The following is a 56,262-nucleotide window of genomic DNA, read 5'->3' as shown; positions in this document are numbered from 1 at the left end:
AGGCTCTGCTCCGCGCTCGACAGGGTCCGCTGCGACACCAGGGTCGGCAGGAAGCCGTCGACACCCGCGCGGAAGCGGGCCTGCGTCAGGTCATAGGCCTTGCGCGCAGCATCGCGCTGCGAGGTCTGCGCCTCGACCTGATCGGTCATCGTGCCGCGCCGGGCAAGCGCATCGGCGACTTCGCGGAAGCCCGTCTGCACGCTCTTTTCATAGGTGGCCAGCATCGCGTCATAGGTCGCCTTCGCATAGCGAAGATTACCCTTGTTCCGGCCGAAGTCGAAGATCGGCAGGGTCGCACTGGGCGCCACCGACCAGGTATCGCTGCCCGACTTGAACAGGCCGGACAGGCCAAGGCTGACCGTGCCCAGCGCCGCCGTCAGCGACAGCTGCGGGAAGAAGGCCGCCCGCGCCGCACCGATATTGGCGTTGGCCGCGATCAACTGATGCTCGGCCGACGCGATGTCGGGCCGGCGCAGTAGCAGGGTCGAGGGCAGTTCCGCCGGCAGATTGTCGAGCGTGACATGGCCTTCCGGCAGGGCCGAGGGCAGATCCTCGCTGCCGAGCGTCGTGCCCGCCAGCAGGTTCAGCGCATTCTGGTCCTGCGCGACCAGCGTGGTGGCGCTGGCAATGGCGGCGCGCGCCTGGTCATAGCTGGTCTGTGCCTCGCGCACTTCCAGTTCGGACGCGATGCCCTTGTCGAAGCGGGCCTTGTTAAGGTCCAGCGTCTCCTTGAACGCGGTCGCCAGCGTGCGCGCGATCGACAGCAATTCCTGATCGGCGGCCATGTTCACCCAGGCCGTCGCCACTTCCGCCACCAATGCGGTCTGGGCCGCGTTGCGGTTTTCGACCGAGGCGAAATATTGCTCCTGCGCCGCCTTGGTCAGGTTCCGCACCCGGCCGAACAGGTCGATTTCCCAGGCAGAGATGCCGACCTGCGCCTGATAGACGTCGGTGTTGAGGCGCTGGCTCTGGCCGAACTGGACCAGCGGCTGTTCCGAATAGGTCGCCGTGCCGGTGGCCCCGACGGTCGGCAGCAGATCGGCCCGCTGCACCTTATATTGCGCCCGCGCCTGTTCGACATTGGCGACCGCAATGCGCAGATCGCGATTGTTGGCGAGGCTCGTCTCGATCACCCGCACCAGACGCGGGTCGGTGAAGAAATCGCGCCAGGCGGTATCGGCCGGCACGATCGCCGCGCCGCCGTCCACCGCGGCCGCATAGGCCGGCCCCTGGGGGCTGGCCTGCGGCACCGGCATTTCGGGGCGGGCATATTTGGGCGCCATGTCACAGGCGGCCAGCGTCAGCGCCAGAGAGGCGACCGACATTGCTTTGATATTACGCAACATTCTTATGCCTCCTGCGGTGCGTTCGGCGTTTCGCCGTCGGCGTTACGCTGTTCTTCCCCTTCATGATGTTCGCGGAACAACCGCTTCACCACGGTGAAGAAGACCGGCACGAAGAAGATGGCGAGGACGGTGGCGGACAGCATGCCGCCGACCACGGCCCAGCCGATGGCGTTCTGGCCACCCGCGCCCGCGCCCTTGGACACGGCCAGCGGCAGCACGCCGAAGATGAAGGCGAAGCTGGTCATCAGGATCGGCCGCAGACGCAGCTTGCCCGCTTCCAGCGCCGCCTTGGCGGGCGGCAGCCCTTCGCGCATCTTCTCTTCGGCAAATTCCACGATCAGGATCGCGTTCTTCGCCGACACGCCGATGGTCGTGATCAGACCCACCTGCAGATAGATGTCGTTGTTGAGGCCCGCCAGCGTCGCCGCGATCACCGCGCCGAGCACGCCCAGCGGCACGACCAGCATGACCGCGATCGGCACCGACCAGCTTTCATAGAGCGCAGCCAGGCAGAGGAAGACGATCAGCATCGAGAGCGCATAGACATAGGGCGCCTGTCCACCGGAGGTCTGCTCCTCATAGGAAATGCCGTTCCAAGCATAGCCGATACCGGCCGGCAGCTTGGCCGCGAACTCTTCCATCGCCTGCATCGCGGTGCCGCTCGACACGCCGGGTGCCGGGGCGCCCTGGATGTTCATCGACGGCACGCCATTATAGCGCTCCAGACGGGCCGGGCCCTGGACCCATTCCGTGGTGGAGAAGGCGGAGAGCGGCGCCATCACGCCCGTGCTGCCACGCACATGATAGGCATTGATCGCGTCGGCCGAAGTGCGGAACGGCGCATCGGCCTGGACATAGACGCGCTTCACGCGGTCGCGGTCGATGAAGTCGTTGACATAGGATCCGCCCAGATTGGTACTGATCGTGTCATTGACGTCCGACTGGGCGATGCCCAGCGCACCGGCTGCAGCCTGATCGACATTCAGCTTCAGCTGCGGCGTATCTTCCAGGCCATTGGGACGGACCTGCGCCAGGCGCTTGTCGCCCATCGCCATGCCCAGCAGCTGATTGCGGGCTTCCAGCAGCTTCTCATGACCAAGATTGGCCTGATCGAGCAGCTGGAAGTCGAAACCGGACGCATTGCCCAGTTCCTGCACGGCCGGCGGCACGAAGGCGAAGGCCATGCCCGACGAGATCTTCTGGAACGCCATATTGGCGCGCAGGGCGATCGCGGGCACGCGATTGTCCGCACCCGACCGTTCATGCCAGTCCTTCATGCGGGCAAAGACGATGCCGACATTCTGGCCCTGGCCCACGAAGCCGAAGCCGGCGACCGTGAACACGGCCGAGACATTCTTCTTCTCGTCGACCAGATAATGGTCGCGCATCCGGGCGAGGGCCCGCTCGGTCTCTTCCAGCGTCGTGCCCGCGGGCAGCGACACCTGGTTGATGATGATGCCCTGGTCCTCGTCCGGCAGGAAACCGCTGGGCAGGCGCAGGAAGATGAAGGCCATGCCGACCACCACCAGCCCATAGACCAGCATGGTCCGGACCCAGCTGCGCTCGACCTTCTCGACGCCCTTGCCATAGCGCACCACGCCCTTGTCGAAGGTGCGGTTGAACCAGTCGAAGAAGCGGCCGAGGATCGAACCGATCGGCCCGTTCCAGCTATGCCCGTGCGACGCGGGCTTGAGGATGGTGGCGCACAGCGCCGGGGTCAGGATCAACGCGACCAGCACCGACAGGATCATCGACGACACGATGGTGATCGAGAACTGGCGGAAGATGACGCCGGTCGAGCCGCCGAAGAAGGCCATGGGCAGGAACACCGCCGACAGCACCAGGCCGATCCCGATCAGCGCGCCGCTGATCTCGTCCATCGACTTCTTGGCCGCTTCCTTGGGGCTGAGCCCTTCATCCTGGATCAGACGTTCGACATTTTCGACGACGACGATCGCGTCGTCGACCAACAGGCCGATCGCCAGCACCATGCCGAACAGGGTCAGGGTGTTGATGGTGAAGCCGGCTGCGCTGAGGATCGCCAGCGCGCCCAGCAGAACCACCGGCACCGCGATCGTCGGGATTAACGTGGCGCGCCAGTTCTGCAGGAACAGGAACATGACGACGAACACCAGCAGCACGGCTTCGAACAGGGTATGGACCACCTGCTCCACCGACAGCTTGACGAAGGTCGAGTTGTCGACCGGGAAGTCATATTTGACCCAGCTGGGGAAATTCTTCGACAGCTGGTCGACGCGGGCCTTGACCGCTTCCACCGTGTCGAGCGCGTTGGCACCCGGTGCCAGCTTGATGCCGAAGCCCGATGCCGGATGGCCGTTGAACTTCACACCGAAACCATAGGTTTCCGCGCCCAGCTCGACCTTGGCGACATCCTTCATCAACACGACCGAACCGTCGCTGTTGCTGCGCAGGCGGATATTCTGGAATTCCTCCGGCGTGCGCAGGCGCGACTGGGCGGTGACGGTGGCGTTGAGCGCCTGGCCCTTGGGCGAGGGCGAACCACCGATCTGGCCGGCCGACACCTGGGCATTCTGCGCGGTGATCGCCGACTTCACGTCGCCGGTGGTCACGCCCAGATTGGCCATCTTGTAGGGGTCGAGCCAGATGCGCATCGCATATTGCGAACCGAACAGCTGGGTATCGCCGACGCCGGTGACGCGGCTCAGCGGATCCTGAAGGCTGGACGCGATGAAGTCCGCCGCGTCTTCCTGGTCATGGATGCCATCGTCCGAATAGGCCGCCATGATGAGCAGGAAGCTGGACGTGGACTTGCCCACGCGCAGGCCCTGCTGCTGCACTTCCTGCGGCAACAGGGGGGTCGCCTGCGACAGCTTGTTCTGCACCTGCACCTGCGCGATGTCAGGATCGGTGCCCTGCTCGAAGGTCAGGGTGATGTTGAGATTGCCCGAACCATCGCTGGTCGACGAGAAATAGCGCAGATTGTCGATGCCCTTGAGCTGTTGCTCGATGATCTGCGTCGTCGTGCTTTCCAGCGTCTGGGCGTTGGCACCGGGATAGGTGGTCTGGATCGTCACCGCTGGCGGGGCGATTTCCGGGAACTGCGCGACCGGCAGCGACCGGATCGCGAGCAGGCCCGCCAGCATGATGACGATGGCAATGACCCATGCGAAGATGGGCCTGTCGATAAAATAGCGGGCCATGGCTTAGTGCGCCTCGCCCGCGTTCGACGCGCCTTGTGCAGCGGCCGGCTTCGCGCCGCCCTGCGCAGCAGCGCCGCCTTCAGGCGCGGTCACCTGCTGCGGCGCGCCGGGCTTCACCACCGTGCCGGGGCGCAGATTGACCAGCCCCTCGACGATCAGCTGATCGCCCGGCTTCAGGCCGCTGGTGACGATCCACTTGTCGCCGATCGCGCGGTCGACGGTGACCTGGCGCATCTCGACCTTGTTGTCCTTGCCCACGACCATCGCCGTAGCCCGGCCACGCGCGTCGCGCGAAATGCCCTGCTGCGGGGCCAGGATCGCCTGGGTGCGTTCACCCTCGATCAGCTTGGCGCGGACATACATGCCCGGCAGCAACAGGCCGTCGGCGTTGGGGAAGATCGCGCGCAGCGTGACCGCGCCCGAGCTGGAATCCACCGTCACATCGGCAAATTGCAAGCGGCCTTCACCCGGATAGACGCTGCCATTGGGCAGGATCAACTGGATGCGGGCGCCCTGCGCCTCGCTGATGCCGCCGGCCTTCATCGCCTGCTTGAGGTCGATGATCTGCGCGGCCGACTGGGTCACGTCGACATAGACGCGGTCGGTGCGCTGGATGGTGGTCAGCGGATCGGCCTGACCGGTCTGGACCAGCGCGCCCGGCGTCAGCAGCGAACGGCCGATACGGCCCGAAATCGGCGCGCGGATGCGGGTGAAATTCTGGTTCACCTGCGCCGCCTGCACCGCGCCCTGCTGCGCCGCAACATTGGCACGGGCCTGCTGGGCCGCAGCCGCCGCGTCATCATATTCCTGCTTCGACACGGCGTTGATGCCGACCAGATCCTTGTAGCGCTGGGCCTGCAGCCCGGTCGAGCGGATCGCCGCCTGGGCATTGGCCAGCGAACCCTGGGCCTGGGCGAGCGCCGCGCGATAGGGCGCGTCCTCAATCTCGTAGAGCAACTGCCCGGCCTGGACAGTGCCGCCTTCGGTAAACAGGCGGCGACGGATCACGCCGCTGATCTGCGGCCGGACTTCGGCCGTTTCAAAGGCCGAAATGCGGCCCGGCAGTTCGTTCAGCAACGGCGCCGACTCGGTCTTGAGCGTCACCACGCCCACGCTCGGCGGCGGCGGTGCGGGCGGCGCTTCCTGACCGCAAGCGCTCAGCGCAAGGGCCGAAACACAGGCCAGCAATCCGAAGAAGTTCCCCTTTTGCATCAATTTTCCCAATCCGATAAATATCGCAGGACCGGAATGAACGTTCATTCCGCTTGCCGCGCACCTAAGAAGCTGTCAGAGGGAATTCAAGAGAAAAACAATTTTCCGAGGGTAAAATGGTTGCAGCGCAGCATGAAAAAAGCAGTCGCGACCGTGTACTTGCAGCGGCGCGAGACCTGTTCAACAGCCATGGTTTCCACCAGACGTCCATGGCCGAACTCGCTTCCGCCGCACAGGTATCAGTGGGGCAAATATATCGGCTTTTCAAAGGAAAGGAAGATATCATAGAGGCGATCGTCCATGCCGACGCCGATCAGTGGGCGGAGGACGTTGATATCCTGCGCAAACGACTCGACAGTGGCGAGTTGAGCATCGACGATACGTTCGAGCAACTGATGCTGCACGTCATTGACGAAAAGGATGAGGCGCTGTCGTTCGACATCCTGGCCGAAAGCTTCCGCAATCCGACGGTCGGCGAGATGATCGGCACCATGTGCGGCCGTTTCCGCGACGATATTCGCGACTTTGCCTGCGCCGCCAACCCGGAGCTTTCGGGCGAAGCGCTGGACGGCGCGGAGGAGATGATCCTGGCCTGCATGTTCGGCCTGGGCCATCGCAGCCTGTCGCGCCCCAATCTCAGCCCGGAGGCGTCGGCCCGGCGCGCCGCCCAGATGATCGTGGCAGGCCTGAAGGCCGTGCGCTAACGGCCTGCCACCCGGCCATAAAGCGCCACGGTTTCGCGCGCGCACCGGTCCCAGCTATAGCCGCCAGCGATGGCCAGTCCGGCATCGCGCGCGCTCGTGCGCCACTCCTCGTCGACCAGGGCCTGCTCCAGCCGGCGCGCGAAATCGTCGATATCTTCCGGTTCGACCAGCATGGCCGCGCCACCCGTCACCTCGGGCAGGCAGGAAGCATCGGCGACGACCGTCGGCAACCCGCTCGCCATCGCCTCGACCGGCGGCAGCCCAAAGCCTTCATAGACGGACGGATAGACGAACAGCGCCGCACCGGCATAGAGCAGCGGCAGATCTTCCTCCGGCACGAACCCCAGATAGCGGACCCACCCCTCGCGCGCACCGCGATCCATCAATGCCTGAATGTCATCGCTCAGCCAGCCGGCACCGCCGGTGACCATCAACGGCCAGCGACTGCGCACCGCCGACGGCAACATTTCCCATGCCTGCAGCAGTTGCGGAATGCGTTTGCGCGGCTCCACCGTCGATACGCACAGCGCATAGCCCTGCGGCGCCAGATCATAGCGCGACAATGCGGAGCGCAATTGATCGCTATCCCGTGGCATGAAAGCCGGGCTGGCCGCCAATGGCACTGCCGTAACCTGCTCGGGCGAAAGCGACAGAAAATCGATCACCTCGTCCCGCGTGGTCGCACTGTCGGTGATGATATGGGCGGCGCGGGCAACCGACGCTTCAAAATTCCGCTCGAACTGGCGCAACCGCGCCTCGGGATGGGTTTCGGGATAGCGGAATACCGACAGGTCGTGAACGGTGATGATACCGCCCTCCGCCGCTGCCGGCAGGAAATAATTAGGCCCATGGAACAGGTGCGACCGCATGACCGCAGCATCGCGCACGTCCCTGCCCCACTTGCGCAATCCGGTGGTGCGCTTGCGCAGCCAGCGATGAACCTTGTGACGCTGCTTAGGCGTCACAGGCTCATCCAGCAGCTTTGCCGGATCCGCGATCCACTCGCCATTGCGATAGAAACGAACGCCGTCCACCTCGGGCGCAGCACCGATGCGCTGCGCCAGTTCCCAGCTGTAGCGACCGATACCGGACAGGCGCGGCTCTAGCGCCTCGACCGACAATATGACCTTCACGCTCATTCGACCAGTTCGCCGCCCTTCACCACGTCGCTGACATGCTGCAGCAAGGTGACGTCCTTGAGCGGATCACCCTGCACCGCGACGATGTCGCCGTAGCGGCCGACCGCAATCGCGCCGACATCGGCTTCCCAGCCCAGCGCCTTGGCGCCGCTGACGGTCGCCGCCTGGATCGCCTGCATCGGCGTCATGCCCCATTCGACCATCTTAGCGAACTGCTTGCCATTGTCGCCATGGGGATAGACGCCGGCATCGGTGCCGAACAGCATCGGCACGCCCGCCTTCACCGCCTTGCGGAAGGTTTCGCGCTGCAACCGCCCGATCAGTTTCTCCTTGTCCAGGCTTTCCTGCTCGGTGCCATTGGCCGTGCCGGTCGCCAGGATATAATCGTCATTATAGATATCCATGTCGAACCAGGTCTTCCTGCTCGCCGCCAGCTTGATCGTCTCGTCATCGGCCAGGCTGCAATGTTCGATCGTGTCGATCCCCGCCTCGATCGCGGTGCGGATACCGTCATTGCCATGGGCATGGGCCGCGACATTGAGGCCCAGCATATGCGCCTCGTCGGCAATCGCCTTCATCTCGTCAAAGCTCAGTTGCTGGGCACCGACCGCGTCGCCCAGCGAGAAGACGCCGCCGGTCGCGCAAATCTTGATGACGCGCGCGCCATATTTGTGCAGCCAGCGCACCTTGGCGCGGCCCTCCTGCGGGCTGTCGACCACCGAGGGTTCCTTGCGATCCATCGAGGGCGGCAGGCCGCCGCCATCGCAATGGCCGCCGGTCGCGCCGATCGCATAGCCGGCCGGGATGATCCGCGGCCCGACAATCTGCCCCTCCTCGATCGCCTGCTTGAGGCCCACATCAGCGAAATCGGCCGAACCGACATTGCGCACCGTGGTAAAACCGGCCTTCAGCGTGATCCGCGCATTCTTGACGCCCACCGCCGTCCAGAAACTGTCGGTGTAGCGCAGCCCCTGATAGCCGCCCACTTCCGCCAGGCTGGTCAAATGGACATGCATGTCGATCAGCCCCGGCAGGATGGTCTTGCCCGACAGGTCGATATGACGGACGTCGCTGCCCCAGCGCACGGTCCGGGCGTCGGCAATGCTGGTAATGCGACCGTCGGTAATGAAGATAGCCGGATGATCGACCGTCTTGCCGGCCAGCACATCGACCATATGGTCCGCGGTGACGACCACCTGCTCGGCCAGCGCGGGCGATGCGGCCAGCGAGAACAGGATGGTGGCGGCCATGGCCGATGCCCGGACAGTCTTCAACATGCGATGCAAATCCCCCTGGGCGATCGATGTCCAGACCGTGTATGGCCGGATCATCATTGCCCCAAGCCCCTGACCTAGCGACCAAAGCCAGCCGGCATCAAGGGCAAAGATGGATGGCGGCATCGCGCCGCCCGCCCCTGTTTCACCCCCGTCCACCGCAAGCCCCTGCGCTGCCCGCAACCTGTTGCCGCCCCGCCCATTGGAGGATCAATCGAGGGAGGTATTTCATGGATCTGGAAGCAAATTTCGGCCGCGCCTATTTTGAGCAGCGACGCGACCGCAATCGCCAGTTGGCGGCGCGATCGGCCACACCGGCGCTCCGCAACATGCATCTGGAATATGCGCGGCTCTACGAGCAATTGCTGCAGGCGGAGGACGCGCAAGCCGCCTCCGCCTGATCCAGCCGCCTATTTGGCGGCCACACCCTGTGGCAGCACCACCGCCGACCAGCTCTTGCCCGGCACCAGATATTTGGTCGCCAGCGCCTGGATATCGGCCGGCGTGACGTTGAGCAGATCCTGGCTCATCGTCTGCATCGCCTGCACATAGCGGGGGTCGTGGGTCGCCCCTTCCATCTGCCCCATCCAGAAGGCATTGCCGGTGCTGGCGCGCATCAGCAACTGCCGCATCGGCGCCACCGCCCGTTGCAGTTCGTCGGCGCTGATCGGCGTCTTCGCCAGATCGGCCGCCGTTTCCTTCACGACGCTGTAGAAATAATTGACCCGGTCCGGCCGCACCTGGCTCGTCACCAAGATATAGCCGCCACTGTCATAAGAGAAGGGCCAGCTATTCTGCACGCTGGGCGAATAGGCGGCGCCCTCGGTCGAGCGCAGCTTGTCGAACAGCCGGTCATTGAAGATCTGGGTCAGGATTTCGAGCTGGCGCGCCTCCTTCGTCAGCGCAAAGCCGCCCGAGGTCGGCCAGGCCATGACGGCGGCCGCCTGTTCCTTGTCGCCATCATGGCGCAGGATGACCGGCTGTTCGACATGGGCGGGGAAACGCTGCACCTTGTTCGCGGCCGGCACCGGCACGTCCGGGCGGGCCGGCATCGCGCCAAAGGTCGACGCCACGGCCTGGATCGCTTCTTCGGCCTTCACCTGGCCGAAAATCTGGATCTCGATCGGCCCCGAAGCCAGGATCGGCTCCCAGGTCTGGCGGAAGCTCTGCGGCGTCAGCGCGTTGATTTCCGCCTTGGACGGGGTGCGGAACCGCACATCCTTGTCATGCAGCAGCCAGTTGAGGTCGCGCCCCAGCACGCCATCGGGCGCGCGCGACATCGCGTCATAGGCGACCGAGGCGCCGGTCTTCACCCGCGCGATCGGCGCCGGATCCCAGCCGGGCTGGTACAGTTTGGCCGCAAACAGGCGCAACTGGTCCTTGTAATCGGCCGGACGGGTCACCGCCTGCAATTCGAACGCGTCATCGTCGGTCGAAAACTGCATGCCCATGCGCCGGCCATTGGTCAGGTCGTCCAGTTCCCGCTGGCCCAGCTTGCCGATGCCGCTCGCCACCAGCGCATAATCGCCAGCCCAGCTTGCCATCGGCTTGGTGGGTGAGAAGGCCTGCTGGCCATGACCGAAGCGGACATTGATGCGCACCTTCTCGGTCTCCGCATCATTGGCGAACAGCGTCAGCTTGACGCCGTTGGAGAAGGTGATGCTCTCCATGCCCTGCAACCCGACCGGCGTACGCGACACGACGGTCGCGGGCGCACCGAATTTGGGTAGGTCGTCCATCGTCACCGCCTTGTCGGCCAGGCGGGCATTGGTCGCCGCCTTGACCGGCGTGGCGAGCGCAGCGGCCAGCTTCTGGTCCTGCCCCGCCTCGACCTTGCCGGTGATCAGCATCGCCCGGAACACCCCGGCGGAAAAGAGGCGGCGGGTGCAATCCAATATCTTCTGCGGCGTCATCGCCGGCTTGCCAGAGCGGAAGATGTCGAGCGCGGCCTGCGGGCTGACCGTGGTTTCGCGAATGTCCACCGCGCTCACCAGATCGCTCGCCTGCTTGGCCCCGGCCTCCGTGTCGGCATTTTCGACCTGGATCGCCAGCGCCGTGTCAAGCTGCGCATATTCGCGGTCGATTTCCTGCTGGGTCGGCGGTGCGGCCTTGGCATCCTCGATGATCGCGCGCACATCGGCCAGCGCCTTCTCCCAATTCTCGCCGGTGGGCGTGATGGTGATGAAGGTGCCGTCGGCCGACCGGCTGATATCCTGCTGATCGACACCCGCTGCCAAGAAGCTGCCCCCTGCCCGCGCCGCCTGCTCCAGCCGCCGGCTGACAATCTGCAGCGCCAGCATGTCGGTCAGCTTGTCCTGATTATAGACGATCGTGTCGGCATGCGGCTTCCACGGACGCAGCCAGGCCATGGTGAGGCCCGTCGGCGAACCCGGTTCCACCACGACGCGGGTGGCCGGCGCCTTGGGGTCCGGCTCGCCGAAATCGGGCTGCTCGGCGCCCTTGCCGCTATCCTGCCAGCTGGCAAAATTATCCTTGAGCAATTGTTCGGCCAGCGCCGGGTCGATATCGCCGGCAATCGCGATCACCGTGTTTTCCGGGCGATACCAGCGCTGGTGGAAGGCCTCGGCCTTGGCCGCGGTCACCGCGTTGAGCGTCGCGACCGTGCCGATCGGCGCATGGTCGGCCAAGGCCTGGCCGGCGAAGAAATGCTGGCGGCTGGCATCGGAAATCCGCATCTGCGGCCCGTCGCTCTCGCGCCGTTCGGCCAGCACCACCGCCCGCTCGGCATCGACCGCGCTGTCGACGATATTGGGGTCGGTCATCATGCCGGCCAGGATCTTCAGGCTTTCGCCAAGGCTCGTCTGATTGGCCTGGGGCAGGTCCAGCGCATAGGTGGTGCCGGTCGGCGTGGTCGCGGCATTGCTGTCGCTGCCAAAGGTCACGCCCAGCCGCTGCCAGATGCGCTTCGACTCGCCATCGGGCACATGGCGCGACCCGCGCATCGACAGATGTTCCATGAAATGGGCATAGCCCTGCTCATCGGGACGCTCCATCAGCGATCCGGCATCGATGCGCAGGCGGATCGACACCTGCCCCGGCGGCACGCCATTGCGGCGGATGGCATAGCGCAGCCCATTGGACAGCGTGCCGAACCGCCACGCCGTGTCGATCGGCACATCACTATTTTCGTAGAGCCAGGGGCGGATATCCGCCTGGCTGCCGCCCGGCGCGGCCTTTGCCCCGGCAACCGAAGGATCGGTCCTGGCCGCCAGCGGCAGGGGAGAGCCCGACAGAAGCAGGGCAAGAATGGTGAGCGAAGCGGCCGAACGGCGAGAGGTCAAACGCATAGGCAGGGGAGCCTAACGGCATTTTCCTGAATGACCACTGACAAAGATGGTCACGCCGCGGCATCGGAGCATCGCGCGCGAAAGGGGGAACCGGTCTTGCGCCCCACGCGATGCGACAATGAAAATATGACGCGCACGCAAAATTGCGCGCGCCAGTGCGGTTCGTTCCGGACGCCCCATGGGGGCGCCCGGAACGCCTCAGCTATCAGCCGCGCGGCGCGCCGGTGCGCTGGACCGCGCCCTTGTGCGTGCCGACGGCGCCACCGCCGCCACCGCGACGACGACGGAAATTCTTCTTGGCGCCGGCACCATCGCCTTCGCCACGATGCGCGCCCTCGCCACGATGGCCCCCTTCGCCACGGCGAGCCTTGTCGGGCGCGCCGCGCTGGGCCTTCTGCCCTTCCTGATAGCGACGCTGGCCTTCGGCGCGCTTGGCCTGCTGGGCCGGGCTCTGGCTCGGCCCCTTGCGCTGCGGCGCCGGCTTGGGAAGGTTGCGCACGGCCTCCAGGAAATTCTCCGGCAGGGGCACGATCTCGGGCTTCACCTTGGTCGCCCGTTCGATCGCCTTCAGATAAGGCCGTTCATCATCCGCCACGAAGCTGATGGCGATACCGTCCGCGCCGGCACGCGCCGTCCGACCGATGCGGTGGACATATTGTTCCGGCACGTTCGGGATTTCGAAGTTGATGACGTGGGACACGCCCGACACGTCGATGCCGCGCGCGGCGATGTCGGTCGCGACCAGCAGCTTGCAATGGCCATGGCGGAACGCCTGCAGCGCGGTGGTGCGCTGCGCCTGGCTCTTGTTGCCATGGATCGCGAAGGCCTGAATGCCCGCACCCTCCAGGAAGCGCACGACGCGGTCGGCGCCATGCTTGGTGCGGGTGAAGATCAGCGCGCGGTCAATCTCCTCAGTCTTCAGCACGATATGCAGCAGCGCCTGCTTCTCCGCCTGGTTGACAAAGGTCAGCTGCTGGCGAACACGCTCTGCCGTGGTCGACTGCGGCGCGACGCTGACCTTGACCGGATCATTGAGGAACTGGCCGGCCAGCGCCTCGATCTCCTTGGGCATGGTGGCCGAGAAGAACAGGTTCTGGCGATCGCGCGGCAGCAGCTTGGCGATGCGCTTCAGCGGATGGATGAAGCCCATGTCCATCATCTGGTCCGCCTCGTCGAGGACGAAGATTTCCGTGTCCTTGATGGTGAAGGCGCGCTGGTCGATCAGGTCGAGCAAACGGCCGGGGGTGGCGACGACGATGTCGACGCCGGCCGACAGGGCACGGATCTGCTTGTTGACCGGCACGCCGCCGAACACGGTTTCCACTGACAGGCGCAGGAAACGGCCATAGTCGCGGAAGCTCTGGGCGATCTGGGCGGCCAACTCGCGGGTCGGCGACAGCACCAGCATGCGACAGCCCTTGATCGGCGTCGGCTTGGGATTGCGCGCGAAATAGTCGAGGCTGGGCAGCGCGAAGGCTGCGGTCTTGCCGGTGCCGGTCTGGGCGATACCGCACAGGTCACGGCCTTCCAGCAGGACCGGAATGGCCTTTTGCTGGATCGGCGTCGGCTCGGCATATTTCTTGGCGGTAAGCGCCTTGATGATCGGCTCGGAAAGACCAAGTTCATTGAAATGCATGAGAAACTCACAAGTCGGCCGGGCGCCAACCTGTCTGCGGACGCAGCAAGGGCGCAAGGCGGGTTAGGAAACGACCCGCGTGAATAGGGAAGCCTCAAGCTTGGCGCAGACTGTCATTGGCCGGTTCCCAGGGCCTGTCAGAGCCGGGAACGATCACGCTGCCAATCGCTATCGGGCCCCAAGGGCCATGCTGCGCTGCCGCACATATGGGGCAAATGCCGCCGAAAAGCAAGCGGCCACGGGATTTCGCCCGCGGCCGCCCAACATCATGGCAGTCCTTTAGAGGCTGACCTCGGCATGCTTGTCGCGCAACTCCGCCCGAACATCGCCGCCGAACATCATCTTGAACACCCCGCCGATCGACAGATCGGCGCGCCAGATCTCCGCCGTGCCAAGGTCAAAGCGCAGCATCAGCAGGTTGGGATCCTGCCGTCCGCCCGGATACCAGGCCTCGACCTGCTTCGACCAATAACGGTCGATCACCGCCTCGTCGGTCTCCGGCACCAGCGTGCCGTTGATGCAGGCGAACAGATAATGATCCTTCGCCGCGAACTGCGCCATGGCCGGCCCGCCGGCGGCCAGTCGATTGTCGCGACTGGTGTAGAACCAGAAGCAATGATCGGCATCCTTGTCCAGCTGCGCGGTCATCGGCACGCTGTGCGCATGGCTGCCCTGCAACCCCACCATCAGGAACGGGCTGCTCGACAGGTCCGTCCAGAAACGCTCGCGAATATCCTTGTCGTCGCTCATCTTTCCATCTCCTTATCTGGGGCTTCACCAAAGGAAATGGCCCGACGCCGCCGAAGTTCCGTTTGACCGCTTGATCTCGCGCGCGCACGTCGCCACATAGCGGCCATGCTGATCGAGACCGAACTCACGCCCAATCCGGCGACCGTCAAATTCCTCCCCGGCCAGGCCGTCATGGGCGCCGCAGGCACCCGCGACTTCGCCAGCCCCGAAGAGGCCGAAGCCTCGCCGCTGGCTGATGCGCTGTTCGGCCTGGGTGACGTGACCGGCGTCTTCTTCGGCGCCGACTTCATTTCGGTGACGATCGCGCCGGGCGCCGAATGGAGCGACGTGAAGCCGGAGATTCTCTCGATCCTGCTCGACCATTTCTCGGCCAACATGCCGCTGTTCGCCGCCGGCACCGCCGCAGGCTTCAGCGTCCCGGCCGAGGAAGAGGCCTTCACCGATGATCCGGAAGATGCCGAGATCGTCGACCAGATCAAGGATTTGATCGAAACCCGCGTGCGTCCGGCCGTGGCCAATGACGGCGGCGACATCATCTATCGCGGCTTCGACAAGGGCACCGTCTATCTGCGCATGCAGGGCGCCTGCGCCGGCTGCCCCTCCTCCTCCGCCACGCTCAAGAACGGCATCGAGCAGCTGCTCAAACATTATGTGCCGGAAGTGACGGAAGTCCGCGCGGTCTGACGCTGCGATGACCGGATTTGGCAAATCGCCCCGGATCGATTAACCGCAGCCATATCCATATCGGCACCGCGGCTTCGGGGGAGTGAATTTGCGCATATTGGTCATCGACACCGCCACACAGGCGCTGTCCGTTGCGCTGCTGGAAGACGGCCAGCCAATCGGCCATTTTCATGAAATCGTCGGCCGCGGCCATGCCGAGGCCTTGCTGCCCGCGATCGCCGCCCTGCCCGATGGCGGGCGCGCCGACGCGATCGCGGTCGATGTCGGGCCGGGCAGCTTTACCGGCGTGCGCATCGGCATCGCCGCCGCCCGCGCCTTGGCGCTCGCCTGGTCGGTTCCGCTCCATGGCTATAGCGCCTTTTGCCTGATCGCCGCGATGGCGGCGCTCGACCATCGGGACGGTCCGGTCGCCGTCACCATCACCGGCGGCCATGGCGAACTCTTCTGGCAATTGTTCGAGGCCGATGGCCGCACCGCCACGACCCAGCCCGCCTCCACGCCGATCGCCACGCTCGCGACCCAACTGGACATGGCGCAATTTTACGGTACCGGGGCCGAGGCGCTGGTCACCGCGCGCGGCGACGGCACCGCGATTGCCCTCTATCCCGAAGCCGCGCGCTACAGCCTGATCGCAGATCTGCCGCCGCTTGCCCCCTCCCCGCTCTATGGCCGCGAGGCCGACGCCAAGACGATCGCGGAGCGCGCCGCTTCATGATCCCCGCCGGCCTGACGCTCGACACCTATGATGAAGGCGAGCGCAATGCGCTCGCCGACGCCATGGAAGTGATGACCCGCGCCTTCGACCCGCTGTTCGGCGAGGCCTGGACCCTGCCCCAATTGTCGGGGGTCATGACCATGCCGGGCACCTGGCTGACCGTCGCCCATGTCGATGCGGCCCCGCTCGGCTTCGCCCTGGTCCGCTCCGTGCTGGACGAATGCGAACTGCTGCTGCTGGCGGTCGATCCACTATGGCGTGGCCGTGGCATCGGCCGGTCCCTGCTGGGACACAGCCTGACGCTGGCGCGTCGCCGTGGCATCACGTCGATGAACCTGGAAGTCCGCGCATCGAACATGGCGGTCAAACTTTATGAGACTATTGGTTTCGAATATGTACATCGTCGCCCCGGTTACTATCGGGGCAATGATGGAAAGCTTCATGACGCTTTGAGTTTTCGCATCGACATGCTTGTTTAAGGCAATCTTCTCTTGCGAAGGCAGGCCACAGGGTCTAGCCAAGATATACCGCTCTGAATCCATTTCCTCAGGCGGGTCGCACAATAGAAGCCTTTGCAGGAAACAAGAAAAATGGAAAACGAATCGGCACAGAGCGAACTGCTCGTCACTCTGACCTCCGACATTGTCGCTGCGCACGTCTCGAACAACAGTGTTGCTGTTTCCGACGTCGCAACCCTGATCCAGAATGTTCATGCCGCGCTGACCGGTCTTTCGACCCCGGCGCCCGCCCCCGAAGTCAAGCCGGAACCGGCTGTTTCGGTGCGTGCATCGATCAAGCCGGATTACATCATCTGTCTGGAAGACGGTAAGAAGCTGAAGATGCTCAAGCGTCACCTGATGACCCATTATCAGATGACCCCCGAAGATTATCGCGCCAAGTGGGGCCTTCCGGCCGATTACCCGATGGTCGCCCCCAATTATGCCGAACAGCGCCGCTCGCTGGCCAAGAAGATCGGTCTGGGCACCAAGCGCCGCCGGACCCGTGGCGGCAAATAAGCCCCACAACTTCGGCATTTACCTATTGCGAAAGGGGCGCATCGACGATGCGCCCCTTTTCCGTTGGAACAAAAGCGGCTAGGCAATGTCCGACTTTTCCATTTTTGAAGCGAGCCAGCCCCCCGCATGAACCGCAAGATCGACGTCGAAGCCCTTTGCCACGAAAAGGGCCTGCGCATCACCGAGCAGCGCCGGGTCATCGCCCAGGTGCTGAGCGACGCGACCGATCACCCCGATGTCGAGGAACTGCACAAGCGCGCGTCCACCATCGATCCGGGCATCTCGATCGCCACCGTCTACCGCACCGTGCGCCTGTTCGAGGAAGCCGGCATTCTGGAGCGCCACGATTTTGGCGACGGCCGCGCCCGCTACGAAGCGGCCCCGGAATCGCATCATGACCATCTGATCGACGTCGAAACCGGCAACGTCATCGAATTCGTCGATCCCGAACTGGAACTGCTGCAGAAGCAGATCGCCGAAAAGCTCGGCTTCCGCCTGGTCGACCATCGCATGGAACTGTACGGCGTCGCCCTCGACCGCAAGGACTGACGCCTTGGCGCCACTGCGCCGGGCAGGCCGCATCGCCGCGCTGCTGGGTAGCCTGCTGCTCTGCCTGCCCCCGCACCTCTTGTGGCGCCTGATTCGCCGTCCATCTCCCTGGCCGCGCCGCTTCCTGGGGATGGCAGCCCGCTCGGTCGGCGCGCGCGTCCGGGTGGAAGGTCGCCCGGTCGACAGCGACATGTTCCTGGTCGCCAATCATGTCAGCTGGATCGACATTCTCGCCCTGGCCGATGCCACCGGCGCCGCCTTTGTCGCCCATGACGGCATTGCCAGCTGGCCGGTGATCGGCTGGCTCGCGGCCCAGAACAACACCTTGTTCGTCTCGCGTGAGAAACGCGGCAGCCTATCGGGCCAGCTCGATGCGCTGCGCGCCGCGCTTGCCGGTCATCAGCCCATTGCCCTCTTCCCTGAAGGCACGACCAGCGACGGCAGTGGCCTGCTGCCCTTCAAGCCCTCGCTGCTCGCCGTGCTGATGCCGCCGCCGCGCGCAGTGATGATCCAGCCGGTCCATATCGACTATGGCGCGGCCACGGCGGAGATCGCCTGGCACGGCGACGAACCGGCCGGCGCTAACGCCAAACGGCTGCTGGAGCGCAAGGGCCGCCTGCCCGTCACCATCCGGTTCCTGGAGCCGTTCGACCCGGCCAGTTGCGCCGATCGCAAGATATTGGCCGCCACCGCGCACCAGCGGATCGCCGCGAGCATTGCCGCGCACCTGCCACCTTCCTCTTCGGGCGAAGCGCCTGTATAGCTGGACGGCATGAATCGTAACGACGCCCCCGAACATAAAGCCGGCAAGGGCCCGGCCACCTTCCAGGTCAAATCCTTCGGCTGCCAGATGAACGTCTATGATGGCGAACGCATGGCCGAAATGCTGGGCGAGCGCGGCATGACCGCTGCTGCCGATGGCGCAGAGGCCGACCTCGTCATCCTCAACACCTGCCACATCCGCGAAAAGGCGGTGGACAAGGTCTATTCCGACATTGGCCGCCTGACTCGCGAGGATGGCACGCGCCCGATGATCGCCGTCGCCGGCTGCGTCGCCCAGGCCGAGGGCGGCGAAATCCAGCGTCGCGCCCGCAATGTCGACATCGTCGTCGGCCCGCAGGCCTATCACCGCCTGCCCGACCTCATTGGCAAGGCGCAGCGCGGCGAGGAGGCTGTCGACACCGACATGCCGGCCAATTCCAAGTTCGCCGCCCTGCCCGGCCGCACCAAGCAGGCCCGGCCGACAGCCTTCCTGACGATCATGGAAGGCTGCGACAAATTCTGCACCTATTGCGTCGTGCCCTATACCCGCGGCGCGGAGATCAGCCGCAGCTGGACCGCGATCCTGGACGAGGCCAGGGCGCTGGTCGATGGCGGCGTGCGCGAGATCACCCTGCTGGGTCAGAACGTCAATGCCTGGACCGGCGAGGATGACAAGGGCCGGATGCAGGGCATGGATGGCCTGGCCCGCGAACTGGCGAAGCTCGGCGGGCTGGAGCGCATCCGCTACACCACCAGCCACCCCAACGACATGAGCGACGGCCTGATCGCCGCCCATGGCGACGAGCCCAAGCTGATGCCCTTCCTCCATCTGCCGGTGCAGTCGGGCAATGACCGCATTTTGAAGGCGATGAACCGCAGCCACACGGTCGACAGCTATCTGAGCATCATCGAACGCGTGCGCGCGGCCCGGCCGGACATCGCCTTGTCGGGCGATTTCATCGTCGGCTTCCCCGGCGAAACCGACGCAGAGTTCGAAGATACTCTCAAGATCGTTGAGCAAGTGCGCTACGCGCAATGCTATTCCTTCAAATATAGCCCCCGCCCCGGCACGCCTGCGGCGGACATGGATCACCAGATCCCGGCAGCGGTGATGGACGAACGGCTGGCCCGGCTGCAGGCCGCGATCAACCGCCATCAGGTCGATTTCAACAGCGCCACGGTGGGCCGCACCACCAGCATCCTGCTCGAACGCAAGGGCCGCTATCCCGGCCAGCTGATCGGCAAGACGCCCTGGCTGCAATCCGTCCATGTCACCGCGCCCGAATATGGCATTGGCGACATGGTCGATGTCGATATCATCAGCGCCGGCCCGAACAGCCTGGCCGGCGAAATCAGCAGGAGGAAAGCCGCTTGAACCAAAGCCTCGTCATTCCCGCACAGCCGGGAAGCCATCTCCCCGACCCACGGCGCCTGCCGGTCCTTACGAGATGCATGACGAGCCAGGGAGGCTTTTGAATGGGCAAGAAACCGCACCATCCCCGCACCGACATTGCCGAGCGTGCGCGCCTGGAAGTGACGTTCGAAAAGCCGCATCTTCTGGGTGCGCTGTTCGGCCAATATGACCAGAATCTGGTCGCGATCGAGAACCGCCTCGGCGTCTATATCGCCGCGCGCGGCAACAAGCTGCAGATCGAGGGCGAGGCCGAAGCCGCCGCCCGCGCCCGCGACGTGATGACCGGCCTCTACAACCGCATCGTCGCCGGGCAGGAAATCGACAATGGCGCGGTGGAAGCCGTGATCGCCATGTCGGCCGAACCGACGCTGGATGGCATCATCCGCCATGACGTCGCCGAACCACCCAAGGTGATGATCCGCACCCGCAAGAAGACGATCGTCCCCCGTTCCGCCACCCAGGTCGCCTATATGGAGGCGCTGACCCGGAACGACATCATCTTCGCGCTTGGCCCGGCAGGCACCGGCAAGACCTATCTGGCGGTCGCCCAGGCGGTCAGCCAGCTCATCACCGGCAGCGTCGATCGCCTGATCCTCTCCCGCCCGGCTGTCGAGGCGGGCGAGAAGCTCGGCTTCCTGCCCGGCGACATGAAGGAAAAGGTCGATCCCTACCTCCGGCCGATCTACGATGCGCTGCACGACACGCTGCCGGCCGAACAGGTCGAACGGCGCATCGCCAGCGGCGAGATCGAGATCGCCCCGCTCGCCTTCATGCGCGGCCGGACGCTCGCCAATGCCTTCATCGTGCTGGACGAGGCGCAGAACACCACCATCGCCCAGATGAAGATGTTCCTGACCCGCTTTGGCGAAGGCAGCCGCATGGTCATCTGCGGCGATCCCAAGCAGGTCGACCTGCCGCAGCCGGGCATTTCGGGCCTCGCCGACGCGGTCGCGCGGCTGGACGGGGTCGAGGGCATCGCCATGGTCCCCTTCGGCATTGGCGACGTCGTCCGCCATCCGGTGGTCGGCCGCATCGTCCAGGCCTATGAGGGGCCGGATGCCTAAATCTTCACAACGGATCTCAACATTATGATCGAAGTCGCTGTCCTTCATGAAGAAGGCTGGCCCGGCGCGGACTGGGAATTTCTCGCGCAACAGGCGGTTTCGGCCGCCATTGCGCACAGTCCCTATGCCGCCTTCGCGACCGACTCCACCCTCTATGAAGTCGCGGTCAAGCTGACCGACGATGATGAGGTGCATCAGCTCAACCGCGCCTATCGCGAGAAGGACAAGCCGACCAACGTCCTGTCCTTCCCGATGGTGCAGGAAGACCTGCTGGAAGTGACGGCCAACACCGACGATGGCGAGGTTCTGCTGGGCGATATCGTGCTGGCCGAGGGGGTCTGCGCCGCCGAAGCCGCGGAAAAGGGCATATCGGTCGCCGACCATGCCACGCATCTGATCGTCCACGGGACTTTTCATTTGCTTGGATATGACCATATGGACGACAATGAAGCCGAGGCGATGGAAGCGCTGGAAATCCGCGCGCTCCTCAGCCTTGGCCTGGCCGATCCCTATGGGGATCGGGACAATGGTTGATCATGCTTATTCGGATCCGGTCTATCACCGGCTTCGACAATGTTCTGAAACAGGGGAATAGGAAGTAAGATGGCTGAAGGCAGCCCGAAGGATAGCGCCGGTTCCAAGGAAGCGGACAGTAGTAACGAGGGCGGTTTATGGAGCGGCCTGAAGTCGCTCCTGTTCGGCGAGAATGAAGCCCCCAGCCTCCGCAAGGAACTGGAAGAGGCGCTCGACGAATATGATGAGGAAGAGCAGGAAGAGGGCGCGGCCCCGCCTGCCAAGGGCGATCTGTCCGCGATCGAGCGGCAGATGGTCCGCAACCTGCTGCATTTTTCCGAACATACGGTCGACGACGTCGCCCTGCCCCGCGCCGACATCGTCGCGATCGAGGAAAAGGCGAGCTTCGGTGAACTGGCCGAACTGTTCGCCGAGGCCGGTCATAGCCGCATCCCGGTCTATCGCGAGACGCTCGATACGATCGTCGGCATGGTCCATATCCGCGATGCCTTCGCCATCCTCGCCGGCAAGGCGCCGGTGCCAGACACGCTGGCGCCGCTGATCCGCCAGCCGCTCTATGTGCCCGAAAGCATGGGCGCGCTCGACCTGCTCGCCGAAATGCGCGCCAAGCGCACCCATCTGGCCATCGTGCTCGACGAATATTCGGGCACGGAAGGCCTGCTGACCTTCGAGGATCTGGTCGAGGAAATTGTCGGCGAGGTCGAGGACGAGCATGACGACGCGCCCGAAGCGATGCTGGTGCCGCTGGAAGGCGGCATGTGGGATGCCGACGCCCGCGCCGAACTGGACGACGTCGCCGAGGAAATCGACCCGCGTCTGGGCGAGATCGAGGAAGATGTCGACACGCTGGGCGGCCTCGCCTTCGTGCTCGCCGGCCGCGTCCCCGAACCGGGCGAGATCATTCCGCACGAACAGAGCGGCTGGAAGCTGGAAGTCCTGGCCAGCGACGGCCGCCGCGTCACCCGCCTGCGGCTCCACCCGCCGGTCGAGCAGGACCTGGAAGCAGAAGAGGCCTGAGGGTCTCTTCCTTTTTCATCCCCCAACCTAGGGCGTTTGGCTGTCAATTTCGCCGTCATCTTTGGCTTCAGGCACTAGCGCTAGTACGCCCAAGGGCTCGCGTTTCACCATCTTCCGGGCAATTCCAAGCAGATCGGCCGGCGAAGCGACATGACAATAGCGGGTGTTCAATATGTCGAGTTGCCGCCCTTTGCGCAGGGCTTGCCCCGTGCAGTCACGCTGCAAAAGAAAGAAGCGCCTGATGATCCCATCACCGCGCTCGCGCGCCAGCAGCAGATAATCGCTGCCCGGTACAGCGCCCTTCTGCAACGCCCAGAGTTCCGTGGCGCCTTGCGTGCCCAGAAATATGAAAAAGGATGGCACGACCTCCGCATGAGCCAGCGCCTCGCGCGCAGATGCCTGCGCGACATTGGCCCAGCAATGGAACACCCCATAGTTGCTGATCCGGTACCAGAATGGATCTTCATCAGGATCGGACGGCTGGATCTGCCAGTCGCCGAAGGCAACACGACTAGTGCAACCAAATTCCTTGGCATCATCGCTCGAAAAAGCCTGAGGCCATTTATCCTCGGTCTCATCACCAAACAACGGCGTGTCGGCATGCAGGATCATTCCGGCCGGCAACTCCTCATCTGGCTCTTCCGCCCATGCCGGCGCCGCGAGCAGCATCAGGGCCGAAACAAACCAATATCGCATATTTTCGACCTTCATCTTGTCCATCGCAAAATGTTAACGGGGCATATCTAGGGCGTATCAATATTCAACCGAACGGCGGGCATGCGCAGCGCACAATTTCCTTTCAGGCACCATCCTTATGCCGATATGGCGGTCGCCGCGCCATGGTCGCGTCTCGAACGGATAGTGTTTCTTGCCGTCTGCCTCGCAACTTTGTTCTTCGCGACCCTGACGCCTCCTTTCCAGGCGCCGGATGAGAACCAGCATTATATGAAGGCGCTGGCTCTGTCGCAGGGCCATGTGGTGACGCAAATCCAGGGCGACCGGATCGGCGCTGACCTCCCGCGCGCGGCGGTCGATCTTCATGCCGTCGATTTCCCGACCGAACCGGACGGCCAGAGCCACCGCTATGACAAGACGATGATCGAGCGGGCCTGGGCCGCCGACGCCGCCCGCCCCGGCACGCGCTTTGCCGAATTTCCCAATGTCGCCAGCTATGCGCCGACCCTCTATGCCCCTGGCGCCGTCGGCCTTTGGATCGGCGACGCGCTCACCCTGCCGCGCATCGGCGCCTTCTATGCCGGCCGTATCGCCAATGCGCTGACCGCATTGCTGCTGCTCGTCGCCGCGCTGCGCCTCATCCCCTTCGGACGGATGGCGCTGCTCGGCACTGCGCTACTGCCGACCTTCTGCTATCAGATCGGCTCGCTCTCGCCCGATGCGGTCATCAACGGCGTTGGCTTTCTCGGCCTCGCTCTGGCACTGCGCGTCGGCTTCATGGGGCCGCAGCGCGCCAGCGCCGCCGCCACGCTGGTCACCGCGCCGCTGCTGGCGCTGGCCAAGGGCGTCTATCTGCCGCTGATGGCCGCCGGCCTGCGCTGGCCCTGCCGCGCCAGCCTGCTTCGCAACACCCTGATCTTGTGCGCGATGCTGCTGGGGGCTGTCATCTTCGCTGTCTGGATGAAGGCGAACGGCGGCAGCCAGGCGCTCTATCACATCACCTCGCGCAAGACCGGGGAGAGCGTGCTGACCGCGCCGCTGGCCCAGCAACTCGCCGTGATCCTGGCCGATCCGGCCGGCTATGCCCGCATCCTCGCGTCCAGCATCGTCGAGCGGGCGCCGGTCTATGCGCTGCAGATCGTCGGCCGCTTCGGCTGGAACGCGATCCTGCTGCCGCTGCTCGCCTACCCCCTTGCCCTGCTGATGCTCGGCAGCGCGGTGCTGAGCGGATCGGCCGCGCGCTTCAGCCTTGGCCAGCGCCTCTGGTGGCTAGCGATCGCGCTTGGCACCGCGCTGCTGATCGAAACCGCCATGTATCTCACCGGCACGCCGCTGGGCGCCGATTATGTCCAGGGGACGCAGGGTCGCTATTTCCTGCCGCTGCTGCCGTTCGTGTTGCTGGCACTGATGCCGGCCGATCCGCTGCGCGGCGCCCGTCTGCTCTGCGTCGGCGCGGGGCTGGCCCTGCTCATCATCGCGATACTCAGCGCCTGGGACAGTTTCTGGGTCCATGGCTTCGTCACCGCCGACGGCATGCCGCCGCACAGCAGCATCGGCCGCGCCTTACTGCTGCCCTCGCCGCGCTGGTAGCCAGACCGCGCACAGCATAAGCCAGCCCAGCCCCTCAATCCATCCGGCCATCACGTCGCTTGGCCAATGCACGCCCAGCCATACCCGGCTGACGCCGATCAGCGCGATCATCGCCCCGCCCGCACCATAGGCCCAGCGCCGCCCGGCCAGCATCGCCAGCGCACCAAAGAACATCATGTTCCCCGCCGCATGGCCGCTGGGAAAGCTATAGCTATGCACGATGTCGAGATGCGGCAGCAGGTCGGGCCGGGGCGCGGCGAAAATCTGCTTGAGGATGAGGTTGAGCAGCGTGCCGCCAATCTCCACCCCCGCAAACCACGAGGCCGCCGCACGCCGCCCGGTAAAGACCAGCGCGCCCAGCACGACCAGCGACAGGATGATGCGGATCGCCGTGCCGCCGATTGCCGAGGCGAGCCGCATGACCATGGTCACCTGCCCGCCCAGCGCCGTCTCGCGCCCCTGCCCGGCCCAGCCCATCAGACCGATGTTCAGATCGTCGAGCAGACCATTGCGCTGCGCCAGCGCGATTCCCAGCACGCAAAAAAGCGCGAGGATGAATATCCCCGCGCCCTTTTTCAGCATCTTCTGCCGATCAGATATGGAGCGCACGCCCATAAGCGGCGAGCACGCTTTCATGCATCGATTCCGAGATGGTCGGGTGCGGGAACACCGTCTGCATCAGTTCGGCCTCGGTGGTCTCCAGCGTCTTGCCGATGGTATAGCCCTGGATCATCTCGGTCACTTCCGCGCCGATCATATGGGCGCCTAGCAGTTCGCCGGTCTTGGCGTCGAACACGGTCTTGGTGAAGCCCTCGGCCTCGCCCAGCGCGATCGCCTTGCCGTTGCCGATGAAGGGGAACATGCCGACCTTCACGTCATAGCCCGCTTCCTTGGCCTTGGCTTCGGTCAGGCCGACCGATGCGATCTGCGGGTGGCAATAGGTGCAACCCGGAATGTTGCGCACGTCCATCGCATGCGGGTGGACATCCTTGTTGCCCAGCGCCTGCGCGATCGCCTCGACCGTGGTGACGGCTTCATGGCTCGCCTTGTGGGCCAGCCATGGCGGCGCGGTGACGTCGCCGATCGCCCAGATGCCCTCGACATTGGTGCGGCCATAGGGGTCGGTCTTGATGTGGAAGCGCTGGTCGGGCTCGACGCCGACCTCTTCCAGACCGATATTCTCGACATTGGGGACGATGCCGATCGCCACGATGACATGGCTATATTCGGCGGTGATGTCCTTGCCGGCCTTGTCCTTGATGGTCGCGGTCACGGCCTTGTCGGTCGCGGCGATCTTCTCGATCTTGGCGCCGGTCAGGATGGTCATGCCCTGCTTCTTAACCGCCTTTTCGAGGAAGGCCGAGACATCGGCATCCTCGACCGGCACGATCCGGTCCATCATCTCGACCACGGTCACGTCAGCGCCCATGTCGTTGTAGAAGCTGGCGAATTCGATACCGATCGCGCCCGAACCGATGACCAGCAACTTGGTCGGCATTTCCACCGGGGTCATGGCGTGGCGATAGGTCCACACGCGCTTGCCGTCGGCTTTCAGCTGCGGCAGGTCGCGGGCGCGGGCGCCGGTCGCGACGATGATATGCTTGGCGGTCAGCTCTTCGCTCTTGCCGTCCTTGGTGACGGTCAGCTTGCCCTTGCCGGTCAGCTTGCCATCGCCCATGTGGACGGTGATCTTGTTCTTCTTCATCAGGTGCGTGACGCCCTGATTGAGCTGCTTGGCGACGCCGCGCGAACGCTTCACCACCGCCTCGATGTCGGCGCTGATCTTCTCGGCAACCAGGCCATAATCCTTGGCATGCTGCATATAATGGAAGATTTCGGCCGAACGCAGCAGCGCCTTGGTCGGAATGCAGCCCCAGTTGAGGCAGATGCCGCCCAGATTTTCGCGCTCCACGATCGCGGTCTTGAGGCCCAGTTGCGCCGCCCGGATGGCGGCAACATAGCCGCCCGGGCCGGAGCCGAGGACGATCAGGTCATAGGTATCAGCCATGGTCTCTCTCGCTATTCGATATCTTGGTCAGGCCGCGCCCTTATTGGGCAGGCAGCGGCGGCACGGAACGGGGTTGGCGATCCTCACCGATCGCCACGAAGGTGAAGGTCGCCTGGGTCACGCGATAGGATCGATCGTCGTGACGGGCACGGCGCCACGCCTCGACATCGATCTTCATCGATGTGCGGCCGACTGACTTCAGCGTCGCGAATACCGACACCTCGTCGCCGACGATGACCGGACGGTGGAAGGTCATGCCCTCCACCGCGATCGTCACCGCACGGCCGTGGCTATATCGCGCCGCGACCGAACCCGCAGCCGAATCCATCAGGCTCATCAGCCAGCCGCCGAAGATATCCCCATGGGGATTGGTATCGGCCGGCATGGCGATGACGCGCACCGCCGGGCTATGCTCCGGCGGCTGCTCGTCGATCTTCGCCATCAGGCCAGCATGCCCAGCGGATTTTCGATGAGTTCGCGGAACGCCTTCATCAGGCGAGCGCCATCGGCGCCGTCGATCGCGCGATGATCGAAGCTGCCGGTCGCCGACATGACGGTGGCGATCTGCAGGCTGTCATCGACCACGAAGGGACGCTTCTCGCCCGCGCCGATCGCCATGATCATGCCCTGCGGCGGGTTGATGACGGCTTCGAACTGCTTGATGCCGAACATGCCCATGTTCGACAGCGACGCGGTGCCGCCCTGATACTCGCTCGGCTGCAGCTTGCCGGCCTTGGCGCGATCGGCCAGGTCCTTCATCTCGTTCGAGATGGCAGCTACGCCCTTGATGTCGGCGCCGGTCACGATCGGGGTGATCAGGCCACCGGGGATCGACACGGCCACCGAAATATCGGCGCGCTTGAACTGCAGCATCTGGTCGCCGGCGAACTGCACGTTGCACTCGGGCACCTGCATCAGCGCGACGCCCAGCGCCTTGATCAGCAGGTCGTTGACCGACAGCTTGACGCCACGGCCCGACAGGCCTGCGTTCAGCTCGCCGCGCAGCTTCAGCAGCTTGTCGAGCTGAATGTCCACGGTCAGGTAGATGTGCGGCACCTGCTGCTTGGACTCGGTCAGGCGGCGCGCGATCGTCTTGCGCATGCCGTTGAGCTTGATCACCTCGTGCGGGATGCCGAAATCCTGTGCGGCGGCGGCAACCGGTGCCGGGGTAGCGGCGGCTGCAGCAGCGGCCGGGGCGGCAACCGGTGCAGCGGCCTTGGCCGGGGCAGCAGCGGCGCCGTCCAGATCGGCCTTGACGATGCGGCCGTTCGGGCCCGAGCCGGCGACAGCGGCCAGATCGACACCCTTGGCTTCGGCCAGACGACGGGCGAGCGGGCTCGCCTTCACGCGGCCTTCCGCCGGAGCGGCGGCAGGCGCAGCCGCCTTCGCCGGCACCGGATCAGCCTTGGCGGCGGGGGCGGCGGCTTCGGCCTTGGCGGGCACAGCATCGGCCTTGGGCGCGGGCGCAGCGCCACCGCTGGCGGCCGCTGCGGCGACATCCTCGCCCTCTTCGGCGATGATCGCGATGACGGTGCCGACCTTCACGCCTTCGGCACCTTCCGACACCAGAATCTTGGCGACGGTGCCTTCATCGACCGCTTCGAATTCCATGGTGGCCTTGTCGGTCTCGATCTCGGCGAGAAGGTCGCCGGACGATACCTTGTCCCCTTCCTTGACCAGCCACTTGGCCAGCGTGCCCTCCTCCATGGTGGGGGACAGGGCAGGCATCTGGATCGTCTTGCTCATGCGTTCGGGGCCTCTTCTTGATTATCTGGCACGCGCCGTTTCGGAGCCCGTTTTCACCCTTTGGCCGGAACGGTCAAGGCCACGCCTTGCGCAAGGGCCCATAATGCCCCACATTTCACCTCGTTGGTTCGTCGGGGCAGTTTTGACGGGCCGGCAAGGCCGATTTTTGTTTCTCGGGGATATCGAACAATGCGGACATATCTGGTGGTCGTGGACGAATCGCCCGAAGCGGAAACCGCGCTGCGCTTCGCCGCGCGCCGCGCCGCCAAGACGGCCGGGACGATCCGCATCCTGGCCCTGATCCCGCCGTCCGAATTCGTCCAATGGGGCGGCGTCCAGGCGACGATGGAGGATGAGGCGCTGCAACGGGCCGAAGCGCTGGTGACCAGCGCGGCCGGCACGCTGACCGACGAATCCGGCATCCGCCCCAGCATCACCGTGCGCCAGGGCGATCCCGTCGCGGTCGTGCGCAAGACGCTGGAGGAAATGGACGATGTCGCCGCCCTGGTCCTGGGCGCCGCCGCCAGCGGCCCGCCCGGTGCCCTGGTATCCCACTTCACCGGATCGGACGCGGGCAAGATGCCCTGCCCGATCATGATCATCCCCGGCGGCCTCGACAGCGACGCGATCGACCGGCTGAGCTGAGCCAGGGCCGCAAGGCTTCTCCGCAGCAAAATGCGTCGCGCCCGCTCGCGTTGACGCCGCCCCATCAAGCGCCGACATATCGCCGCTGCCGGCAATGTCATGATGCCGCACGGTTGCGGCCAGCGCGGCATCCGACAATCGCGCAAGGGGAGAATGGCGCGCATCGAAGATCAGCCCCGACCGAAACACCGCATTGCGATCTTCTTCATCGCACCGGAACGGAAACACAACAGAAATCATTGTCGCAATTATCTTGGTTCAAATCGATTTTTCCGCATCGCCATTTCAATTCCGCCCAAACACAACAAAAACTTCATATTTCCTGAAATATAGGAAGACGCGCACCTTGTTTAACGCGATCTTCAACCTTGCAGGACAAGTTTGCGGCAATTCATCTCGTCATTGCGGAAGAACTTCCTCCATGAGCTTTGTTGCGCCGTCCAGTCTCGGTCCTTTCGCCAGCGCCTATCCGCTGTCGCCGACGATGCTGCAGCATAGCCTGACGGACCATCCGCTGTTCTCGTTCGAAGCCCTGGCAAAAGCCAGCATCGACCTGCCACCGCAATTTGTCGAACGCCGGATCGGCAATGCCCCCAATGGCGGCGAATTCGCGATGGATCGCTCCGACGACGCCGATGTCGCCGCCGTCATTCGCTCGATCCAGACGAGCGGCAACTGGATCATGCTCCGCTTCGTCGAGCAACTGCCCGCCTATCGCGAGTTGCTGGCCAGGCTGATGGACCAGATCGGCCCCGCAATTTCTCCAGCGACCGGTCCGGGGCTGACGGTGCGAGGCTTCATCTTCATTTCCGCGCCGGGAACGCTCACCCCGTTCCACTTCGATTGCGAATATAATATCCTCTTCCAGATCGCGGGCGACAAACAGTTCGCGACCTATCGCCCGATGGCACCATGGCTGCCGATCGACCGGCACGAAGCTTATTATGGCGGCGGCGACAATATGCTGCCCTGGAACGACGCCTATGAGGCGGATGCCGACATCCACCCCATGCAACCGGGCGACGGCCTGTTCATCCCCTATGCCTCGCCCCATTGGGTCAGGGCAGGCGCGGAGCCATCCATTTCGCTGTCGATCACCTGGCAGAGCCAGTGGAGCCAGGCGCTGGGCGATGCAATGCAGATCAATCCGCTGCTGCGGCGATGGGGCTTGCCCACCGGCGACGTGCCGATATGGCCCAAGGCGGCCAAATGGCGCTCGATCGGTTGCCGCGTAGCGCGCAAGGCCGGGCTGTTATGAGCCACCTTCCCGCCTCCGGCAGTTTCCAACCGGACGCCAGCCATGCCTGGCCGATGTCGGATGCCGACCAACCCGCCGTCCGCATCCTGCGCCATGCCGATCTGACGGCCGATGATCGCGCGCAGTGGGCAGCCCTGTCAGCACTGGCCGGGGCCGCCAATATCTTCGTGCAGGACTGGTTCATGGACGCCGCCCTGAGCCACGCGCCTGATGGCGCTGACGTGCTTCTGGCCGTCGTCGCCCCCATCGATGGACCATGGCTGGGCGTCATGCCACTGATCGCTGCGCCACGCTTCGGCCGGTGGCCCGTTCGCATCTGGCGCAACTGGTCGGCGACCAACCAGTTCCTGGGTACGCCGCTGGTCATCGCGCAGTCCGCCGATCTGTTCTGGAAGAGCCTGTTCGCCTTCCTGGACCAGCGCGCAGGCGGGGAGATCATGCTGCATGTCGCCGGACTGGACGCCGACGATCCGGTCAGTATCGCCCTGTTCGACCGCTGCGAACGGGAAAGACGAGCATTCCACACCATCCATTGCCATGAACGTCCGGCCTATCGCGCCGGCAAGGAAGGGGAAGGCCGCGGCGACGCGAAAATGCGGAGCCGACTGCGCAGCCTGTCGAAGCGACTGGAACAGGAACATGGCCCGGTCACGATCGACATTCTGGCGCCGGACGCGCCATGCACAGCCTGGATCGACGCGTTTCTGGACCTTGAGGCATCGGGCTGGAAAGGCCGTAGCGGCAGCGCATTGGCAAGCGACGGCGCGACCCAGGCCCTGTTTTGCGAAGTGATTGAGCGCGGCCATGCGAACGGCAGCGCCCGGCTCGCCACCCTGTCGGTCGGGGGGCGCGCGATCGCCATGTCGAGTTGGTTTGAAGCCGCCATCTGGGGCCATGGCTTCAAGATGGCGTTCGACGAGGATTATCGCGCTTATGCGCCGGGCCAGCTTCTGATGCGCGACATCAGGGATCACATCGAGGTCCGCCCCGGCATGTCCTTCGACAGCTGCGTCCCACGCGGCGCCGGGCACTGCCATCGACTATGGGGCAGCAACCGAAAGATTGTCGATGGCGCCGTCGCGATCGGCTCGCCCTGGCACCATGTCCGGTTCGACGCCCTGATGAAGGCGAGAACTGCCTATGCGGCGATCAAGGCCCGTTTTCCCGATCGACCGGCGACCTGACGCCAGGTCGCAGCCATATGCCGCCTAGCTGCGGTCCAGGCCCAGCGCCCGGTCATCGGCCGTCGCCGCCGCCATTTCGGCCTGGGCCGCGGCGATGCGCGCCTGCGCCTCGATCAGCTTGACCGCGGCATCGGTGGCCGCTTCCTCGCGACTATTGACCAGGAAGAAGTCGCTCGATCCCAGATCAAAGCGGCGCCGCTCTGCCTGGGCCAGTCGTTCGGCCAGATCGCGCTGCCGCCGGGTCGTATCCACCAGCACGCGCGCGGCATCGACCTCGATGCCGATGCCGGCCACTTCGGTGCGGATTTTCTCCGCCAGATAGCGCTGCTTGACGGTGAGTTCGTCGATCTTCGCCTGGCTCTCGGCGACCTTGCCCCTCGCCTTGCGGTTCTGCAGCGGCACCTTGAAGGTCACGCCGACGATCACCTCCAGCGGCGTGCGGCTATAGCCTCCCAGCCCCTGGGCACCGACATCCTTGGCGACCTGCCCCTCGAAATCCAGCTTGGGGCGGGTGTCGTTCTCGGCCAGCGCCAGCTTGACCGACGCATTGTCGATTTCCTCCAGCAGGATGCCGAAGTCGGGGCGATCCTCGATCGCGAACAGCGGGTTGATCCGCAGGCCGTCGAACGCGGCGGCGGATGCGGGCAGGCGCGCGGCATCGACGAGGATCGGCAATCCGTCCGCGTCGCGATAATAGAGCGAGAAGCTGTTGGCCGCCGCCATGAACTCCTGTCGCGCCTGCACCACCAGCGCCTCGCGCTTGACCATGTTGGCTTCGTTTTCGGTCAGCAATATTGCGGACTTGGCACCCAGCTGCACCTGGCGCGCAATGCCTTGGCTGCGGCTTTCGGCCAGATCGTAGAGCGCCTCATAGGCCTTGAGCTTGAGGCCGCTCGCGACCCATTTCTGATAGGCGGCAATGGCGCGCGCCTGCACGCCGATGGCGGTCGCCCGCGTTTCGAAGCGCGCAATGTCGATATCGTTGCCGGCGATTTGCGACGCGGACCGCCGCGCGTCGATCAGGCGATCGCGCATCAGGGCATAGAGCGCCCCGATCTTCAGCTCGCCCGCGCGATTGGTATAGGCCTTGTCCTCATAGACCGGGAAATCCCCGCGCGAATTGCGATATTGGCCATAGACATAGCCGCCATTGCCGGTGAGCGGGCGTTCGACCTTGCTGTCGATCAGCGTGCCGTCATAATAGCCCTCGACCCGGCTGCGGGCGTCCACGGAAAACACCGTGTCGAAGGCGCCCTGTGCGCTGATCGCGCGCCCTTCGGCCTGACGCGCGCGCGCCAGGGCGGCAATGATATCGGGCGCCGAGCGGGCCGAGGATTGCAGCACCTCGTCCAGTGTCAGCGGCGTCGAGGGCTGCCCTGCGGTCGGTACGGGCGTCGCATCGACCGACAGGGCTTCACCAGCCGCGCAGGGCATGGTGCCCGCCCCCATGACCGCGACCAGCATGGGCAGCGCCATTGCGCGCCACATCGTCACTTCTTCTTCTCGATCGAACTCTTGTCGTCCTTGGGCGCTTTCACCTCGCCCTTGCCGGCCACCTGATCCTGGCCGAAGTTGAGCGGGAAGTCGTTGAGCTGGCGCCACAATTCATACCAGACCGGCACCGTGTCGCCCTGCACCCAGCCCAGCACCTTGCTGCCCTGACGGACGAAGCGTCGCTCCGGCCAGGCGGTCTTGCCCGGCGCCTGTTCCACCAAGATGCGGAACAACCCGTCGGTGCGCGGCGTGGGATCGACCGACCGCACCTGGCCGTCATAGATACCAACAGCAAAAGCCGGCCAGCCGCTGAACTGGAAGGCCGGGAAGCCCTCAAATTCCAGCCGCACGGAGCGCCCCGGCTCGACCAGCGGCACGTCGCGCCCGTCGACATACAGCTCGACCGCGCGGGTGATATTCTCGGGCGCGATCGTCGCCAGCACCGTGCCGGACGAGATCAGCGCGCCGCCCGCTGCGGCATTCAGATCCTGCACCCGGCCTTCGCGCGGCGCCGAGACGATCTGCGCCGAACTTTGCGCGAGCTTGATCTCGATCTGCTTGAGCTTCGCGCGCGCTTCGGCCAGCTTCGCATCGACATCGGCGACCTTGATCTGGGTCTGCTCATAATCGCGCCGGGCGGCCAGCCCTTCGGCATAGAGCTGGCTGGTGCGATTGACGTCGATCATCGCGGTGGCCCGCGCCTGCTGGACCGCCGCGATCTGCGCCTCGACCTGTGCCTTTTCGCCCGCCAGTCGGGCGAGGAAATCGGGATCGACATCGACCACCCGGACGATCGGATCACCGGCGCGGACATGATCGCCGTCCCTGACGTAAAATTCGACGACGCGGCCGCTCACCAGCGAAGATACGTCGCGGGCGCGGTCCTGCGCGCTCAGCGTCGTGACCTGACCACCGCCCTGCGCCGTCTGCTGCCAGGGCACGAACAGGATCGCCAGCACGAGCAGGACGCCCAGCAGGATGAGCCAGGCGACGGTCGTCACCAGTCGGAGCGGCCGCAACTGGGCGAGCGATGGGAAATGTTCGGCCTGGGCGCGATCGAGCGTCATGGCTGCGCCTCCCGCGCCGCGACGAAGCGGGCAAATTCATCCTTGTCGGTGAACCGTTGCTGCGCGCGCGCGCCAACCCAATACCAGGCATCAAGGTCGAGCGCTTCGGGGCGCCCGCTGCTCAGCAGCACGGTCGTGCCCGCTGCCCGCAACTCGGCCAATGTCGCCTTGAGGCTGGCAATCGGCATCATGTCGTAGAGTTGCGACAACAGCAGCACGCGCGGACGGCTGAGCAAGGCATTGGCAAGCTTGAGCTGCATCACTTCGACGATCGACAGCGGCGAGCCGGAGCTGGCGAGCTGGGTATCCAGCCCGTGCGGCAGCCTGGCGAGCCGCGCGCCCAGGCCAACCCGTTCCAGCGCGTTCATGATCCGCGCCCCATCCATGTCGCGGCCTTCGGCGAACGACAGATATTCGCGCAGGGTGACGTCGATGATGGTCGGGCGATTGAGCACCATCACCGCCGATCGCAGCAGATACATGTCGAAACTGCCCAGTTCGCTGCCGCCGATCAAGACGATGCCGCTGTCGGGCGCGGCGTGCCGCTTGAGCAGCAGCGCCAGGGCGCTTTCCATGCCCGGTTCGGCCAGGATCACCGCCTGTTCGCCGCTCGCAATCTCGAAATTGATCCGGGCCTTGTCGATCTCGACATCGCGGAAGCGGACCGATCCGTCGCGTGGCGCCTCCCCGCGCTGGCCCAGTCGCTCCTGCGGGATGGCCAGGATTTGCGACAGTTCCTCGCTGCTCGCGACCAGATCATAGAAGGTGTCGAGATAGGAACCGAGCTGGTAGATGCCGTAGAAGACGCTGGACAGGATCAGTTCCGCCGCGACCAGCTGCCCGATCGAAAGCTGACCGGCGAGGATCAGATTGCCGCCGAGCGCGAGCAAGGCAGCCGCCGCAAAGGCATAGACCAAGAAATAGCCCAGCGTCTGCGCGAAACTATAGCGGAAATAGCGGCGATGCGCGGCAATATAGTCGGCAATGACCGTTTCGGAGCGGTCCATCGCGAAATTGAGATGGCGGGCCGATTTGTAGAAACCATTCGAGCCGCCGACGCTTTCCAGCCAATGCGCGGCATTATGCTTGGCATGGCTGACGCCCACTGCGCCGGTGATCGCGCCATGCCGCCAGGCCAGCCAGATCATCAGGCACACCGTCACCAGCACCAGGTTGAAGGCCAGGAAGAAGGGATGGTAGAAACTGGTCACCACCAGTCCCACTGCCCCCTGCAGCACGATGGTGAAGGCGCCGATCACCAGGCTGGGCACCGATTTCTGGACGATCACCATGTCGAAATAGCGGTTGAACAGGCTGCCGCGGCTTTCATCCACGAAGAAGGGGTTTTGCGCATGGACCGCGCGCACGGTGATTTCCGCGACCACCCGCGCAAAGATGCGGCGTTCGAAGATCGCCAGCAGATAGACGCGCAGCGCGCTCAGCCCCGCCACGACCAGCAGCAGCGCCAGCAGCACGCCGGACAGGATCCACAAGGGCGCGACCAGCGCGGTGCGCGCCACCGAGTTGATCAGCAGTTGCACGGAGATGGGGGTGGCCAGCGACAACAGGCTGATCGCCACCGTATAGACGATCCCGACATTCACATAGCTGCGGTCAGGCCCGACGACCTCCGACAGCCACGCGGCCGCCTGCCGCAAGCCGAAACGCTCACTCGCCAACTCGACACCTGTTCCCTGCCAGCCTCATCGAAAGCGCCCCTAACCGCGGCGATTACGGCCCACAATGGCTTATGCTGCACAGCAACATAAACTTATGAAGCGTTTGCAGAATGGTGCAGGCATCCGGGCAAATGCTGCCCTCCCGGCCAGAAGTCCCCCGCTCTGGAGGGGACAGATCGGTCCTTCAGCCAAATTGCGCGAGAAAATCTCGCCCGGTCATTGGCAGCGAGAACATCGGGAAATCCTTGGTGATGGCCACGCGCTGTTCTTCCTCGCCGATGGTGGCGCAGCAGTCGATCAGCGTCGCGACATGATAGCCCCGCTCATAGGCGGAGCGCATGGTGGATTCGACGCAGCAATTGGTGAGAAAGCCGCCGATGGCCAGGTGCGTGATGCCGTGCTGGCGCAGGATGAAATCGATATTGGTGCTGGCGAAACAGTCCAGGCCGCGCTTGCCCTCCACCACGATCTCGCTATCGATCGGCGCCATGACATCGGCAATCTGCGCGCCCCAGCTGCCACGGCGAAAGGCCCTGGCGGCGATCACGCCGGCAAGGATGCCATAGGGCCGGGTCGACAGTTCGGGATAGCCCTCCGCAAAGCTGATCGGCACATGAAGGATGGTGAGCCCCGCCTGGCGCGCGCCATCCAGCAGGGCGACGCTGTTCGCCAGCATATTGGTGGCGCGCATCACGTCCTGCACCGCCTCATGCTGGGCACCGCCCTCGCTGACGAAATCATTCTGATATTCGATCAGGACGATGGCGGTCTTGTCCGGCTTCATGCTGTTGCTCCGTTTGAGGGTCAGGCGATGTCGGGCATCTGGTCGAGATATTTGTCCAGCGTCAGCGGATAGTCGCGCACGCGGATGCCGGTGGCATTGTAGATGGCGTTGGCGATCGCCGATCCGGGGCCGCATATGCCCAGTTCCCCCACCCCCTTAGCCTTCAGCGGCGAGACCACCGGATCGAGCGTGTCGAGGAAGATGCATTCCTGGTGCGGGATGTCGGCATGGACCGGCACTTCATAGCCGGCAAGATCGTGATTGACGAAGAAGCCGAAGCGGGTGTCGACCGCCAGTTCCTCCATCAGGGCGGAGCCGGCCGACATGACCATGGCACCGATCACCTGGCTGCGCGCCGACAGCGGATTGAGGATGCGGCCGGCATCGCACACCGCCAGCATCCGGCGAATCCGGGTTTCGCCGGTATAGGCATTGACCGCGACTTCGGCGAAATGGCCGGCATAGGTGCCGACATCATAGCCCTTCTTGAAATCGCCGAAGCTGATTTCATCCTCCGCCGTCAGGGCGCCGGCATCGGTCAGCGCCATGCGACGACCGCCCGCGTCGATCCGGCCGTCGGCGAAGGTCGCGCTATCGGCGTCGAACCCCAGTTTCTGGCCGATCGCCCGGCGCAGCGCCACGCAGGCGGCATAGACGCCGGCGGTCGAACTGGCCGCGCCCCATTGGCCGCCCGAACCCGATGAGGCGGGAAAATCGGAATCGCCCAGCACCACCTGGACCCGTTCGAGCGGCACGCCCATGGTTTCCGCCGCGGTCTGGGCGATGATCGTGTAACTGCCGGTACCGATGTCGGTCATGTCGGTTTCGATGGTGATACGGCCATCCGTGCCGAGCCGTGCGCGCGCGCCGGATGTCGCCGTCGGCCCGCCGCGATAGCCCGCGGCGACGCCCATGCCGATCAGCCAGGCGCCCTCGCGGCGCTGCCCCGGTTTGGCGCTGCGCTGCGCCCAACCGAACCGCTCCGCCCCTTCGCGCAGGCAGCGGACCAGATTGCGATCGGAAATGCGCTGGTTCGCGTTAGCAGGCACCGTCCCTTCGGGCTCATTGCGGATGCGCAGTTCGATCGGGTCCATGCCGAGCTTTTCGGCCAGTTCGTCGATCGCCACTTCCAGCGCCAGATGCCCCGGCGCTTCGCCGGGCGCGCGCATCGCATTGCCTTCCGGCAGGTCGAGCATGGCGACATGATTGGCGGTCATGCGATTGGCGCCGGCATAGACTTTGGGCGTCTGGGCCGTGCCATCCTCGCCATCGGTGCCGTTGATGTTGCTCGACCAGTTTTCATGCCCGATCGCCGTGATCCGCCCGTCGTGCTCCGCGCCGATACGGATGCGCTGGATCGTCGCCTGGCGGTGGGTCGCGTTATTGGCCATCAGCGGGCGCTGCACGGCAATCTTGACCGGCCGTCCGGCCGCCTTGGCGCCCAGCGCCGCCAGCACGGCATCCGCCCGCACGAACAGCTTGCCGCCGAAACCGCCGCCAATATAGGGCGAATCCACCCGCACATTGGCAGGGTCGATGCCCAGGATCTTGCTCATGCTCTGCTTGGCCCAGGCGATCATCTGGTTGGACGTCCAGAGCGTCAGCCTGTCGCCCTCCCAGGCAGCGATGGTGGCGAACGGTTCCATCATCGAATGGCTTTCGTTCGCGGTGCTGTACCGCGCGTCGAGCTTCACCGGTGCCGCGGCGAAGGCGGCGGCGAAATCGCCCTGACTGCTGGTGTCGGGCTTGCCCCCCTGCCCCTTGGCCAGCGGCGCGGCCGGGGCGACGGCAGGAAAATCGAACACGCCCTTGTCGCGCACATAATCGGTGCGGATGAGCGCCGCGGCGGCGCGCGCCTGTTCGAAGCTTTCGGCCACCACGCAGGCGATCGCCTGATGATAATGATGGATGTCGCTGCCGCCGAACAGCGGGGCATAATTCATCATACCCTTGCCGACCGGCTTGGTATCGGGGGCGGTGACGATGGCAATCACGCCCGGCGCGGCGCGCGCAAGGCTGGTGTCCATCGCCGCGATCCGTCCCTTGGCGATGGCCGATCCGACGACGAAGCCATAGGCCTGGTTGGCGATGACATCATGGCGTTCGGCGGCATAGGGCGCCTGGCCGGTGGTCTTGAGCGGGCCGTCGATCCGGGGTGTCGACTTGCCGACGATCTTGGCCTGATCGAACAGATTGGCCTTGGCGGGGGCATCGAATTTCATGGGATCAACTCCTCGCCTGGGCCATGAGCGACGCCAGCGTCCGCTCGGCCAGTTTCAGCTTGAACCTGTTGTCCTCGGTCGGACGGGCATCGGCAAAGACCTTCTCGGTCACGGCGCGCGCGCCGCCTGGAAAGGCGCCTTCGGCCGCTTCCACCCGCCAGGGCCGATGGGCGACGCCGCCAAATGCCACGCGTCCGCTTCCGTCCTTCTGGATGACGGTGGCGACCGAAACCAGCGCGAAGGCATAGGAGGCCCGGTCGCGCACCTTGTAATAGAGCTGGGTGCCGCCGATCGGCTTGGGCAGGGTGATGGCCGTGATCAGTTCGCCAGCCTCCAGCACATTGTCCCGCTGTGGTTCATTGCCGGGCAGGCGATGGAAGTCGGCAAAATCGATTGCGCGCTTCGCGCCATCGGCCTTCACCGTCTCGACCTTCGCATCGAGCAGGCGCAGCGCCACGCCCATGTCGCCGGGATAGGTGGCGATGCACTGGTCCGACGAACCGATGACGGCAAGCTGTCGGGAAAAACCGCCGATCGCCGCGCAGCCGGTGCCGGGCCGACGCTTGTTGCAGGGCATGTTGGTGTCGTAGAAATAGGGGCAGCGGGTTCGCTGCAGCAGGTTCCCCGCTGTCGTCGCCTTGTTGCGCAGCTGGCCGCTGGCGCCGGCGACGATCGCACGGGCAAGGACGCCATAGTCGCGGCGGACCGCCATGTCCGACGCCAGCGCCGTGTTGGTGACGAGCGCGCCGATCCGCAGCCCGCCCTCCGCCGTCTTCTCGATCCGGTCGAGCTTCAGATCCTGGACATCGACCAGATGGGTCGGCGTCTCGATCTCCAGCTTCATCAGGTCGAGCAAATTGGTGCCGCCAGCCAGATATTTGGCGCCTGGCCGGCCGGCCACGGCCGCGGCGGCCTGCTCGGGCGTCTTCGCCCGTTCATAGGTGAAGCTCTTCATGCCTTTGCTCCCGCGACCTGCGCCATGGCCTGCGCGATGTTGGAATAGGCGCCGCAGCGGCAGAGATTGCCGCTCATCCGCTCGCGCATCTCGATATTGGAATAGTCCGGAGCGCGGGTGATGTCGGCCTGGACATGGCTCGGCACGCCTTGTTCGATTTCCTTGAGCACGGCAACGGCAGAGCAGATCTGCCCCGGCGTGCAATAGCCGCACTGATAGCCGTCATGGGCGATGAAGGCGGCCTGCATCGGATGCAGGTTGTCGGGCATGCCCAGCCCTTCGATCGTGGTGATCTCGTCGCCCTGATGCTGCAGCGCCAGGCTGAGGCAGCTGTTGATGCGGGTGCCGTTGACCATCACGGTGCAGGCGCCGCACTGGCCATGATCGCAGCCCTTCTTGGTGCCGGTCAGCTTGAGATGTTCGCGCAGCGCGTCGAGCAATGTCGTGCGGGTGTCGAGCTTCAACTGCTGTCGCTTGCCATTCACGATGAAATCGACCGCCATCATCGGCGGCGGCGCAGCGGGAGACGGCTGCGCCTGCACTGGTGCTGGAATGACGGCAACCGTCGCGGAGGCGGCACCGCCCGCCAATATGCCGCGTCGCGACACGCCCATATCCGGAAAATCGGCCATGAAAATCTCCCCTGCAGACGCTGGTTGCGCACTCTATCGAAGAAAAAACTGGCGGCCGTCTTCCGGCCTGCCATCTACCCAGATTGAGGATAACACAGGAGAGGCCGTTCAGGTTCATGCGATGATCGGCATGATGTCATGATCGGGAATCATGAATGCTGTGGCGGCCGACGCTGATCGCCAAACAAATACCGCGGTGGCCTTCCACACGCGACCTTCCACGCAAATCAGCATGGCGCTGCAACGACCGTTCCACGCGGCCCGTAGCTGTGCCATGGTGGTCGATCCTGTATAGAGGCCCCATGACCGACATCGACCAATTTATCGCCGGACTGCCCAAGGCAGAGTTGCACCTCCATATCGAAGGGACGCTGGAGCCCGAACTGATGTTCGCGCTGGCCCGGCGTAACGACGTGACGCTGCCTTACGGCTCGATCGACGAGATCCGCCAAGCCTATGATTTCGGCAATCTCCAGGATTTCCTGGACATATATTATGCCGGCACCAATGTGCTGCGCACGCCGCAGGATTTTCACGACCTTGCCGCCGCCTATTTCGATCGCGCGGCGCAGGACAATATCGTCCATGCCGAAATCATGTTCGATCCGCAGGCGCACACATCGCGCGGCGTGCCCTTCGACCATGTGATCGAGGGGCTGCTGTCAGCCATGCGGGACGCGGAAGAACGGCATGGCATCACCAGCGACCTGATCCTCAGCTTCCTGCGCCATCTGAGCGAGGAAGAGGCGTTCGACACGCTGCGCGCCGCCACCCCCTGGCTGCCGCAGATCAAGGCGGTGGGACTGGACTCATCGGAAGTCGGCCACCCGCCCGAGAAATTCGCCCGCGTCTTCGCGGCCGCGGCCGAAGCCGGCCTCAAGCTGTGCGCCCATGCCGGCGAGGAAGGGCCGCCCGCCTATGTCTGGGAAGCGCTCGACCTGCTCAAGGTCGACCGGATCGACCATGGCAATCGCGCGCTGGAAGAGGATGCCCTGGTCGAGCGACTGGTGGACGAGCAAATGGTGCTGACCGTCTGCCCGCTCTCCAACCTCAAATTATGCGTGATCGACGACATCGCCAGCCATCCGCTCGACCGGATGCTGGAGATGGGCCTGCGTGCGACGGTCAATTCCGACGATCCGGCCTATTTCGGCGGCTATCTCAATGACAATTATCGTGCCGTTGCCGCCGCCCGCGGCCTGTCCCGCGAGCAGGTCGCCCTGCTGGCGCGCAACAGCATCACCGGCTCCTTCCTGCCGCAGCAGGCCAAGGACGCGCATCTGGCGACCATCGACGCCTATCTCGAACAGGCGCATTGAAGCCCTGATTTACCGCCCCCTTCCCCGATGATATAGTCTGTCTCACAGGATGGCGGGCTTTTGGGGAAGGGCCGGACGCATGGCTGACTGGATAAGGGCAGCGACCGCGCTGGGCATCGGCCTGTCGCTCGCCTCGGTATCGATCGCACCGGCCTTCTCGCCCGCGACTCTTGCCGCGCTCGATCCCGTCCGCCTCGCCCGCAGCCTGTGCAGCGGCCCGCGGGTCGGGTCCGCCCTCGCCCGCGAATTGCTGATCGCGGCCGCCGCCGCCCAGCCGATCGCCGACGCACCGCCGATCCCGCTGTTCGACGATCTCACCCATTCGCGCTTTCCGCTGACCACCGCCAATCCGCAGGCGCGCCGCTATTTCAGCCAGGGCCTGCTGCTCATGTATGGCTTCAACCATGCCGGCGCGGTCCGCTCCTTCCGTGCGGCACAGCGGCTCGATCCCGCCTGCGCGCTCTGCTGGTGGGGCGAGGCGGTCGCGCTAGGCCCCAATATCAACGCACCGATGGATGCCGGCGACCGGGGCGCAGCTCTTGCCGCGATGGACCGGACGATGGCGCTGCGCGATCGGGCCTCACCGATGGAGCGCGGCCTGATCGAGGCGGCGGCGCTGCGCTATGCCCCTGATCCCGATGCCGACCGCGCCGCGCTCGACGGCGCCTATGCCGATGCGATGCTGGCGCTCGCGGCGCGCTTCCCGGCCGATGACGATGTCGCCCTGCTGGCCGCCGAAGCGGCGATGGACACCAGCCCGTGGAATTATTGGGAGGCCGACCGCAAGACCCCGATCGGGCGCGCCGGCGCCGCCATCCGCCTGGTCGAAACGGTGCAGGCCCGCAATCCCGCCCATGTCCAGGCGGCGCATCTGATGATCCACCTGCTCGAAGCGAGCGATGCAAAACGCGCCGAAGCTGCCGCCGATCGCCTCTCCGCCGATGGCGCGCCCAGCGCCGCCCATCTCGTCCATATGCCAAGCCACATCTATCAGGTCGTCGGCCGCTATCGCGACTCGATCCGCGTCAACATCGCCGCCGCCCGCGCCGACGAAGCCTTCATCCGCGCCACCGACGACCACAGCCTGGTGCGCTACGGCTATTATCCGCACAATGTCCATTTCATCGTCGCCTCCGCGCAAATGGCGGGCGACATGGATAGCGCGATGCGGGAGGCGCGGCGCCTGCGCACCATCCTCGATCCCTCAACCTCGGCCGCCATCGCCTGGATCCAGGCGATCGACGCCGCCCCCTATCTGGCCATGGCGCAGTTCGCCGCGCCCGCCGACATCCTCGCCCTGCCCGCGCCCGATCCGCGCCTGCCCTATGCCATCGCCATGCGCCATTATGCCCGCGCCGTCGCCCGTGCCCAGCTGCGCGACCAGCGCGGCTTCGATGCGGAGGTCGCAGCGATGAGCACGATCGCCCGCTCCGATGCACTGGCCCCGATGATTGCGCAGGACGTCCCGGCACCGGACCTGATCGCGCTCGCCACCGCGGTCGCGCGCGGCCGCCTCGCTACCGCCCAGCACCGCTATGCGCAGGCCGCCGATCATTATCGCGCCGCGATCGCGCTGGAGCGCAGGATACCCTATCAGGAACCGGCCTATTGGTATTATCCGGTGCATCAGTCGCTCGGCGCTGCCCTCTTCCTCGCCGGCCGCCCCGACGATGCCAGCGCGGCCTTCCGCCAGGCACTGATCCAGGCCCCCAATAATGGCTGGGCGCTCTACGGCCTCGCCCGCGCGGAGGCAGCCCAGGGGCATGAGGCAGAGGCCGCCGCCGCCCGCAAGGCTCTGACCAGCGCCTGGTCCGGCGATCCCGACTGGCTGCGGATGGACCGGCTCTGAGGGGCGCCCCCCGCACAAACCCCGATTGACGCCATGGTCCCGCAGGATGCACCTCGAAGGTCATCGGATCCATGGCCGTGGAGTGCCCCGCATGCGCAAGCCCGCCCTGTTGCTCGCCGCCGCCCTGGCCAGCAGCCCCGCGCGCGCCGACGAAGCCTATGTCGAACTGACCGGCGGCCTCAGCTGGAACGGCGAAGGCACCGATGCAATCAGCGGCATCGCCGGCGGCTATGACGTCGATCTGGACGAACGCTTCTTCGTCGGTGTCGAGGCGATCGCGGAAAAGCTGCTGGTGCGCGACACGCGGGTCGCCTGGGGCATTGGCGGCCGTATTGGCGTCGAACTGGTGCGCGAGAACAAGCTGTTCATCGGCGCGAACTGGCAGTCGAAGGATTGTCGCGAATGCAGCGACGCGATCGGCATCGGCACCGGCTGGGAGCATAATCTGACCGAAAAACTCTATCTCAAGATCGAATATAAACGGCTGCTGATCGGCGATGGCGAACCCGATGCCAATGTCGGCATTCTCGGCATCGGCGTGATGTTCTGAGCACAGCCCGGTTTTATCCGCGGAAATAGCCCGGAAAATACTGGCCATCGCTCATTTTGCTGGTAGGGAGGGCGCGTCCAGCCCACCGGGATCGATATTCGCGCCATGGCATCCGCGCCGCCCCCTTTCCGCGTCCTGCGTCAATCGCGCCCCGGCGCGCAACGTCCGTCATGAGCCGCCCCGGCCAGCGCTGGAGCCGCCGCCGCGCCCGCGCGCTGCTGCGCCATAGCGGGCCGACATCCTTGCTGTTCCGTCGCCGCCTCGCCCTGATCGGCGGCGCCGTGCTGGTGGGCCTCGCCGCGCTCGCCTTCGCCTGGGCTGCGGACGAAGCGACCGAGGCTTTCCATCGCCTGGCCACCGCCAATCGCTGGCTGCCGCTGCTGCTGACCCCGCTCGGCTTTGCCGCCCTCGCCTGGATCACCCGCAGCGTCGCGCCCTTTGCCGGCGGATCGGGCATCCCGCAGGTGATCGCCGCCACCCAATTGCCGGAAAAAGTCGGCCGCTGCCTGGTTGACCTGCGCATGGCCCTGCTGAAGGTCGTGCTGACCATCGCCGGCCTGCTGGTCGGCGCATCGGTCGGCCGCGAAGGCCCCACCGTCCAGATTTCCGCCGCCATCCTTGCCCGCGTCCACGCTTTGCTGAACGTGCCGCTGCGCGCGTCCGTCATGGTCGCGGGCGGCGCGGCCGGCGTCGCCGCCGCCTTCAACACGCCGCTCGCCGGCATTGCCTTCGCGATCGAGGAACTGGCCTCCGCCTATGAGCAGCGCATGACCCTGCTGGTCATCACCGCGGTCATCATCTCGGGCATGGTCAGCCTTGGCGTCGCTGGCGACTATGTCTATTTCGGCGCGGTCGCCGCCCATCTGCCGCTGCAATCGGCGGTTCCCGTCGCGCTGCTGGCCGGGCTGCTGGGCGGCATGTCCGGCGGCCTGTTCGCCCGGCTGGCGCTTGATGCCGCCACCGCGCGCAATCGCATGACCGACTGGATGCGCGCCCATCCGGTGCTGTTCGCCGGCGGCTGCGGCCTGCTGGTGGCGGCAATCGGCGTGGCCACCGGCCTCACCTGGGGCACCAGCTATGCCCCGGCCCGCACCATGATCGCAGGCGGCGACCAGCCGCTCTGGTTCGCCCCCGCCAAATTCCTCAGCACCCTCGCCACCAGCGTCTCGGGCATTCCCGGCGGCATCTTCGCCCCCTCGCTCGCCACCGGCGCCGGGTTCGGCAATCTGCTGCGCTGGATCTTCCCCGGCGAACCGGCAAGCGCCGTCGTGCTGCTGGGCATGGTCGCCTATTTCACCGGCGTGGTGCGCGCGCCATTGACCGCCGTCATCATCATTTCGGAAACCACCGGCAGCCGCGGCTTCATGCTGCCATTGCTCGGCGCCGCGCTGGTCGCCGACGCATCGGCGCAGATCTTCTGTCGCGAGCGCCTCTATCACGGCCTGTCCCGCAACTTCCTGGAGCGGGCCAAGGCCGCCGAAGCGAACCGCTGACATGGCGGCGCTCGGCTGCCTGCTGCTGATGATATTGCCGATTATCGGCTTTCTCGCCGGCCAGCTGCTGGCCGGCATGGACGGCGCCTGGATCGGCGCCGCCATCGGCCTTGCCGGCGCGATCGGCTTTTCGGCGGTGACCTTCTACGCCCTGCTCCAGGCCGGCCGCCGCCGCTAACTCAGCCCTCGGCGCGCAGCTTGTCCGCCAGTTGCTGGATTTCATCGGGATTGAGCAGCCAGGTCCGGGTCTTCTGCCCCTCGCGATGCACCGGCTGGGTCAGCAGCACCCGCGCCTGTTCCTTGGCGAAGGGCTTGAACAGGCCATAATGAATGACGCAATCGCGCACCGTCGCGATCAGCGGCGCCTTGCCATCCAGGTCGATCATGGTGGCAGGCTGGTCCCAGGGGATGGTCGAGATAATCATGGATATCCCATCACCACCCACCGCGCGCGAAATCAAGGGAAAGCTTTCGCCGCCATGCCCCCGGAACCGCCCTGCCCCTTACAGCGCCCGCATCCAGAATTGCATCGGGTGGCTGACCTTTTCGCTGCCGCCGATTTCCTTCCAGCTCATCTCGCACAGCGCGCCCTCGACCGGCGCATAGCCGCGCTTGCGCCAGAAGGGGGCAAGGTCGCGGGCGTCGGCCGGACGGCGCGGATCGTTCTCCTGGCGCACCACGCCGCAGAAGATCGCAAAATCGGCGCCAGCGTCGCGCGCTGCCGCCTCGCGCGCGTCGAAGAACACGTGGCCGATGCCGCGACCATGATAGGCCGGCAGCAGCACGGACTCGCCGAAATAGAAGCTGCGCGCGACATCGACGCCCGCCGCCACCAGCGGCGCGACCAGGCTGTCGGGCTGGCCGGCCAGCGGCGAGGCTGTGGCGATGCCGACCGGCTCCTCACCGATCCGCGCCCGCACCAAAGTCGCCTTGTCGCTGGCCAGGAAATCGCGGAGATATTCCTCCTCATGCGCGGCATCGCCCTCATAAAGATAGGGCCACTCACGGAAGATGCGGATGCGCAGCGTCGCCAGCGCCTCAAGTCCCTGCGCATCGCTGGTCACGCGGTCGACGATGATCGACGGCTCGGTCATTCTGCAATCTCCTGATCTTCGATTTGCGGCGCGGCCGGCGCATCGTCGCGCGCGGCATCGCTGGCCATCTGCGCGATCACGTCCGATCCCGCGCCATTCTGGATGATGTGGAAGGGCACATGCTGTTCGGGCCAATGGCTGAAGGGCAGCACCGTGCCATCCGCGCGCAACTGGTCGACCATGGCAAGGTCGATGTCCGCCAATACCCAGGCCGGGCCGTTCGCCTGCCCCAGCGCGATCACGCCATCATCGGGCATCATGCCATCGGGTGGTCCAAAGGCACCGGCGGCGCCGAAATTCTCGTCCATGCAGGGCAGCCAGGGCGCCATGCCGACGCTGGGCGACTGGACGACGAAGCATTGATTTTCCATCGCCCGCGCCTGCGCGCCGATCCGCACCCGCCAATAGCCCTGCATCGTGTCGGTGGCCGATGGCGTCAGGATCAGCTTGGCGCCGGCCTCCGCCTGCGCCCGCGCGATCATCGGAAATTCGACGTCATAGCAGATCGAGATGCCGACCGGCCCGATCGGCGTGTGGATGAGATTGATGCTGTCGCCGCCACTGATGCCCCAGCGCTCGCGCTCGAACCGGGTCATCATGATCTTGTCCTGATGGCCGGTGGTGCCGTCGGGGCAGAAGAGCCGCGCGCGGTTGACGATCCGGCCGTCGCTTTCCCGCACCGGCCGGCTGCCCGCCAGGATCATGATGTCGAGCCGCGCCGCCAGCTCGGCATGGACGCGGTCATAGGCCTCGCCAAACTGCATCACCAGGTCGAGCGAGGCGGTCAGGTCGGCCGCCCGCTCGGGATCGATCCCGGCCAGCTCCATCGCCGCATATTCGGGGAAGATCGCCAGGGTCGCGCCCAGCGCGGCGGCTTCCTCTACCCAGCGGGTCAGCTTTTCCTGCCAGTCGGCAAAGCTCTGCACCTGCTCGATCGGATATTGGGCGGCGGCAACGCGGATGTGGGTCAAGGATACCTCAGGATGGGATGGCAGCGGATTAGGCGGCGGCTTTAGCGCCCTTCGACCTGCGCGATCCAGTCGGCCAGATTATAATGGTTGGAAATGCGCGTGATCTGCCCCTCGACGATGTCGAAGAAGGCGCCGACGCGCAGATGATAGGTCTGGCCGGCGGCTGGCGGCAACCCTTCGTCGGTCACCAGATAGCGCCCATCCAGCATGAACTCGGCCGCCGCCCGCGTTCCTTCGGCATTGGCCAGCACGATCGGATCGATCACCGTCTCGGCATAGCAACGGTTCATATGAGACAGGAAATCGGCGAACGCCGCCTTGCCGATGCGGGCCACGCCCTGGCTCGGCTCGTGCCGCACATCGTCGGCCAGCAGCGCCAGCATCCCCTCGGCATCCTGCCGGTTGAAGGCGTCATAATAGGCATGGACCAGGGCCAGGGTCGCTTCGGACACAGATTTCTCCTCGGACTGGGAAAATGGGCGCGGTCAGCCGACCAGCCGCATGGCCGATCGACGATGGCGGGTGCGATAGCCGTCCGACTTCGCCTCCATCCGCGCCAGATTATGGACGGTCAGCCCGGCAATGCCACTAATCGCGTCGACCTGATCGGCGCCCAGCGTGAAGTCGTCGCCCAGGAAGACGCGGGCCGCCTTGCCGTCTCCGATCGGCGCGCGCACGAACACCTCGCACCGCCCGCCCCGGCTGCCGGACAGGATCGCGGCCAGCTTGGCGACGGCCTCGACCATCTCGATGTCCAGCACCAGCTCCATGCGCGACACGTTGGCGATCTCGCGGAACGGCTCCATCCGGCGCACGGTGACGCGCGGCGTTTCCTCGCCCGGCAGGCGATCCAGTTCGACATGCAGCAGCGCGCAATCGCCCTCGCGCGCCAGTTCCTCGATCTGCTTGCAGGCATCCTCGTCGAAACAGCTGGCCTGAAACTGGCCACTCTGGTCGGAGAAGGTGGCGTTGGCATAGCGCGCGCCACGCCGCGTCTCACGCCAGCGCACATCCTCGACCATCGCCGCCATGATGCCCATCACCCGCCCTTCGGCATTGGGCATGCCCATTGGCTGGGAACAGATTTCGCCATAGCTTTTCGCGCCGCGCGCATCGGCCAGATGACGGAAACGGTCGACCGGATGGGCCGAGAAATAGAAGCCGAACGCCTCCTTTTCCTGCGCCATCCGGTCCGACACGGTCCAGGCCTGGTGCGGCGGGATGCGAACGTCGGCATGGGCGGTCTCGACATCGCCGAACAGGCCGCCCTGCCCGCTTTCGCGCGCCTGCGCCGCGCTTGCCGCGACGCTCAGCAGAGTTTCCGCCGCAGCATGCACCCCGGCCCGGTCGGCATGGATGGTATCGAACGCACCGGCCGCGGCCAGGCTTTCGAGCTGGCGCCGGTTGAGCAGGCGCGGCTCGATCCGGTCGGCCAGATCGTCCAGATGCTTGAACGGGCCATTGGCTTCGCGCTCGGCAACCAGCTGCTCCATCGCCTTCTCGCCCACGCCCTTGAGGCCGCCCAGCGCATAGCGCACGGCAAAGCCCAGGCGCGGATCATCGCCCTCGAACGGCACCGCCTCGACGGTGAAGTCGGCCTCGCTCTGGTTGAGGTCGGGCGGCAGACAGGTCATGCCCATGCGCCGCATATCGTCGACGAAGACGGTCAGCTTTTCGGTCAGATGGATATCGAAGGCCATCGACCCGGCATAGAATTCCGCCGGATAATGGGCCTTGAGCCAGGCGGTCTGATAGGCGAGCAGCGCGTAGGCGGCGGCGTGCGACTTGTTGAAGCCATAGCCGGCGAACTTGTCGATCAAGTCGAACAGTTCGTTCGCCTTGGCCGGCTTGATATCACTCTTGGCGCAACCCTCGACGAAGCGCAGGCGCTGGGCGTCCATTTCCGCCTTGATCTTCTTGCCCATGGCGCGGCGCAGAAGGTCGGCGTCGCCAAGCGAGTAGCCGGCCAGGATCTGGGCGGCCTGCATCACCTGTTCCTGATAGACGAAGATGCCATAGGTTTCTTCGAGGATCGGCTTCAGCAGGATGTGCGGATATTCAATCTCTTCCTGGCCGTTCTTGCGGCGCCCGAACATCGGGATATTGTCCATCGGGCCGGGACGATAGAGCGACACCAGTGCGATGATGTCGCCGAAATTGGTCGGACGCACCGCGGCCAGCGTCTTGCGCATGCCTTCGGATTCCAGCTGGAACACGCCGACCGTGTCGCCACGCTGGAGCAGTTCATAGACCTTGGCATCGTCCCAGGCGAGCGTGTCGAGATCGACCGTGACGCCGCGCCCCTTGAGCAGTTGCACCGCCTTCTGCAGCACCGACAGCGTCTTGAGGCCGAGAAAGTCGAACTTCACCAGCCCCGCGCCTTCGACGAACTTCATGTCGAACTGGGTCACCGGCATGTCGGATCGCGGATCGCGATAGAGCGGCACCAACTGGCTCAACGGGCGGTCACCGATCACCACGCCGGCCGCATGGGTGGAACTGTGGCGCGGGAAGCCCTCCAGCTTCATCGCATAGTCGATCAGGCGCTTGACCTGATTGTCATTGTCATATTCCGCCTTGAACTCGGCGACGCCGTTCAGCGATCGCTCCAGCGTCCAGGGATCGGTCGGATGGTTGGGCACCAGCTTGGCGAGGCGGTCGACCTGGCCATAGCTCATCTGCATCACGCGGCCGGTATCCTTCAGCACGGCGCGCGCCTTCAATTTACCGAAGGTGATGATCTGGGCGACATGGTCGCTGCCATATTTCTGCTGCACGTAGCGGATCACCTCGCCGCGCCGCGTTTCGCAGAAGTCGATATCGAAGTCGGGCATGGAAACGCGTTCCGGGTTCAGGAAGCGCTCGAACAGCAGGCCCAGTTGCAGCGGATCGAGATCGGTGATGGTCAGCGCCCAGGCGACCAGCGATCCGGCGCCCGAACCACGACCCGGCCCCACCGGAATATCATGATCCTTGGCCCATTTGATGAAGTCGGCCACGATCAGGAAGTAGCCGGGGAAGCCCATCTGGATGATGATGTCCATTTCGAACTTCAACCGCTCGAAATAGGGCTGACGCGCCTCGTCCGCGATGATCCCCGCCTTCTCCAGCCGGGCCTCCAGCCCCGCGATCGACTGATCGCGCAGCATGATGCCCTCGCCCTCGATATCGCCGGCAAGGCTGGGCAGGATCGGCTTGCGCTTGGGCGCCATCACCGCGCAGCGCTGGGCAACGACCAGCGTGTTGGCCAGCGCCTCGGGCAGGTCCTCGAACAGCCGCTTCATCTCCGCCGCCGGCTTCATCCAGGCGTCGGGCGAGCTGGTGCGACGGTCGGGCGTCTCGACATAGGCGCCATCGGCAATGCACAGCATCACGTCATGGGCCGCGTGGAATTCCGGCTCGGCAAAGCAGGTCGGGTTGGTCGCGACCAGCGGCAGATTGCGGTCATAGGCCAGGTCGAGCAGTTGCGGCTCCGCCTTGCCCTCGACCGGGTCGAGCCGGCGGCAAATCTCGACATAGAGGCGATCGGGGAACAAAGCCTGCAACCGGTCGGCATAGGCCAGCGCAGCGTCGGGCTGATCCTCGGCGAACAGGCGGGCGATCGCCCCCTCGCCGCCGGCGGTCAGCGCGATCACGCCATCGGTCCGCCCCTCCAGCATGTCGAGCGTGACATGGGGCACTTCTTCCAGCGGCCGGTCGAGATGCGCCATCGACACGAGCGCGCAGATATTGTCATAGCCGCCCGCATCCTGCGCATAGAGGGCGATCCAGTCATGCACCGCCGGCGCGTTGGATGGCCGGCCCGGCCGCACCACGCCCAGCATCGCGCCGACGATCGGCTGCACGCCCTCGCCCTTGCAGCCATCGGAAAAGGCCATCGACCCATAAAGGCCGTTACGGTCGGTGATCGCCGCCGCCGGAAAACCCAGGGCCTTGGCCTGCTTGGCGATCTTCTTGGGGTCGATCGCCCCTTCGAGCATGGTGAAGGACGAAAAGATGCGCAGCGGTACGAAGGCGGAATGAGACATCGCGGCAATCTAACGACGGCAGCGCCCGCGCGCCAGTCCCGCCCGGCGAAAAGCTGTGGACAAAAGCACCACTTGTCGCTTGCCAAGGACCGCGCTTGCTGATCCTATCGCGCCCAAAGAACGGGCCAGAGGATAGGCCAGAGAACAGGGAGCACGGTCATGTCGGACAGCAACCCGGTTTCCACCCCGCCCGGCATCGCCGATCGGGCCAAGGCGATCATCCTGCGCCCCAGGGACGAATGGCCGGTGATCGAGGCCGAACCGGCCAGCATCGGCAGCATCTATACCGGCTATGCCATGATCCTGGCGGCGATCCCGCCGCTCGCGACCCTGATCGGCGGACAGGTCTTTGGCCATGGCCTGTTCGGCATCAGCTGGCGCCCGCCGCTGATCGGCGCGGTCGGCATGGCCATCGCCCATTATGTCCTGTCGCTGATCGGGCTAGCCGTGCTGGCGATCATCATCAACTTCCTCGCCCCCAGCTTCGGCGGCCAGCGCGACAAGCTGAAAGCCTTCAAGATTTCCGCCTATTCGGCGACCGCCGGCTGGCTGGCCGGCATCTTCTCGCTGCTGCCGGGCCTCACCATGCTGGGCCTGCTTGGACTTTACAGCCTCTACCTCCTCTATCTCGGCCTGCCGCGCCTGATGAAGGTGCCAGAGCAGAAGGCGCTGCCCTACACCATCGTCACGATGGTCGCAGGCGCGCTGCTCTTCATCCTCGCCAGCCTGCTCGCCATGCCGTTCAGCGGCCTGTCCGGCAGCCATGCCGGGCCGGACGAGATCGGCGGTGAGATCACCGTGCCGGGCATCGGCAAGATCGACGTCGACAAGATGGACGCCGCCGCCAAGCGGATGGAGGAAGCAACCAGGAACGGCCGCTCCGCTGCGATTGCGCCCGATGTGCTTCAGGCGCTGCTGCCCGAGAAGATCGGCCGCTTCACCCGCACCGAGATTGAGAGCAGCGGCATGTCCGCCGGCGCCCATGCCTCCGCCCGCTACCGCGCCGGCGACGACGAGATCGAGTTGGAGGTGAACGACATCGCGGTGGCCGGCGCCTTTGCCGGGATCGGCGCGGCGCTCAACGTCCAGTCGAACCGCCAGACCGCCAGCGGCTATGAGCGCACCCAGACGATCGACGGCCGCATCGTCACCGAGGAATGGGACAAGGACAGCCGCCACGGCAAATATGCCACCACGCTGGCCGACCGCTTCATGGTCGAGGCGGAGGGCACCGTCGCCGATATCGGGGAGTTGAAGGCCGCGGTGAACGCGCTCGATCTCGACCGTCTGAGCGCGCTCGCCGCAAAATAGGCAATGTCATGAGGTCGCCCGCGTAACGAATTGCCAAGCTATAGGGCTTAGGTTAGGCGCCACCATGCGTTTATCCACGATCACCAACTGGGCCTATGGGGCCACCGTCCTGCTCACTCTGGCGTCGGGCACGACGATGCTGTTCGCGTCCGGCGCGGAACAGCGCGAGCGCGCCGCGGTCGCCCAGCGCGCCAGTTTCGACCAGTTGACCTCCACCCTGGAGGAGGATGTCTATCGCCTGACCGAACAGGCGCGCGGCTATGTGATTTCGGGCGATCCCAGCCATCTGGTCGTCTATCGCCGCGAAAAGGAAGCGCTGCGTTCCGTCGAGGATCGCATCCAGCATCTCAAGGACGCCGGCGCCAACGAGAATGAGCTGAATGCGCTGCGCCAGGCGATCCAGTGGTCCGATGCCCTCTCCGACGAGCAGGATGTCGCGATCAAGGCGACGCAGGCGGGCGATGACAAGACGGCCCGCACCATCCTCTTCGGCGACGAATATGGCCGCGAACTGGACCGGGTGGCGGCACAGGTCGGCCGCTTCCAATATATGCTGGACCATCGCACCGACACGGCAGTGCAGGGCGCGACCGATAGCGCGCGCCAGTGGCGGACCATGTCGGAAATCATGCTGGGCGTCACCGCCCTGCTGTTCCTGTGCGTCCTCTATTTCGTGCTGAAGCAGCGCATCCTGCATCCCGTCGTGCGCCTCAGCGATGTCGTCACCCGCCTTGCCGCGCAGGATTTCGCCGCGATCCCGCCCGATTTCCCGCAGGTGGACGAGATTGGCGACATGGCGCAGGCAATCCGTATTTTCCGTGAAAATGGGCTGGAGCGGCAGCGACTGGAACAGGAGCGCGATGTCGATCGCACCATGCGCGACCTGCTGTCGCGCATGACCCAGCGCCTGCAGGGCTGCGACAGCACCGCCGACCTGGTCGAGGTGGTGCGCCGCTTCACCCCGGAAATCACGCCCGACTTCCCCGGCCGCCTCTATATCCACGACATTCGCCGCAACATGATGTTGCAGGCGTGCGACTGGCTCGATCCCAAACAGTCGCGCAACGATTTCCCGGCCTCGGCCTGCTGGGCACTGCGGCGCGGGCAGGTCCACAAGCCGCGGGGCGGCATGGTCGACATTGCCTGCGAGCATCTGGAAGGCGAAACCGCCGTCCCGACCATCTGCATCCCGCTGGCGGCGCAGGGGGAAAGCATCGGCCTGCTCTATTTCGAGCAGACCCGCGAGATGGATGCCGAACATCTCGACCGGGCGGAAAAATATCTGGAAATGCTGGCGGAGAATATCGGCCTGGCGCTCGCCAATCTGCGCCTGCGCGACGCGCTGCGCGAAATGGCGATGGCCGATGCGCTGACCGGCCTGCCCAACCGCCGCCATTTCGATGCCATGTTCGAGGCGCTGGTGGACGAGGCGGAACGCAACCATGCCCCGCTCGCCTGCCTGATGGTCGACATCGACCATTTCAAGCGGTTCAACGACAGCTATGGCCATGACGCCGGCGACGCGGTGCTGCGCGCGGTCGGCGCGGTGCTGGGCGACTCGCTGCGCGAACAGGGTTTTGCCTTCCGCCTGGGCGGCGAGGAATTTGTCCTCCTGATGCCCGGCTTCACGCTGGAACAGGCGCTCGCCCGCTCCGCCCAGATCCAGCAGCGCATCCGCGACCTGCGGGTCGAGCATCGCGGTCAGGAACTGGGGCCGATCACCGCCTCCTTTGGCCTCGCCGCCTGGCCCGACCATGGCGCCGCCGTCCGACTGGTCACCACCGCCGACGCCGCGCTGCTGCGTGCCAAGGGCGAGGGCCGCGACCAGATCATGGTCGCGACCGCGCGCGAGGGGCTGTTACCGGGCTGACGCCTCTTCAAGGCGTCCTTCATGCAGGCGGACCACCCGGTCCATCTTTTCCGCCAGCCGCTCATTATGGGTGGCGACCAGAGCCGCCGATCCTTCGCCCCGCACCAGGCGCAGGAATTCGGCCAGCACCACGTCGGCGGTGCGCTCGTCCAGATTGCCGGTCGGCTCGTCCGCCAGCACCAGCGCCGGGCGATTGGCCAGCGCGCGGGCGACCGCGACGCGCTGCTGCTCGCCGCCCGACAACTGGCTCGGCCGATGGTCGAGCCGATGGCCCAGCCCCAGCGCCGTCAGTAGCGATTCCGCGCGGGTCCGCGCCGCGTCCATGGTCGCGTCCTTGATCACCTGCGGCAGCACGACATTCTCGGTCGCGTTGAAATCGGGCAACAGGTGGTGGAACTGATAGACGAAGCCCAGCGCATCACGGCGCAGGCGGGTGCGCCCGTCATTGTCCAGCTTCGCCGCTTCCTCGCCAGCGATGCGGATCGATCCGTCGAAACCGCCTTCCAGCAGGCCGACCGCCTGCAGCAGCGTCGACTTGCCCGAGCCCGACGGGCCGAGCAGCGCGACGATCTCGCCCGGCCCGACCGTCAGGTCGACGCCGCGCAGCACGTCGATGGTGACGCCACCCTGGGTGAAACTGCGGGACAGGCCGCTGACCTTGAGGACATCATTCATAGCGCAGCACCTGGACAGGATCGGTATTGGCAGCCTTGAAGGCTGGATAGAGGGTGGCGAGGAAGCTGAAGACCAGCGCCATCAGACAGATGATCACGATCTCGACCGGATCGGGCTTGGACGGCAATTCGGTCAGGAAGCGGATCGAGGGATCCCACAGATTCTGCCCGGTCACGAACTGGATCACATTCACCACGCTCTGGCGGAAGAAGAGGAATGTGAAGCCCAGCGCCATGCCGGCGACCATGCCCAGCGTGCCGATGGTCACGCCCACCGTCATGAAGATCTTCACCAGCCCGCTCCGGCTCGCACCCATGGTGCGCAGGATCGCGATGTCGCGGGTCTTGGCGCGCACCAGCATGATCAGCGAGGAGAGGATATTGAACACCGCGACCAGCACGATGATCGAAAGCACGACGAACATCGCCACCCGCTCGACCGCCAGCGCCTCGAACAGACTGGCGTTCATCTGGCGCCAGTCCTGCACCACGGCGCGGCCCGCGACCTTGGCCGCCAGCGGTTCCAATATCTGGCCAACCTTGTCGGCATTGACGGTCTCGACCTCGATCATGCTGACGACATCGCCCAGCAGCAGCAGCGTCTGCGCATCCTCGATCGGCATGACCACGAAGGCCTTGTCATAATCATAGACGCCAACCTCGAAGATGGCGGCGACCTGATAGGATATCTGGCGCGGCATCGTGCCGAACGGGGTCGCGCGGCCAGCCGGGTTCATGATGCTGATATGGTCGCCAACCTGGATGCCCAGATTTTCCGCCAGGCGGACACCAATGCCGACCTTCTCGCTATTGGCGGTCAGCGCATTGAGGTCACCGGCGACGACCTTGCCCTTGAGC

At 65.3% G+C, this 56,262-nt stretch carries 51 protein-coding genes (2 of these 51 cut by a window edge); 23 read left to right on the top strand and 28 right to left on the bottom strand.

The annotated features are described in order from the left end of the window. The 3 genes in view from ACI6S0_RS04840 to ACI6S0_RS04830 are tightly spaced (at most 3 nt apart) and all read right to left on the bottom strand, a layout consistent with a single transcriptional unit that may run on beyond the window. Nucleotides 1-1,346, bottom strand: the 5' portion of a protein-coding gene (locus ACI6S0_RS04840) for an efflux transporter outer membrane subunit (protein ID WP_434405162.1). 73 nt of this gene lie to the left of the window's left edge; the window shows 1,346 of its 1,419 coding nt (coding positions 1-1,346); its start codon is at nt 1,344-1,346; its stop codon lies off the left edge, out of view. Between the two features lie 2 nt (nt 1,347-1,348). Beyond that, nucleotides 1,349-4,528 (bottom strand): efflux RND transporter permease subunit, encoded by a 3,180-nt coding sequence (locus ACI6S0_RS04835; protein ID WP_004207583.1) that lies wholly within the window; start codon nt 4,526-4,528, stop codon nt 1,349-1,351. A gap of 3 nt (nt 4,529-4,531) precedes the next feature. Beyond that, nucleotides 4,532-5,740, bottom strand: coding sequence for an efflux RND transporter periplasmic adaptor subunit (locus tag ACI6S0_RS04830; protein WP_161733225.1), 1,209 nt, complete (start codon nt 5,738-5,740; stop codon nt 4,532-4,534). 116 nt (nt 5,741-5,856) lie between these two features. On the opposite strand from ACI6S0_RS04830, the gene ACI6S0_RS04825 reads away from it, so the two are divergent. Then, nucleotides 5,857-6,444 (top strand): TetR/AcrR family transcriptional regulator, encoded by a 588-nt coding sequence (locus tag ACI6S0_RS04825; protein WP_004207585.1) that lies wholly within the window; start codon nt 5,857-5,859, stop codon nt 6,442-6,444. Here ACI6S0_RS04825 and ACI6S0_RS04820 read toward each other — a convergent pair. Both ACI6S0_RS04820 and ACI6S0_RS04815 read right to left on the bottom strand, forming a co-directional pair. Then, nucleotides 6,441-7,583 (bottom strand): glycosyltransferase family 4 protein, encoded by a 1,143-nt coding sequence (locus ACI6S0_RS04820; protein WP_434405160.1) that lies wholly within the window; start codon nt 7,581-7,583, stop codon nt 6,441-6,443. The two genes, ACI6S0_RS04825 and ACI6S0_RS04820, sit on opposite strands and share 4 nt — an antisense overlap. Next, entirely contained in the window at nt 7,580-8,860 is a 1,281-nt protein-coding gene (locus ACI6S0_RS04815) for an amidohydrolase family protein (protein ID WP_434405159.1), read from the bottom strand. Before ACI6S0_RS04815 ends, ACI6S0_RS04820 begins: the two co-directional genes overlap by 4 nt. Before the next feature lie 227 nt (nt 8,861-9,087). Between ACI6S0_RS04815 and ACI6S0_RS04810 the strand changes: the two genes are divergently transcribed. Then, entirely contained in the window at nt 9,088-9,258 is a 171-nt protein-coding gene (locus tag ACI6S0_RS04810) for a hypothetical protein (RefSeq protein WP_010336034.1), read from the top strand. Between the two features lie 9 nt (nt 9,259-9,267). Here the strand turns inward: ACI6S0_RS04810 and ACI6S0_RS04805 are convergent, their stop codons facing one another. The 3 genes from ACI6S0_RS04805 to ACI6S0_RS04795 all read right to left on the bottom strand — a co-directional run bounded on the left by ACI6S0_RS04805 (nt 9,268) and on the right by ACI6S0_RS04795 (nt 14,551). Further along, nucleotides 9,268-12,165, bottom strand: coding sequence for a M16 family metallopeptidase (locus ACI6S0_RS04805; protein WP_434405157.1), 2,898 nt, complete (start codon nt 12,163-12,165; stop codon nt 9,268-9,270). 205 nt (nt 12,166-12,370) lie between these two features. After that, entirely contained in the window at nt 12,371-13,801 is a 1,431-nt protein-coding gene (locus ACI6S0_RS04800) for a DEAD/DEAH box helicase (protein ID WP_004207589.1), read from the bottom strand. A gap of 279 nt (nt 13,802-14,080) precedes the next feature. Then, nucleotides 14,081-14,551 (bottom strand): pyridoxamine 5'-phosphate oxidase family protein, encoded by a 471-nt coding sequence (locus ACI6S0_RS04795; RefSeq protein ID WP_017503530.1) that lies wholly within the window; start codon nt 14,549-14,551, stop codon nt 14,081-14,083. Nucleotides 14,552-14,656: 105 nt separating this feature from the next. Here ACI6S0_RS04795 and ACI6S0_RS04790 point away from each other — a divergent pair, with 105 nt between their 5' ends. From ACI6S0_RS04790 to ACI6S0_RS04745, 10 genes are all read left to right on the top strand, one after another. Next, nucleotides 14,657-15,235 (top strand): NifU family protein, encoded by a 579-nt coding sequence (locus ACI6S0_RS04790; RefSeq protein ID WP_004207592.1) that lies wholly within the window; start codon nt 14,657-14,659, stop codon nt 15,233-15,235. A gap of 88 nt (nt 15,236-15,323) precedes the next feature. Next, the gene (gene tsaB, locus ACI6S0_RS04785) at nt 15,324-15,950 is read left to right on the top strand and encodes a tRNA (adenosine(37)-N6)-threonylcarbamoyltransferase complex dimerization subunit type 1 TsaB (protein WP_434405154.1); all 627 of its coding nucleotides are present in this window, start codon (nt 15,324-15,326) and stop codon (nt 15,948-15,950) included. Next, complete coding sequence (locus tag ACI6S0_RS04780) at nt 15,947-16,429, top strand: GNAT family N-acetyltransferase (RefSeq protein WP_004207594.1); 483 nt, start codon at nt 15,947-15,949, stop codon at nt 16,427-16,429. Before tsaB ends, ACI6S0_RS04780 begins: the two co-directional genes overlap by 4 nt. Nucleotides 16,430-16,540: 111 nt before the next feature. Then, nucleotides 16,541-16,966 (top strand): MucR family transcriptional regulator, encoded by a 426-nt coding sequence (locus ACI6S0_RS04775; protein ID WP_004207595.1) that lies wholly within the window; start codon nt 16,541-16,543, stop codon nt 16,964-16,966. A gap of 126 nt (nt 16,967-17,092) precedes the next feature. After that, entirely contained in the window at nt 17,093-17,515 is a 423-nt protein-coding gene (locus ACI6S0_RS04770; RefSeq protein ID WP_004207596.1) for a Fur family transcriptional regulator, read from the top strand. Nucleotides 17,516-17,519: 4 nt separating this feature from the next. After that, entirely contained in the window at nt 17,520-18,278 is a 759-nt protein-coding gene (locus ACI6S0_RS04765) for a lysophospholipid acyltransferase family protein (protein WP_434405152.1), read from the top strand. A 9-nt stretch (nt 18,279-18,287) separates the two neighbouring features. Further along, nucleotides 18,288-19,652: a tRNA (N6-isopentenyl adenosine(37)-C2)-methylthiotransferase MiaB gene (gene miaB, locus ACI6S0_RS04760; protein ID WP_434405151.1), complete on the top strand. Its 1,365-nt coding sequence runs from the start codon at nt 18,288-18,290 to the stop codon at nt 19,650-19,652. Nucleotides 19,653-19,753: 101 nt separating this feature from the next. Continuing rightward, a complete protein-coding gene (locus tag ACI6S0_RS04755) occupies nt 19,754-20,755 on the top strand; it encodes a PhoH family protein (RefSeq protein ID WP_010336027.1) in 1,002 nt (333 codons plus the stop codon). A gap of 24 nt (nt 20,756-20,779) precedes the next feature. Beyond that, the gene (gene ybeY / locus ACI6S0_RS04750; RefSeq protein WP_004207600.1) at nt 20,780-21,289 is read left to right on the top strand and encodes an rRNA maturation RNase YbeY; all 510 of its coding nucleotides are present in this window, start codon (nt 20,780-20,782) and stop codon (nt 21,287-21,289) included. Nucleotides 21,290-21,358: 69 nt separating this feature from the next. Further along, on the top strand, nt 21,359-22,306 hold the full coding sequence (locus ACI6S0_RS04745) for a hemolysin family protein (protein ID WP_434405149.1): 948 nt from the start codon (nt 21,359-21,361) through the stop codon (nt 22,304-22,306). 27 nt (nt 22,307-22,333) lie between these two features. Here ACI6S0_RS04745 and ACI6S0_RS04740 read toward each other — a convergent pair whose 3' ends face one another. Beyond that, nucleotides 22,334-23,026, bottom strand: coding sequence for a hypothetical protein (locus ACI6S0_RS04740; protein ID WP_434405148.1), 693 nt, complete (start codon nt 23,024-23,026; stop codon nt 22,334-22,336). Nucleotides 23,027-23,128: 102 nt separating this feature from the next. Between ACI6S0_RS04740 and ACI6S0_RS04735 the strand changes: the two genes are divergently transcribed. Next, nucleotides 23,129-24,571: a DUF2142 domain-containing protein gene (locus ACI6S0_RS04735; RefSeq protein WP_434405902.1), complete on the top strand. Its 1,443-nt coding sequence runs from the start codon at nt 23,129-23,131 to the stop codon at nt 24,569-24,571. Here ACI6S0_RS04735 and ACI6S0_RS04730 read toward each other — a convergent pair. Genes ACI6S0_RS04730 through ACI6S0_RS04715 form a run of 4 tightly spaced genes read right to left on the bottom strand, consistent with a single transcriptional unit; the run spans nt 24,545 to nt 28,325 of the window. Beyond that, nucleotides 24,545-25,186, bottom strand: coding sequence for a phosphatase PAP2 family protein (locus ACI6S0_RS04730; protein ID WP_125998521.1), 642 nt, complete (start codon nt 25,184-25,186; stop codon nt 24,545-24,547). The two genes, ACI6S0_RS04735 and ACI6S0_RS04730, sit on opposite strands and share 27 nt — an antisense overlap. After that, entirely contained in the window at nt 25,164-26,579 is a 1,416-nt protein-coding gene (gene lpdA, locus ACI6S0_RS04725; RefSeq protein ID WP_434405146.1) for a dihydrolipoyl dehydrogenase, read from the bottom strand. The genes ACI6S0_RS04730 and lpdA overlap by 23 nt, the downstream gene beginning before the upstream one ends. Before the next feature lie 40 nt (nt 26,580-26,619). Next, a complete protein-coding gene (locus tag ACI6S0_RS04720; protein WP_004207606.1) occupies nt 26,620-27,021 on the bottom strand; it encodes an acyl-CoA thioesterase in 402 nt (133 codons plus the stop codon). Continuing rightward, nucleotides 27,021-28,325, bottom strand: coding sequence for a pyruvate dehydrogenase complex dihydrolipoamide acetyltransferase (locus ACI6S0_RS04715; RefSeq protein ID WP_434405144.1), 1,305 nt, complete (start codon nt 28,323-28,325; stop codon nt 27,021-27,023). The genes ACI6S0_RS04720 and ACI6S0_RS04715 overlap by 1 nt, the downstream gene beginning before the upstream one ends. Nucleotides 28,326-28,514: 189 nt before the next feature. Here ACI6S0_RS04715 and ACI6S0_RS04710 point away from each other — a divergent pair, with 189 nt between their 5' ends. From ACI6S0_RS04710 to ACI6S0_RS04700, 3 genes are all read left to right on the top strand, one after another. Beyond that, nucleotides 28,515-28,970 (top strand): universal stress protein, encoded by a 456-nt coding sequence (locus ACI6S0_RS04710; protein WP_004207608.1) that lies wholly within the window; start codon nt 28,515-28,517, stop codon nt 28,968-28,970. Between the two features lie 421 nt (nt 28,971-29,391). Next, complete coding sequence (locus ACI6S0_RS04705; RefSeq protein WP_434405143.1) at nt 29,392-30,228, top strand: transcription factor jumonji, JmjC; 837 nt, start codon at nt 29,392-29,394, stop codon at nt 30,226-30,228. Further along, nucleotides 30,225-31,412: a GNAT family N-acetyltransferase gene (locus ACI6S0_RS04700; protein ID WP_434405142.1), complete on the top strand. Its 1,188-nt coding sequence runs from the start codon at nt 30,225-30,227 to the stop codon at nt 31,410-31,412. The genes ACI6S0_RS04705 and ACI6S0_RS04700 overlap by 4 nt, the downstream gene beginning before the upstream one ends. 24 nt (nt 31,413-31,436) lie before the next feature. Here ACI6S0_RS04700 and ACI6S0_RS04695 read toward each other — a convergent pair whose 3' ends face one another. From ACI6S0_RS04695 to ACI6S0_RS04660, 8 genes are all read right to left on the bottom strand, one after another. After that, the gene (locus ACI6S0_RS04695) at nt 31,437-32,900 is read right to left on the bottom strand and encodes a TolC family protein (RefSeq protein WP_434405140.1); all 1,464 of its coding nucleotides are present in this window, start codon (nt 32,898-32,900) and stop codon (nt 31,437-31,439) included. Between the two features lie 2 nt (nt 32,901-32,902). Then, complete coding sequence (locus ACI6S0_RS04690) at nt 32,903-33,973, bottom strand: efflux RND transporter periplasmic adaptor subunit (RefSeq protein WP_434405139.1); 1,071 nt, start codon at nt 33,971-33,973, stop codon at nt 32,903-32,905. Continuing rightward, complete coding sequence (locus tag ACI6S0_RS04685) at nt 33,970-35,652, bottom strand: ABC transporter ATP-binding protein (protein ID WP_434405137.1); 1,683 nt, start codon at nt 35,650-35,652, stop codon at nt 33,970-33,972. The genes ACI6S0_RS04690 and ACI6S0_RS04685 overlap by 4 nt, the downstream gene beginning before the upstream one ends. A gap of 184 nt (nt 35,653-35,836) precedes the next feature. After that, nucleotides 35,837-36,436 (bottom strand): cysteine hydrolase family protein, encoded by a 600-nt coding sequence (locus ACI6S0_RS04680; RefSeq protein WP_434405135.1) that lies wholly within the window; start codon nt 36,434-36,436, stop codon nt 35,837-35,839. 20 nt (nt 36,437-36,456) lie between these two features. Further along, the gene (gene paoC / locus ACI6S0_RS04675; protein WP_434405134.1) at nt 36,457-38,658 is read right to left on the bottom strand and encodes an aldehyde oxidoreductase molybdenum-binding subunit PaoC; all 2,202 of its coding nucleotides are present in this window, start codon (nt 38,656-38,658) and stop codon (nt 36,457-36,459) included. Between the two features lie 4 nt (nt 38,659-38,662). Beyond that, a complete protein-coding gene (locus tag ACI6S0_RS04670; protein ID WP_099231594.1) occupies nt 38,663-39,613 on the bottom strand; it encodes an FAD binding domain-containing protein in 951 nt (316 codons plus the stop codon). Beyond that, nucleotides 39,610-40,245: an aldehyde dehydrogenase iron-sulfur subunit PaoA gene (gene paoA / locus ACI6S0_RS04665; RefSeq protein WP_125986676.1), complete on the bottom strand. Its 636-nt coding sequence runs from the start codon at nt 40,243-40,245 to the stop codon at nt 39,610-39,612. The genes ACI6S0_RS04670 and paoA overlap by 4 nt, the downstream gene beginning before the upstream one ends. Before the next feature lie 114 nt (nt 40,246-40,359). Continuing rightward, entirely contained in the window at nt 40,360-40,521 is a 162-nt protein-coding gene (locus ACI6S0_RS04660) for a hypothetical protein (RefSeq protein ID WP_434405132.1), read from the bottom strand. Nucleotides 40,522-40,547: 26 nt separating this feature from the next. On the opposite strand from ACI6S0_RS04660, the gene ACI6S0_RS04655 reads away from it, so the two are divergent. From ACI6S0_RS04655 to ACI6S0_RS04635, 5 genes are all read left to right on the top strand, one after another. Further along, the gene (locus ACI6S0_RS04655) at nt 40,548-41,564 is read left to right on the top strand and encodes an adenosine deaminase (RefSeq protein ID WP_434405131.1); all 1,017 of its coding nucleotides are present in this window, start codon (nt 40,548-40,550) and stop codon (nt 41,562-41,564) included. A 79-nt stretch (nt 41,565-41,643) separates the two neighbouring features. Further along, nucleotides 41,644-43,413 (top strand): tetratricopeptide repeat protein, encoded by a 1,770-nt coding sequence (locus ACI6S0_RS04650; RefSeq protein WP_434405129.1) that lies wholly within the window; start codon nt 41,644-41,646, stop codon nt 43,411-43,413. Nucleotides 43,414-43,504: 91 nt separating this feature from the next. Then, nucleotides 43,505-43,963 (top strand): outer membrane beta-barrel protein, encoded by a 459-nt coding sequence (locus ACI6S0_RS04645; protein ID WP_434405128.1) that lies wholly within the window; start codon nt 43,505-43,507, stop codon nt 43,961-43,963. A gap of 170 nt (nt 43,964-44,133) precedes the next feature. Continuing rightward, a complete protein-coding gene (locus ACI6S0_RS04640; RefSeq protein ID WP_017501815.1) occupies nt 44,134-45,456 on the top strand; it encodes a chloride channel protein in 1,323 nt (440 codons plus the stop codon). Nucleotide 45,457: 1 nt separating this feature from the next. After that, a complete protein-coding gene (locus ACI6S0_RS04635) occupies nt 45,458-45,634 on the top strand; it encodes a hypothetical protein (protein WP_434405127.1) in 177 nt (58 codons plus the stop codon). Between the two features lies 1 nt (nt 45,635). Here ACI6S0_RS04635 and ACI6S0_RS04630 read toward each other — a convergent pair whose 3' ends face one another. From ACI6S0_RS04630 to dnaE, 5 genes are all read right to left on the bottom strand, one after another. Continuing rightward, on the bottom strand, nt 45,636-45,881 hold the full coding sequence (locus tag ACI6S0_RS04630; protein WP_010337356.1) for a hypothetical protein: 246 nt from the start codon (nt 45,879-45,881) through the stop codon (nt 45,636-45,638). A gap of 78 nt (nt 45,882-45,959) precedes the next feature. Further along, a complete protein-coding gene (locus ACI6S0_RS04625; protein WP_004212001.1) occupies nt 45,960-46,550 on the bottom strand; it encodes a GNAT family N-acetyltransferase in 591 nt (196 codons plus the stop codon). Next, nucleotides 46,547-47,521 carry a carbon-nitrogen hydrolase family protein gene (locus ACI6S0_RS04620; RefSeq protein WP_434405126.1) on the bottom strand — a complete coding sequence of 325 codons (975 nt, stop codon included), beginning with the start codon at nt 47,519-47,521 and terminating at the stop codon, nt 46,547-46,549. Before ACI6S0_RS04620 ends, ACI6S0_RS04625 begins: the two co-directional genes overlap by 4 nt. Nucleotides 47,522-47,562: 41 nt before the next feature. Next, complete coding sequence (locus tag ACI6S0_RS04615; RefSeq protein ID WP_434405124.1) at nt 47,563-47,973, bottom strand: ketosteroid isomerase-related protein; 411 nt, start codon at nt 47,971-47,973, stop codon at nt 47,563-47,565. A 33-nt stretch (nt 47,974-48,006) separates the two neighbouring features. After that, the gene (gene dnaE, locus ACI6S0_RS04610; RefSeq protein ID WP_004211996.1) at nt 48,007-51,549 is read right to left on the bottom strand and encodes a DNA polymerase III subunit alpha; all 3,543 of its coding nucleotides are present in this window, start codon (nt 51,547-51,549) and stop codon (nt 48,007-48,009) included. Between the two features lie 159 nt (nt 51,550-51,708). On the opposite strand from dnaE, the gene ACI6S0_RS04605 reads away from it, so the two are divergent. Together ACI6S0_RS04605 and ACI6S0_RS04600 are read left to right on the top strand one after the other, a co-directional pair. Further along, nucleotides 51,709-52,860: a Yip1 family protein gene (locus tag ACI6S0_RS04605; protein ID WP_434405123.1), complete on the top strand. Its 1,152-nt coding sequence runs from the start codon at nt 51,709-51,711 to the stop codon at nt 52,858-52,860. A 64-nt stretch (nt 52,861-52,924) separates the two neighbouring features. Next, the gene (locus ACI6S0_RS04600; RefSeq protein WP_434405121.1) at nt 52,925-54,730 is read left to right on the top strand and encodes a diguanylate cyclase; all 1,806 of its coding nucleotides are present in this window, start codon (nt 52,925-52,927) and stop codon (nt 54,728-54,730) included. Here the strand turns inward: ACI6S0_RS04600 and ACI6S0_RS04595 are convergent. Together ACI6S0_RS04595 and ACI6S0_RS04590 are read right to left on the bottom strand one after the other, a co-directional pair. Then, the gene (locus ACI6S0_RS04595) at nt 54,719-55,405 is read right to left on the bottom strand and encodes an ABC transporter ATP-binding protein (RefSeq protein WP_004211993.1); all 687 of its coding nucleotides are present in this window, start codon (nt 55,403-55,405) and stop codon (nt 54,719-54,721) included. The genes ACI6S0_RS04600 and ACI6S0_RS04595 overlap by 12 nt on opposite strands. Continuing rightward, on the bottom strand, nt 55,398-56,262 hold the 3' portion of the coding sequence (locus tag ACI6S0_RS04590) for a lipoprotein-releasing ABC transporter permease subunit (protein WP_287430018.1). Its footprint extends 386 nt past the window's final position; 865 of the gene's 1,251 nt are visible here — the last part of the coding sequence; the start codon falls outside the window, past its right edge; its stop codon occupies nt 55,398-55,400. The genes ACI6S0_RS04595 and ACI6S0_RS04590 overlap by 8 nt, the downstream gene beginning before the upstream one ends.

Source organism: Sphingobium sp. DN12, from assembly GCF_051058005.1.
Taxonomy (GTDB): Bacteria; Pseudomonadota; Alphaproteobacteria; order Sphingomonadales; family Sphingomonadaceae; genus Sphingobium; species Sphingobium yanoikuyae.
This window is presented reverse-complemented; position numbering and strand designations above follow the sequence as displayed.

Bases quoted from the DNA above. Each gene is read 5' to 3' on its own strand.
- lpdA (WP_434405146.1), bottom strand. From the start codon at position 26,579: ATGGCTGATACCTATGACCTGATCGTCCTCGGCTCCGGCCCGGGCGGC.
- ACI6S0_RS04740 (WP_434405148.1), bottom strand. From the start codon at position 23,026: ATGGACAAGATGAAGGTCGAAAATATGCGATATTGGTTTGTTTCGGCC.
- ACI6S0_RS04640 (WP_017501815.1), top strand. From the start codon at position 44,134: ATGAGCCGCCCCGGCCAGCGCTGGAGCCGCCGCCGCGCCCGCGCGCTG.
- ACI6S0_RS04795 (WP_017503530.1), bottom strand. From the start codon at position 14,551: ATGAGCGACGACAAGGATATTCGCGAGCGTTTCTGGACGGACCTGTCG.
- miaB (WP_434405151.1), top strand. From the start codon at position 18,288: ATGAATCGTAACGACGCCCCCGAACATAAAGCCGGCAAGGGCCCGGCC.
- ACI6S0_RS04830 (WP_161733225.1), bottom strand. From the start codon at position 5,740: ATGCAAAAGGGGAACTTCTTCGGATTGCTGGCCTGTGTTTCGGCCCTT.
- ACI6S0_RS04745 (WP_434405149.1), top strand. From the start codon at position 21,359: ATGGCTGAAGGCAGCCCGAAGGATAGCGCCGGTTCCAAGGAAGCGGAC.
- ACI6S0_RS04825 (WP_004207585.1), top strand. From the start codon at position 5,857: ATGGTTGCAGCGCAGCATGAAAAAAGCAGTCGCGACCGTGTACTTGCA.
- ACI6S0_RS04660 (WP_434405132.1), bottom strand. From the start codon at position 40,521: ATGGCACAGCTACGGGCCGCGTGGAACGGTCGTTGCAGCGCCATGCTG.
- ACI6S0_RS04625 (WP_004212001.1), bottom strand. From the start codon at position 46,550: ATGACCGAGCCGTCGATCATCGTCGACCGCGTGACCAGCGATGCGCAG.
- ACI6S0_RS04770 (WP_004207596.1), top strand. From the start codon at position 17,093: ATGAACCGCAAGATCGACGTCGAAGCCCTTTGCCACGAAAAGGGCCTG.
- ACI6S0_RS04645 (WP_434405128.1), top strand. From the start codon at position 43,505: ATGCGCAAGCCCGCCCTGTTGCTCGCCGCCGCCCTGGCCAGCAGCCCC.
- ACI6S0_RS04805 (WP_434405157.1), bottom strand. From the start codon at position 12,165: ATGCGTTTGACCTCTCGCCGTTCGGCCGCTTCGCTCACCATTCTTGCC.
- ACI6S0_RS04600 (WP_434405121.1), top strand. From the start codon at position 52,925: ATGCGTTTATCCACGATCACCAACTGGGCCTATGGGGCCACCGTCCTG.
- ACI6S0_RS04655 (WP_434405131.1), top strand. From the start codon at position 40,548: ATGACCGACATCGACCAATTTATCGCCGGACTGCCCAAGGCAGAGTTG.
- ACI6S0_RS04755 (WP_010336027.1), top strand. From the start codon at position 19,754: ATGGGCAAGAAACCGCACCATCCCCGCACCGACATTGCCGAGCGTGCG.
- ACI6S0_RS04680 (WP_434405135.1), bottom strand. From the start codon at position 36,436: ATGAAGCCGGACAAGACCGCCATCGTCCTGATCGAATATCAGAATGAT.
- ACI6S0_RS04780 (WP_004207594.1), top strand. From the start codon at position 15,947: ATGATCCCCGCCGGCCTGACGCTCGACACCTATGATGAAGGCGAGCGC.
- dnaE (WP_004211996.1), bottom strand. From the start codon at position 51,549: ATGTCTCATTCCGCCTTCGTACCGCTGCGCATCTTTTCGTCCTTCACC.
- ACI6S0_RS04835 (WP_004207583.1), bottom strand. From the start codon at position 4,528: ATGGCCCGCTATTTTATCGACAGGCCCATCTTCGCATGGGTCATTGCC.
- ACI6S0_RS04695 (WP_434405140.1), bottom strand. From the start codon at position 32,900: ATGTGGCGCGCAATGGCGCTGCCCATGCTGGTCGCGGTCATGGGGGCG.
- ACI6S0_RS04710 (WP_004207608.1), top strand. From the start codon at position 28,515: ATGCGGACATATCTGGTGGTCGTGGACGAATCGCCCGAAGCGGAAACC.
- ACI6S0_RS04715 (WP_434405144.1), bottom strand. From the start codon at position 28,325: ATGAGCAAGACGATCCAGATGCCTGCCCTGTCCCCCACCATGGAGGAG.
- ACI6S0_RS04815 (WP_434405159.1), bottom strand. From the start codon at position 8,860: ATGTTGAAGACTGTCCGGGCATCGGCCATGGCCGCCACCATCCTGTTC.
- ACI6S0_RS04630 (WP_010337356.1), bottom strand. From the start codon at position 45,881: ATGATTATCTCGACCATCCCCTGGGACCAGCCTGCCACCATGATCGAC.
- ACI6S0_RS04690 (WP_434405139.1), bottom strand. From the start codon at position 33,973: ATGACGCTCGATCGCGCCCAGGCCGAACATTTCCCATCGCTCGCCCAG.
- ACI6S0_RS04705 (WP_434405143.1), top strand. From the start codon at position 29,392: ATGAGCTTTGTTGCGCCGTCCAGTCTCGGTCCTTTCGCCAGCGCCTAT.
- ACI6S0_RS04595 (WP_004211993.1), bottom strand. From the start codon at position 55,405: ATGAATGATGTCCTCAAGGTCAGCGGCCTGTCCCGCAGTTTCACCCAG.
- ACI6S0_RS04735 (WP_434405902.1), top strand. From the start codon at position 23,129: ATGGCGGTCGCCGCGCCATGGTCGCGTCTCGAACGGATAGTGTTTCTT.
- ACI6S0_RS04670 (WP_099231594.1), bottom strand. From the start codon at position 39,613: ATGAAGAGCTTCACCTATGAACGGGCGAAGACGCCCGAGCAGGCCGCC.
- ACI6S0_RS04800 (WP_004207589.1), bottom strand. From the start codon at position 13,801: ATGCATTTCAATGAACTTGGTCTTTCCGAGCCGATCATCAAGGCGCTT.
- ACI6S0_RS04700 (WP_434405142.1), top strand. From the start codon at position 30,225: ATGAGCCACCTTCCCGCCTCCGGCAGTTTCCAACCGGACGCCAGCCAT.
- ACI6S0_RS04605 (WP_434405123.1), top strand. From the start codon at position 51,709: ATGTCGGACAGCAACCCGGTTTCCACCCCGCCCGGCATCGCCGATCGG.
- ACI6S0_RS04720 (WP_004207606.1), bottom strand. From the start codon at position 27,021: ATGGCGAAGATCGACGAGCAGCCGCCGGAGCATAGCCCGGCGGTGCGC.
- ACI6S0_RS04775 (WP_004207595.1), top strand. From the start codon at position 16,541: ATGGAAAACGAATCGGCACAGAGCGAACTGCTCGTCACTCTGACCTCC.
- ACI6S0_RS04810 (WP_010336034.1), top strand. From the start codon at position 9,088: ATGGATCTGGAAGCAAATTTCGGCCGCGCCTATTTTGAGCAGCGACGC.
- ACI6S0_RS04820 (WP_434405160.1), bottom strand. From the start codon at position 7,583: ATGAGCGTGAAGGTCATATTGTCGGTCGAGGCGCTAGAGCCGCGCCTG.
- paoC (WP_434405134.1), bottom strand. From the start codon at position 38,658: ATGAAATTCGATGCCCCCGCCAAGGCCAATCTGTTCGATCAGGCCAAG.
- ACI6S0_RS04635 (WP_434405127.1), top strand. From the start codon at position 45,458: ATGGCGGCGCTCGGCTGCCTGCTGCTGATGATATTGCCGATTATCGGC.
- ybeY (WP_004207600.1), top strand. From the start codon at position 20,780: ATGATCGAAGTCGCTGTCCTTCATGAAGAAGGCTGGCCCGGCGCGGAC.
- paoA (WP_125986676.1), bottom strand. From the start codon at position 40,245: ATGGCCGATTTTCCGGATATGGGCGTGTCGCGACGCGGCATATTGGCG.
- ACI6S0_RS04730 (WP_125998521.1), bottom strand. From the start codon at position 25,186: ATGGGCGTGCGCTCCATATCTGATCGGCAGAAGATGCTGAAAAAGGGC.
- ACI6S0_RS04790 (WP_004207592.1), top strand. From the start codon at position 14,657: ATGCTGATCGAGACCGAACTCACGCCCAATCCGGCGACCGTCAAATTC.
- ACI6S0_RS04650 (WP_434405129.1), top strand. From the start codon at position 41,644: ATGGCTGACTGGATAAGGGCAGCGACCGCGCTGGGCATCGGCCTGTCG.